General features: G+C 65.9%; 48 protein-coding genes and 3 pseudogenes (1 of these 51 running past the window's edge). 29 read left to right on the plus strand and 22 right to left on the minus strand.

Annotated elements, in window-relative coordinates:
• Both O1Q03_RS04075 and O1Q03_RS04080 read right to left on the minus strand, forming a co-directional pair.
• Positions 1–195, minus strand: a pseudogene (locus O1Q03_RS04075) (polyamine ABC transporter ATP-binding protein); the annotation flags it as partial.
• A 192-nt stretch (positions 196–387) separates the two neighbouring features.
• Positions 388–522, minus strand: a complete 135-nt coding sequence (locus O1Q03_RS04080; protein ID WP_269501741.1) for a hypothetical protein — start codon at positions 520–522, stop codon at positions 388–390.
• A 535-nt stretch (positions 523–1057) separates the two neighbouring features.
• Here O1Q03_RS04080 and O1Q03_RS04085 point away from each other — a divergent pair.
• Positions 1058–1297: pseudogene (locus O1Q03_RS04085) on the plus strand (LysR substrate-binding domain-containing protein); the annotation flags it as partial.
• A gap of 56 nt (positions 1298–1353) precedes the next feature.
• Here the strand turns inward: O1Q03_RS04085 and O1Q03_RS04090 are convergent.
• Positions 1354–1554 (minus strand): hypothetical protein, encoded by a 201-nt coding sequence (locus O1Q03_RS04090; protein ID WP_269501742.1) that lies wholly within the window; start codon positions 1552–1554, stop codon positions 1354–1356.
• A 34-nt stretch (positions 1555–1588) separates the two neighbouring features.
• Complete coding sequence (locus O1Q03_RS04095; protein WP_269501743.1) at positions 1589–2917, minus strand: DUF3422 family protein; 1329 nt, start codon at positions 2915–2917, stop codon at positions 1589–1591.
• Positions 2918–3077: 160 nt separating this feature from the next.
• Between O1Q03_RS04095 and O1Q03_RS04100 the strand changes: the two genes are divergently transcribed.
• The gene (locus O1Q03_RS04100; RefSeq protein WP_044848057.1) at positions 3078–3953 is read left to right on the plus strand and encodes a LysR family transcriptional regulator; all 876 of its coding nucleotides are present in this window, start codon (positions 3078–3080) and stop codon (positions 3951–3953) included.
• 30 nt (positions 3954–3983) lie between these two features.
• Here the strand turns inward: O1Q03_RS04100 and O1Q03_RS04105 are convergent, their stop codons facing one another.
• Together O1Q03_RS04105 and O1Q03_RS04110 are read right to left on the minus strand one after the other, a co-directional pair.
• The gene (locus O1Q03_RS04105) at positions 3984–4550 is read right to left on the minus strand and encodes a hypothetical protein (RefSeq protein WP_269501749.1); all 567 of its coding nucleotides are present in this window, start codon (positions 4548–4550) and stop codon (positions 3984–3986) included.
• Between the two features lie 124 nt (positions 4551–4674).
• Entirely contained in the window at positions 4675–5031 is a 357-nt protein-coding gene (locus O1Q03_RS04110) for a hypothetical protein (protein WP_269501750.1), read from the minus strand.
• A 460-nt stretch (positions 5032–5491) separates the two neighbouring features.
• On the opposite strand from O1Q03_RS04110, the gene fae reads away from it, so the two are divergent.
• The 5 genes and pseudogenes from fae (at position 5492) to O1Q03_RS04135 (ending at position 8941) form a co-directional block, all read left to right on the plus strand.
• Positions 5492–6016 (plus strand): formaldehyde-activating enzyme, encoded by a 525-nt coding sequence (gene fae, locus O1Q03_RS04115; RefSeq protein WP_269501752.1) that lies wholly within the window; start codon positions 5492–5494, stop codon positions 6014–6016.
• A gap of 39 nt (positions 6017–6055) precedes the next feature.
• Entirely contained in the window at positions 6056–7078 is a 1023-nt protein-coding gene (locus O1Q03_RS04120; RefSeq protein ID WP_269502050.1) for an aldo/keto reductase, read from the plus strand.
• Positions 7079–7108: 30 nt separating this feature from the next.
• Positions 7109–7435, plus strand: a pseudogene (locus O1Q03_RS04125) (aldehyde dehydrogenase family protein); the annotation flags it as partial.
• Positions 7436–7469: 34 nt separating this feature from the next.
• Positions 7470–8567, plus strand: a complete 1098-nt coding sequence (locus O1Q03_RS04130) for a hypothetical protein (protein WP_269501753.1) — start codon at positions 7470–7472, stop codon at positions 8565–8567.
• Complete coding sequence (locus O1Q03_RS04135) at positions 8564–8941, plus strand: hypothetical protein (RefSeq protein WP_269501755.1); 378 nt, start codon at positions 8564–8566, stop codon at positions 8939–8941. The genes O1Q03_RS04130 and O1Q03_RS04135 overlap by 4 nt, the downstream gene beginning before the upstream one ends.
• Positions 8942–9031: 90 nt before the next feature.
• Here O1Q03_RS04135 and O1Q03_RS04140 read toward each other — a convergent pair whose 3' ends face one another.
• Positions 9032–9730 (minus strand): LysR substrate-binding domain-containing protein, encoded by a 699-nt coding sequence (locus O1Q03_RS04140; RefSeq protein ID WP_269501756.1) that lies wholly within the window; start codon positions 9728–9730, stop codon positions 9032–9034.
• On the opposite strand from O1Q03_RS04140, the gene O1Q03_RS04145 reads away from it, so the two are divergent.
• From O1Q03_RS04145 to O1Q03_RS04155, 3 genes are all read left to right on the plus strand, one after another.
• Positions 9729–10316 carry a class I SAM-dependent methyltransferase gene (locus O1Q03_RS04145; RefSeq protein WP_269501757.1) on the plus strand — a complete coding sequence of 196 codons (588 nt, stop codon included), beginning with the start codon at positions 9729–9731 and terminating at the stop codon, positions 10314–10316. The two genes, O1Q03_RS04140 and O1Q03_RS04145, sit on opposite strands and share 2 nt — an antisense overlap.
• Positions 10317–10734: 418 nt before the next feature.
• Positions 10735–11544: an OXA-1043 family class D beta-lactamase gene (gene blaOXA / locus O1Q03_RS04150; RefSeq protein ID WP_269501758.1), complete on the plus strand. Its 810-nt coding sequence runs from the start codon at positions 10735–10737 to the stop codon at positions 11542–11544.
• Positions 11541–12680: an acyltransferase family protein gene (locus tag O1Q03_RS04155; protein ID WP_269501759.1), complete on the plus strand. Its 1140-nt coding sequence runs from the start codon at positions 11541–11543 to the stop codon at positions 12678–12680. The genes blaOXA and O1Q03_RS04155 overlap by 4 nt, the downstream gene beginning before the upstream one ends.
• A gap of 72 nt (positions 12681–12752) precedes the next feature.
• On the opposite strand, the gene O1Q03_RS04160 is transcribed toward O1Q03_RS04155, so the two are convergent.
• The gene (locus O1Q03_RS04160; RefSeq protein ID WP_269501761.1) at positions 12753–13343 is read right to left on the minus strand and encodes a class I SAM-dependent methyltransferase; all 591 of its coding nucleotides are present in this window, start codon (positions 13341–13343) and stop codon (positions 12753–12755) included.
• A gap of 166 nt (positions 13344–13509) precedes the next feature.
• On the opposite strand from O1Q03_RS04160, the gene O1Q03_RS04165 reads away from it, so the two are divergent.
• Positions 13510–13686 (plus strand): hypothetical protein, encoded by a 177-nt coding sequence (locus tag O1Q03_RS04165; protein ID WP_269501762.1) that lies wholly within the window; start codon positions 13510–13512, stop codon positions 13684–13686.
• Positions 13687–13810: 124 nt separating this feature from the next.
• Here the strand turns inward: O1Q03_RS04165 and poxB are convergent, their stop codons facing one another.
• Positions 13811–15532, minus strand: a complete 1722-nt coding sequence (gene poxB / locus O1Q03_RS04170; protein ID WP_269501763.1) for a ubiquinone-dependent pyruvate dehydrogenase — start codon at positions 15530–15532, stop codon at positions 13811–13813.
• A 398-nt stretch (positions 15533–15930) separates the two neighbouring features.
• Positions 15931–16458 (minus strand): Lrp/AsnC family transcriptional regulator, encoded by a 528-nt coding sequence (locus O1Q03_RS04175; RefSeq protein ID WP_098554607.1) that lies wholly within the window; start codon positions 16456–16458, stop codon positions 15931–15933.
• 164 nt (positions 16459–16622) lie between these two features.
• Here O1Q03_RS04175 and mdeB point away from each other — a divergent pair, with 164 nt between their 5' ends.
• Positions 16623–19370: an alpha-ketoglutarate dehydrogenase gene (gene mdeB / locus O1Q03_RS04180; protein ID WP_269501768.1), complete on the plus strand. Its 2748-nt coding sequence runs from the start codon at positions 16623–16625 to the stop codon at positions 19368–19370.
• A 93-nt stretch (positions 19371–19463) separates the two neighbouring features.
• Here the strand turns inward: mdeB and O1Q03_RS04185 are convergent, their stop codons facing one another.
• Together O1Q03_RS04185 and wrbA are read right to left on the minus strand one after the other, a co-directional pair.
• On the minus strand, positions 19464–19826 hold the full coding sequence (locus O1Q03_RS04185) for a nuclear transport factor 2 family protein (protein ID WP_269501770.1): 363 nt from the start codon (positions 19824–19826) through the stop codon (positions 19464–19466).
• A 154-nt stretch (positions 19827–19980) separates the two neighbouring features.
• Positions 19981–20481, minus strand: a complete 501-nt coding sequence (gene wrbA / locus O1Q03_RS04190; RefSeq protein ID WP_269501771.1) for an NAD(P)H:quinone oxidoreductase — start codon at positions 20479–20481, stop codon at positions 19981–19983.
• Positions 20482–20527: 46 nt separating this feature from the next.
• On the opposite strand from wrbA, the gene O1Q03_RS04195 reads away from it, so the two are divergent.
• Positions 20528–21448, plus strand: a complete 921-nt coding sequence (locus tag O1Q03_RS04195) for a LysR family transcriptional regulator (protein WP_269501772.1) — start codon at positions 20528–20530, stop codon at positions 21446–21448.
• 207 nt (positions 21449–21655) lie between these two features.
• Here the strand turns inward: O1Q03_RS04195 and O1Q03_RS04200 are convergent, their stop codons facing one another.
• The gene (locus O1Q03_RS04200; protein WP_269501774.1) at positions 21656–22156 is read right to left on the minus strand and encodes an Lrp/AsnC family transcriptional regulator; all 501 of its coding nucleotides are present in this window, start codon (positions 22154–22156) and stop codon (positions 21656–21658) included.
• 191 nt (positions 22157–22347) lie between these two features.
• Between O1Q03_RS04200 and O1Q03_RS04205 the strand changes: the two genes are divergently transcribed.
• The 12 genes from O1Q03_RS04205 (at position 22348) to O1Q03_RS04260 (ending at position 40892) form a co-directional block, all read left to right on the plus strand.
• Positions 22348–23364: a 1-aminocyclopropane-1-carboxylate deaminase gene (locus O1Q03_RS04205; protein WP_269501776.1), complete on the plus strand. Its 1017-nt coding sequence runs from the start codon at positions 22348–22350 to the stop codon at positions 23362–23364.
• A gap of 555 nt (positions 23365–23919) precedes the next feature.
• The gene (locus O1Q03_RS04210; RefSeq protein ID WP_269501777.1) at positions 23920–25329 is read left to right on the plus strand and encodes an undecaprenyl-phosphate glucose phosphotransferase; all 1410 of its coding nucleotides are present in this window, start codon (positions 23920–23922) and stop codon (positions 25327–25329) included.
• A 50-nt stretch (positions 25330–25379) separates the two neighbouring features.
• Positions 25380–26516, plus strand: coding sequence for a polysaccharide biosynthesis/export family protein (locus O1Q03_RS04215; protein ID WP_269501779.1), 1137 nt, complete (start codon positions 25380–25382; stop codon positions 26514–26516).
• A complete protein-coding gene (locus tag O1Q03_RS04220; RefSeq protein ID WP_269501780.1) occupies positions 26513–27010 on the plus strand; it encodes a low molecular weight protein-tyrosine-phosphatase in 498 nt (165 codons plus the stop codon). The genes O1Q03_RS04215 and O1Q03_RS04220 overlap by 4 nt, the downstream gene beginning before the upstream one ends.
• On the plus strand, positions 27007–29304 hold the full coding sequence (locus tag O1Q03_RS04225) for a polysaccharide biosynthesis tyrosine autokinase (protein ID WP_269501781.1): 2298 nt from the start codon (positions 27007–27009) through the stop codon (positions 29302–29304). Before O1Q03_RS04220 ends, O1Q03_RS04225 begins: the two co-directional genes overlap by 4 nt.
• Positions 29301–30542, plus strand: coding sequence for a glycosyltransferase family 4 protein (locus tag O1Q03_RS04230; RefSeq protein WP_269501782.1), 1242 nt, complete (start codon positions 29301–29303; stop codon positions 30540–30542). Before O1Q03_RS04225 ends, O1Q03_RS04230 begins: the two co-directional genes overlap by 4 nt.
• Positions 30539–31711, plus strand: a complete 1173-nt coding sequence (locus tag O1Q03_RS04235) for a polysaccharide pyruvyl transferase family protein (RefSeq protein ID WP_269501783.1) — start codon at positions 30539–30541, stop codon at positions 31709–31711. The genes O1Q03_RS04230 and O1Q03_RS04235 overlap by 4 nt, the downstream gene beginning before the upstream one ends.
• Positions 31705–32997, plus strand: coding sequence for a lipopolysaccharide biosynthesis protein (locus O1Q03_RS04240; protein ID WP_269501784.1), 1293 nt, complete (start codon positions 31705–31707; stop codon positions 32995–32997). Before O1Q03_RS04235 ends, O1Q03_RS04240 begins: the two co-directional genes overlap by 7 nt.
• Positions 32987–34129, plus strand: coding sequence for a hypothetical protein (locus O1Q03_RS04245; RefSeq protein ID WP_269501785.1), 1143 nt, complete (start codon positions 32987–32989; stop codon positions 34127–34129). The genes O1Q03_RS04240 and O1Q03_RS04245 overlap by 11 nt, the downstream gene beginning before the upstream one ends.
• Entirely contained in the window at positions 34126–35133 is a 1008-nt protein-coding gene (locus O1Q03_RS04250; RefSeq protein ID WP_269501786.1) for an acyltransferase family protein, read from the plus strand. Before O1Q03_RS04245 ends, O1Q03_RS04250 begins: the two co-directional genes overlap by 4 nt.
• Positions 35134–35977: 844 nt before the next feature.
• Positions 35978–37714 (plus strand): ShlB/FhaC/HecB family hemolysin secretion/activation protein, encoded by a 1737-nt coding sequence (locus O1Q03_RS04255; protein WP_269501787.1) that lies wholly within the window; start codon positions 35978–35980, stop codon positions 37712–37714.
• A gap of 175 nt (positions 37715–37889) precedes the next feature.
• On the plus strand, positions 37890–40892 hold the full coding sequence (locus tag O1Q03_RS04260) for a two-partner secretion domain-containing protein (protein ID WP_269501789.1): 3003 nt from the start codon (positions 37890–37892) through the stop codon (positions 40890–40892).
• A gap of 777 nt (positions 40893–41669) precedes the next feature.
• Here O1Q03_RS04260 and O1Q03_RS04265 read toward each other — a convergent pair.
• The 7 genes from O1Q03_RS04265 to O1Q03_RS04295 form a co-directional block, all read right to left on the minus strand.
• The gene (locus O1Q03_RS04265; protein WP_269501790.1) at positions 41670–42338 is read right to left on the minus strand and encodes a hypothetical protein; all 669 of its coding nucleotides are present in this window, start codon (positions 42336–42338) and stop codon (positions 41670–41672) included.
• A gap of 89 nt (positions 42339–42427) precedes the next feature.
• The gene (locus tag O1Q03_RS04270; RefSeq protein ID WP_269501791.1) at positions 42428–42904 is read right to left on the minus strand and encodes a hypothetical protein; all 477 of its coding nucleotides are present in this window, start codon (positions 42902–42904) and stop codon (positions 42428–42430) included.
• A gap of 80 nt (positions 42905–42984) precedes the next feature.
• Positions 42985–44022, minus strand: a complete 1038-nt coding sequence (locus O1Q03_RS04275; protein WP_269501793.1) for a hypothetical protein — start codon at positions 44020–44022, stop codon at positions 42985–42987.
• 133 nt (positions 44023–44155) lie between these two features.
• The gene (locus O1Q03_RS04280) at positions 44156–44599 is read right to left on the minus strand and encodes a hypothetical protein (RefSeq protein WP_332112510.1); all 444 of its coding nucleotides are present in this window, start codon (positions 44597–44599) and stop codon (positions 44156–44158) included.
• Between the two features lie 26 nt (positions 44600–44625).
• Positions 44626–45315: a pilus assembly protein gene (locus O1Q03_RS04285; RefSeq protein WP_269501795.1), complete on the minus strand. Its 690-nt coding sequence runs from the start codon at positions 45313–45315 to the stop codon at positions 44626–44628.
• Positions 45316–45346: 31 nt separating this feature from the next.
• Complete coding sequence (locus O1Q03_RS04290) at positions 45347–47479, minus strand: TcfC E-set like domain-containing protein (protein ID WP_269501796.1); 2133 nt, start codon at positions 47477–47479, stop codon at positions 45347–45349.
• Between the two features lie 241 nt (positions 47480–47720).
• On the minus strand, positions 47721–48251 hold the full coding sequence (locus O1Q03_RS04295; protein WP_269501797.1) for a CS1 type fimbrial major subunit: 531 nt from the start codon (positions 48249–48251) through the stop codon (positions 47721–47723).
• A gap of 752 nt (positions 48252–49003) precedes the next feature.
• Between O1Q03_RS04295 and O1Q03_RS04300 the strand changes: the two genes are divergently transcribed.
• The 4 genes from O1Q03_RS04300 (at position 49004) to O1Q03_RS04315 (ending at position 54178) form a co-directional block, all read left to right on the plus strand.
• Entirely contained in the window at positions 49004–49603 is a 600-nt protein-coding gene (locus O1Q03_RS04300) for a fimbrial protein (protein ID WP_269501798.1), read from the plus strand.
• Positions 49604–49665: 62 nt separating this feature from the next.
• Positions 49666–50382, plus strand: a complete 717-nt coding sequence (locus tag O1Q03_RS04305; protein WP_269501799.1) for a fimbrial biogenesis chaperone — start codon at positions 49666–49668, stop codon at positions 50380–50382.
• A 172-nt stretch (positions 50383–50554) separates the two neighbouring features.
• Positions 50555–52990 carry a fimbria/pilus outer membrane usher protein gene (locus tag O1Q03_RS04310; protein WP_269501800.1) on the plus strand — a complete coding sequence of 812 codons (2436 nt, stop codon included), beginning with the start codon at positions 50555–50557 and terminating at the stop codon, positions 52988–52990.
• Positions 52991–53131: 141 nt separating this feature from the next.
• Positions 53132–54178: a fimbrial protein gene (locus O1Q03_RS04315; RefSeq protein ID WP_269501801.1), complete on the plus strand. Its 1047-nt coding sequence runs from the start codon at positions 53132–53134 to the stop codon at positions 54176–54178.
• Between the two features lie 163 nt (positions 54179–54341).
• Here the strand turns inward: O1Q03_RS04315 and O1Q03_RS04320 are convergent, their stop codons facing one another.
• Both O1Q03_RS04320 and O1Q03_RS04325 read right to left on the minus strand, forming a co-directional pair.
• Complete coding sequence (locus tag O1Q03_RS04320; protein WP_269501802.1) at positions 54342–57344, minus strand: hybrid sensor histidine kinase/response regulator; 3003 nt, start codon at positions 57342–57344, stop codon at positions 54342–54344.
• An 81-nt stretch (positions 57345–57425) separates the two neighbouring features.
• Positions 57426–57671, minus strand: partial view of a response regulator gene (locus O1Q03_RS04325; RefSeq protein WP_269501803.1) — the 3' end only. The gene runs 414 nt beyond the window's last position; only the last 246 of its 660 coding nucleotides appear in the window; its start codon lies beyond the right edge, outside the window; it ends in the stop codon at positions 57426–57428.

The raw sequence follows: 57671 nt of genomic DNA on the forward strand, positions 1-57671 counted from the left end.
GCCGCAGCCGGAGCTGCCGAGCAGCGCGAACAGTTCGTTCTTCGCGATCGTGAGATTTACGTTGTCGACGGCGGTGCTGTCGCCGAATTTCTTCACGACGTTTTCGATGCGTACGAACGCGTCGTTCGGCTTGATCAGGTCCGTCGTCGCGTCGCGACGCACTGCCTCAGGTGTACTGAATGAATCCCGTTTCATGATGGTCCGTGTTGAAAAGGTAAGCGAATGTCGACTGTCAGGCGACCGTCGGCCGGCGCGGCACAAGGCCGGGAGGCGGTCTGCGGCGCGACCGCTCATGCGGTCGCGCGGTGCCGGCGGAGAGGGATCGAGCGACTCCTCATCCGGATCATGTGGTGCAAGAAAGCGGGTATCGGGCGCAACGTGCGGCGATCAGCAGCGACGGCAGCCGGCCAGCACACCCAACGGCACCGGCTCATCGCGCATGGCGGCCATCGGCGGCCGGTCGGGCACGCCGACGGCTTCGTTCGCCATGCTGGCTGTCATGATGATTTCATCGGTTTTCATCGGGCTTTCCGCACGCATCTGTTGTGTCCAGTGCGAATTTTTAAACCCGTCAAAAACTTTTTGGATCGCGGATTTCCGTTGCGGACATTGAACGGAATCGATGTGAGAAAAGGCCGCAGACGGCGCGCAGCGCGCGCCCGCGCGGCCATGCGGGAAACCCGGCCGGCACGATGGCCGGCGGGCTAGGGCCTGTTCACGCTAATAACGGGCTTGCGAACGTGCCTTTCCGCCCGCAGGGCAAGGAGTGAGGAGGCGCAATAGCCGTCGCTATTGCAACGACGAACGACGCCGCCATGCGGGCGGAAAGGCACGTTCCCCTGTTTGAAAAATTCATTCGTGGGGCTGGCCCGTTATTAGCGTGAACAGGCCCTGAGCGGAGGGTGGGGAAAACGAGCAGTCGCGGCGGGGCGCCGCGCCGCCTGGATCACGTCGCGTTCAGTTCCTTCCAGCGCTGGTAGGCGCGAATCGCGTCGCCGTGCTTTTGCTGGACCATCGGCGGCGCCGCGCGTCGACCGCCTTCGCGTACTCGGCATAGAAGCTGTTCGACCGCACGGGCCGCGTCACGCGGCTGACCGACGCGGGCGACGTGTATTTCCGCTATGCACGGCAGGCGCTGCACGATCTCGCGGAAGGCCGGCGCGCGATCCACGACGTGCAGGACCTGAGCCGCGGCGCATTGCGGATCGCGGTCACGCCGACCTTCACGACCTACCTCGTCGGGCCGCTCGTCGACGCGCTCCACGGCCGCTATCCGGACGTGTCGCTGTCGGTGCGCGTAGCGAAATCGATCGAAGCGCGCGCGACGTTGAATCGACGTGCAACGAATGCGCGTCAGTTGTACCCGAGAATCGCCACCGCCGCGACATCCGGCCGATCGAGCGTACCGCCGACCAGCGACGTCGTCGGCTCGAGCATCGCCGCCTGATACGACGTCACGTGCACGCCTATCGGCGCACCCGTATCGTCCCAGACCGGCTCGTCGAACGCGTCGAGGGCACTGAAGAATTCCGCTTGTGTTTGCATCTGTTTCATCTCCACTCCTTTGCTTTGATATGTCGTTGATGTTCTAGCTTGCCTGCTTCAACGCCGCTGCCTGCACGGTCGGCACGGGGCCACCGTCATGCGCGGCCTCCGAGCGTGCGAGCTGCGCGCGCGTGCGCCGCGTGACGTGAATCACCGCGAACACGACCGGCGCGATCAGCAGCCCCTCCGCCAGTTCGGGATCGACCGGCAGGCTCATCACGTGCAGCGCCTTGAACGCCGCGGCCGCGAGCGACAGCACGTAGTACGAAATGGCCGCCACCGACAACCCTTCCACCGCGTGCTGCAGATGAAGCTGGTTGCGGGCGGTGCGCTCCATGCCTGCCAGCAATCGCGTCACGTCCTTTTCCTGCGCGAGATTCACACGCGTGCGCAGCAGATCGACGGCACGCGCGATTCGCGCGGCGATCTGCTCGTGGCGCGCCCACACGCTGCGGCACGTTTCCATCGCTGGCGCGAAGCGCCGCTCCATGAACTCGGCGATCGTCGGCATCCCTTCGATGCGCTCCTCGCGCAGTTCCTGAATGCGCGCCAGCACGAGCTTCTCGTACGCACGCGATGCGCTGAAACGCCCGCCGGACCCCGACAGCGCCTCGACGCGCACCGCGAGATGCGTGAGCTTCACGAGCAGCGCCGCGTCGTCGCCGGCGGCGCCGCTCGCGTCCATCCGCTGCATCAGCGCATGCAGCGCCGCATGAATCTCGTCGAGCTCGCGGCTCATCTGTCGCGCCACCGGTAACGCGAGCAGCGCCATCATCCGGTACGTCTCGATCTCGTACAGCCGCTGCAGCAAACGGCCGCCCTGCTCCTCGCGGAAATCCTCGTCGACGACGAGGAAACGCATGAAGCCGTCGGCACGCACATGCCAGTCGCAGAACACCTTGCCGCCGCCGAGCACGTTGCTGCCGACGAGCGCGGGCCCGTCGATCCAGCGGCGCAGGTCGCCGCACACGAGCCGCGCGGCGTCGCCCGACAGCAACTCCATGCGCACCGCGACGAAGCGAATGCCCGCGAGCCGTGCGAACCATGCGGCCGGGATGCCTTCGATCGCGAGATCGTCGAAATAGCCGGTGTCGCGGCGCGGCGCGACGAACGTGAAGGTCGAGAATTCGGTGTGGCGTTCCCACTTCAGATACCAGCCGGACGGCGACTGCACCGCGTAGTGCGTCGCGCCTTCGTGCGGCGCGTCGATGCCGGTGTCGCGGCACAGCGCGTGCAGCAGCGTTTCGTGAAGATCGGGCTGGCCGTCCGCGTAGATCGCATAGTGCGTGAGCGACACGGCTTCGGCGAGCCGCAGGAACGGCCGGGCATGCAATTCCGCGGCCAATGCGGCGCGCAACGGATGATCCATCATCGGTACACCACTTTTCCTGTTCAACGCTGCGTGCCGGGCACGCCGGCGTGATTGCGGCACGGCATCGAACGATGCGGCCGACTCGATTCCACTATGGCAGACACATAACGACAATAAAAACGCATAATGCTGATCGTTACGTTCAGTTTTCCTGATACCAATGAAGATGCTCGATCACGACGTGCTGGCCACCGTCGTCGCCGTCGCGGAAACCGGCAACATGACCCGTGCGGCCGAGGCCGTGAACCGCTCGCAGTCGGCCGTGAGCATGCAGATCAAGAGCCTCGAGGACGCCATCGGGCGCCCGCTGTTCGTGCGCAAGCCGCGCAGCATCGTGCTGACGCGCGAAGGCGAGGTCTTGCTGGGGTTCGCCAGACGAATGCTGGCGCTGCGCGACGAAGCGTGGGCGGCCGTGGTGCGCCCGGAAGTGACCGGTAAGGTGGTGATCGGCGTGCCGGACGACTATGCGTCGTCGCTGCTGCCGTCGGTGCTGAAGAAGTTTTCGGCGACTTATCCGAAGGTCGAGATCCAGGTGATCGGGCTGCCGAGCAGCGCGCTCGCGCCGCTGCTGAAGGACGGCACCGTCGATCTCGTGTGCGGCACGCGCATCAAGGGGCTGTCCGGCGACTTCATCCGCCACGAGCCGATGGCGTGGGCCGCGATGACGAACGGGCCGCGCGTGTGGGAGGAACGGCCGCTGCCGATCGCCGTGTTCATGCCGGGCAGCGTCGCGCGCGAGAACGCGATCCGCAGCCTCGAACGCGCGAAGCTGCCGTTCCGGACCTCATACGAAAGCCCGAGCCTGCTCGGGCTGCTCAGCATGGTCGAAGCGGGCCTGGCGGTCGCGCCGCTCGCGCGCTGCGCGATTCCCGCGCAGTTGTCGATGCTCGGCCGCTCGCATGGGCTGCCCGATCTGCCGCCGCTCGAACTGATCCTCGCGCGCAGCACGAAGTCGAAGCGCCCGCCGTGCGACTTTCTCGCGGAACAACTGATGGAAGACCTGCAGCGGCAAACCGGCCAGACCGGCGACGCCTGAACCACGGTCAGGCGCGCGTCGCGTACCACGTCACGAATCGCCCGGGCACGGCTCGCCAGCCGCGAGCAGCGCCGCGTTGACGATGCCCGCGACCGTGTCGACGAGCGCTTCGAGCGTGTCGCCGTGCACGTGCCGCCCGGCCGGCGGAATGCATTCGTTGCGCCGGCCGCCCCACTGCGACCCGGCCGTCACCGACAGCGTCGCGCCGAACCGGTTGCCGTGCCGTCGACCGAAGATGCCGACGCGCTGCTCGCCCATGTAGGCTTGCTCGGGAAGACACAGCCGGATTTCGACGGCGACCTGATCGGGGTCGCAGGCCCGCGCGTTCGCATCGGCAGCCGGCTCGAACACCTTGCCGATGCGGAACATCACGTGCGAATCCCATGCGGCCAACGGGCCGCCATCCGCGTCGACGCGTTCGATGTCGACCGACCACTGGTGGCGATCCGGCAATCGGATCGCCTGGCGCAGCAGCACGTCTGCCGCGCGAACCGTCACCATCAACTGCCTGGCGAGCTGTCTGCTCGACGGCAGCGTCACCACGCGCACGCGACGGCTAGCGGGGCGCGCGGTGCGTACTTCTTCCGTCAGGTACATGGATCCTCCTTCTCGAAGGCCAGCGCCGCGTACGACGCGGCGCACAAAAGTCTGCCGCGGCGGACCGGCGCACAGCGCGGCGATCGGCGAAAACGGCAGCAGGTCATTTGAGCAATCGGCGTGCCTACTCTGCGCGAACCTGCGTATCGACGCGCACGCGGCGCGCGACCGGCCCGATCACCGCGTCGGCCTGCTGCGTGATCAGCAGGTGCAGCGTGAAGTTCAGATCCTCCGGGGCAATGTCGAATTGCACGTGGATCGCGCCGCGCACGCTGCGCGCGCTAATCACGTAGGCGCCGAGCGGGGACTGCAGCAGCGCCGCAAGCCCCGCGTGTGCGAGCGCGGCCGAGCCGGCGGTCAGCGTGACAGGCAGTTGCACGCGCGGGCGCGGCGCCGGCAACGGAATGACGGCTGGGCGCTTGCCGGAGGCCAATTGACGGCCGGCCACGTCGAAACGCGGGACGGGACGGATGAAGGTCATGGGGGGAAGGAAGCCGTCTCGGCTGTTCAACACATCCCCGAGCGTAGAAGCAGGGACATAAAGACCGTGCAAAAAAACGGCATTGCGGTGCAAAAAACGGCAGGTTTGGCGCCGGCACGGGCGGCGGGAAATCGGCGCAGGGTTCGATCAGCTCGATGAAGCACGCGATTTCGTCGGCGTAATACGCGGTCGCGCTGTTCTGCCGCCGGCGGACGGTCGGCTTTCTCCCGCCCTGAATTCCGGCCGGGCCGAGCGCCGCCCCGGCCGCCGCGCGAACCTTCCCGCTGCGCGAACGCCGTCCGGCATCGGCCGCGGCCCGGCAGGCGGGCGTTCCCGCGCGGTGCTCAGGGCTTTCCCGGAGACGACGAAAACTCATACCCCGATCAGAAAACATCGATTCACCGGCCGCGCCGCCGCCCACCACAATCGCGTCGCTCCCACTCGTCGACGAGACACCGCAATGACCGCACCGCAACCCAGGCAGCTTTACATCGGCGAAGGCTTCGAAGGCCCCGGCGTCAACCTCGCGCACATCAACGTGCTGATCGGCCCACGCGACGGCCCCGCGGGTCAGGCGTTCGCGACCGCGCTCGCGACGCCGTCGGCCGGCCACGCGCCGTTCGTCGTGATCGCGCAGCCCGGCGTGCCGACCAAGCCGCTCACGCTGTATGTGAACAAGGCGCAGATCGCCGGCGACTTCCACGGCAATGCCACGTGGGATGCGTCGCAGGCCGGCATCGCGAAGGCCGTGGCCGAAGCGTTCGAGAACGGCACGTTGCCGCCCGAAGCGGAGAACGACTGGGTCGTCGTGTCGGCGAACTGGGTGAACCCGCAGACCGACGATCTCGACGCCGTGTTTGACAACAACTACCGCGCGTGCCGCAACGCGATCGTCGCCGCGATGGAAGGGCTGCCGCACCGCGACGCGGTATTGGCCGCCGCACGCGACGTGTCGAACCCGTTCTACACGCCGAGACAACACTGACCGACAACAACGGCCCGCAAGGCCGCACCAGGAGGAGGCATCGAATACGTCCGCCTCGGCCAGTCAGGCCTGAAGGTGTCCCGCCTGTGTCTCGGCACGATGAACATGGGCACGCCCGAGTGGAAGCCGTGGATCTTCGACGAAGCGCAGAGCGAGCCGATCGTGCGCCGTGCGCTCGATGCCGGCGTCAACTTCATCGATCTCGCGGATTTCTGTTCGACGGGCGTCGGCGAGGAAGTGGTCGGCCGCATCCTGAAGCGCAATGCGCGCCGCGAGGAGCTCGTCGTGACCACCAAGGTCGGCTACGACATGGGCAGCTATCCGAACGCCGGCGGCCATTCGCGCAAGCACGTGCTCGACGGCATCGACGGGTCGCTCAAGCGTCTCGGGATGGATTACGTCGACATCTTCATGCTGCACTTCTTCGACGTGAACACGCCCGTCGAGGAAACCATGAGCGCGATGCACGACATCGTGCGCGCGGGCAAGGCGCGCTATATCGGCGTGTCGACGATGTACACGTGGCAGTTCGCGAAGATCATGCAGGCGTGCGAACGAAACGGCTGGCACAAGCCGATCAACATGCAGCTGCAGCTGAACCTCGCGTATCGCGAGGAAGAGCGCGAGATGGTGCCGTACTGCATCGACCAGGGCGTCGGCGTGTCGGTGTTCAGCCCGCTCGCGCGCGGCCTGCTGACCTGCGAGCCGCAATCCACGCGCAACCAGACCGACTTCTTCACCGCGCAGATGTACGGCGACGCATCGTCGCTCGCGATCGCCGAATCGGTCGCGAAGGTCGCGAAGCGGCGCGGCGTGCCGCCCGCGCAGTTCGCGCAGGCGTGGGTGCTGAGCCGGCCCGGCATTGCCAGCATGCTGGTCGGCGCGGACTCCGTCGCGCAAGTCGACAGCGCGCTCGGCGCGCTCGAAACGCGGCTCACCGACGAAGAGCTGCACGAACTGGAACGCAACTACACGCCGTGCGACCTGATCAACGATTACACGGCCGGCAAGCGCATCGCGCGCGTGTCGCGTCCGGCGCAAGGCAGCTTTGCGGCAGACTGACGCAAGGAACGACAGACGACGAACGAATTCCTGAGAACAGGCCATTACATCGGCGGCGAACGGCATGAATCGCACGGCGCGAGCGACGCGACCTATCCGGTGCGCAACCCCGCGACCGGCGAGACGATCGCGAACGTCGCGAAGGGCGGCGCCGACGACACGCAGCGCGCGATCGATGCCGCCGCCCGCGCATTTCCCGCGTGGCGCCAGTTGACCGCGAAGGAGCGCGGCGCGCGCGTGAAGCGCTGGGGCGAGCTGATGCTCGAACACCGCGACGCGCTCGCCGAGCTGCTGACGCGCGAACAGGGCAAGCCGCTCGCGGAAGCGCGCGGCGAAGTCGCGTACGCGGCGAGCTTTCCTGCGGGCGCGAAGCGATACCGTGTGCGTCGACATGAATCGGACCGATGCGAGGCACGACGGTCAATCGCGGCGCGCACCGCGACTCTACGGATACTACGCGCGGCCTAGATTCGGATTCGATGCGCCGATTCCCGGCGAGCACGATGACGAAGCCGCGCTGTTCCAGTACTTTCGCGGATACCCGATCGGGTTGGCGGAAGGGGCCCTTCGATCGCTGCGCGCACTTTATACGACGGGAGTGGGGCGCGACTTCTGGCGCGTTGCCGGATCCCACCGGTGGATGACAAAGGCGGATGCCACGGGCGACCACCCCGCGTCGCGACTGGCCGTCCGGCAGACTCGGCACGACGGATTCGCGGCGATATGCTGGGGCTTTCCGTTCCTTGTCTTGTCTTGTCCTGCCATGCCTGCCAAACGCATCGATCTCAACCATACGCTGCCCTACGAGACGACGTTTTTCGACGATCGGCTGACAATCGGGCGCAACGATCTCGATCTCGCCGCATTGCTCGGTGCGAGTAACGAAGTTCCTGACGAACTGCTCGTCGCGCTATGCGGTGCGCCCGCCGGTTCGGACGTTCAGACCTATCTCGACAGCGCTGGCAAATTGACGTTCGCCGTCACCCACCCCACGCTGATTCGATCGGAAAACCGGATCTCCGTATTTCAAACCACCGATGCGCGGGTGCTGGAACTGCGAGCAATCGATCTCGCCGACAGCGCGGTCACGGGACTCGGTGCGACCATGCTCTGGAGAATTGTTCGCGCGTGTGATACGTTGGGCATCGCACGGATCATCGCGTTGGCCGTCGGTGGCCGCAAAGCACCACCGGAACCGGGCGGCCCAAGGCTCCACGGATACTACGCGTGGCCGAGGTTCGGCTTCGATGCGCCAATTCCCGGCACACATGCGGACGAGGCCGCACTGTTCCAGTTTTTTCAGAGCTATCCGGCCGGATTGGCTGATGGATCGCTTCGGTCGCTGCGCACGCTCTATGCGACCCGATTCGGGCGCGACTTCTGGCGAGTCGCGGGATCCCATCGGTGGGTGACATTCGACGTTGCACCGCATAGCGCGTCCGTACTGACGCTGCGGGATTACTTGATCGAAAAGGGAATTTACGAATGACAGGCAAGCACAGCCCAACCGCCGGATTCCGGGTCGCACGGTCGTCCCGGGCTCGCAGCCGCGTGATTCGCGGGAATCGTCTCATGCGGCGCTCGGAAGTGACGCAGCTCCTCGAAGAATGTGTCGCGCACGCGCTCCGTCGCGGTCTCGAACGAATTGCGCACCGGTTCGTCGTAGCGCCGGCCCAAACGCCGGTCGGCAAACCCGCTCCCGTGCCACCGAGAAAAGTCTTCAACGTGGGGCGCATCGATCCATCGAAGTCCACGCTACCCATCATCTCGGAAGAAGAGGCAAAGGCGATCGGCGGCAGGGAAACGCTCATCCACTTCGGCCTCGATCCGGATCTGTGTCCGTCGACCGGAAACACTTTCTGACAGATCCCGGATCGCCGGATACGATTGCCGACATCGCGATAAACGGCGTCGACGTGGCGCGGCCCAGACCCGTTTCGGTCCGCACGCCGTTTACCTCCGCCTCACCACCTGCCCCCGCAGCCACGCGGCAAACGCGACCACGTGCTCGGCCGCGACGTTCTCCGGCCCGATGTCGAGCCAATAGCCGAACGGCCCGATCGGCTGTACCCGCGACAGCCGCACGAGGCTGCCTTCGGCGATCTCTTCCTCGATCATGTTCAGGTCGACCACCGCGAGCCCCGCGCCCTTGCGCGCCGCGCGGATCGCCTGTTCGAGCGTGGAAAACTCGATGCCGTCGCCGATTCGCTCGACCGGCACGCCCGCCTGCTCGCACCAGTCGGCCCACAGCGTCAGGCGCTTGCCCTCGTGCAGCACGTGCAGCGACGGCAGCCGGCCGAGCAGCACATCGACCATATCGTCGCGATAACGCGGCGCGCCGACGAGCGCATGGCGCTCCATCATCAGCAGCTCCGACTGCATCCCGGGCCGCGCCGTGCGTCCGAAGCGGATATGGCAATCGCAATCGTCGGCGGCCTCCGTGCGGATCGACAGCTCGACGTCGGGCAGCGCCTCCGCGAGCGTGCCGAGCCGCGGCGAAAACCACTGCGTCGCGAACCTCGGCGGCAGCGACACGGTCAGACGCCGTTTCGCGCCGGGCCGCACGGCGGCGATCTCGCCGAGGCCGCGCTGTCCGGCCGACAAGGGCGGCACGCCGCTTGCTCGCTCGTCGCGGCAAGGGGGATACGTCATGGCGACTCATCTCGGGCAACCCGGCATGCCGCGCGGCCTGGCCGGGCGCATCGTCGGCCGCATCATGCGCCGACACAATCGGCTGGACAACGTGTGGACGCTGTCGCTGCTGGCGATCTGCGACAGCGACCATGCACTCGAAGTCGGGTTCGGCCCCGGCGACGCGATCCGGCTCGCCGCCGAATCGGCGCCGTCCTGCCACCTCGCCGGCATCGATCATTCGCTGACCATGCTGGCCGCCGCGAAGCATCTGAACCGCAGGCTGATCGACGACGGGCGTGTGCGCCTCGCACTCGGCTCCGTCGACGCGCTGCCGTTCGCAGACGACACGTTCGACAAGGCATTCTCGATCAACAGCATCTACTTCTGGCACGCGCCCATGCGCGGCCTGAGCGAGTTGCGCCGCGTCGTCAGGCACGGCGGGCTCGTCGCGATCACGGTGCGGGACATCGATCGCGCGCCCTACGATGCGCATCGCCCCGACAAGCTCGCACGCCTGATGAGCGACACGGGTTTCGTCTCGGTCGTCGTGCAGCGCAACGGCGAGGCGTCGCACCCGCTCGCGTGCGTGCTCGGGACCAAGTAGCCGGCTGAAGCGCGCACATCGCACGCATCCGGTTACCCAACCGCTGTTAAAAAAACGGCGCATCTCCCGCTGCGTCACAAATTCTCGCGCCATGCGCCTCCCTCCGTCGTTCACCCGACATCCGCGCCGGTTGGCACGAGGTGTCCTTGCCCGTCCGCAGGCACGCGTGTTTTGGCGTCCTTTTTCCATCGGCGCGGCAACGTGCACAACCGACACGGGCCTCCGCAACGGTGAAGGCCGCACACGTGCCCCGTCAACCATGACAGGTCGCCAGCCGGCGATCCGCCGATACACTGTGTGCGGTCCCGACGGCCGCGATCCGCTCCATCCGCATTGCCGGCCGTCGTTCCAATTGCGCGAGGCCCTCGCTTCCCCGCCCGCCCCGCGCACCTTCCGCACGCTTTCCAAGGAGCTTCACTTGAAGCACGCGCGTCGCACGCTGTTCGCCTTCGCCGTCGGTCTCCTCGCCGCCGCGTCGGCTCACGCCCATCCCGTCTGCACGGTCGTCGCCGACGCAGCCACCGGCAAGGTGCTCGTGCAGCAGGGCGACTGCACGACGCGCGTGACGCCGGCATCGACGTTCAAGGTCGCCATCAGCCTGATGGGCTTCGACGCCGGCGTACTGAAGGACGAGCACACGCCCACGCTCGACTTCCACGCGGGCTATCCCGACTGGGGCGGTGCGCCGTGGCACGAGCCGACCGACCCCGCGCGCTGGATGAAGCTGTCGATCTTCTGGTATTCGCAGCAGGTCGCGCAGGCGCTCGGGCAGGCGCGCTTCCAGCAGTACACGAGCGCGTTCGGCTACGGCAACGCCGACGTCACGCGCAAACAGGGCGAATTCCCCGGCGTGACGGGCGCGTGGGTCAACTCGTCGCTACGGATCTCGCCGCTCGAACAGGTCGCGTTCATGCGCAAGATCGTGCTCCGGACGCTGCCCATCGGCGCGCACGCGTACGACATGACCGAACGCATCACGCTGATCGACGCGCAACCGGGCGGCTGGACCGTGCACGGCAAGACCGGCACTGGCTCGCCGGGCTCCAGGTATGACGCAGCGCACGCGTACGGCTGGTTCGTCGGCTGGGCGACGAAGGGGCCGCGCACGCTGGTGTTCGCGAACCTGATCCAGGACGACGAGCGGCAGACGCCGAACGCCGGCCTGCGCTCGCGCGACACGTTCGTCGCGGCGCTCCCGGCGCTCGCCGAGCCGGCTCCGCCGCAATGAGCGCCGGCCCGCGCAATGCACGGATCGACCTGCTGCGCGGCGTGTCGATCCTGCTCGTGCTGCTGCATCACTTCAACATTCCGTATTCGCTGCGCGATACGTCGCTCGCACACGTGTTCGGCTGGGACACGATCCATGCGATCGTGCGCAACGGCAACTACGGCGTGACGATGTTCTTCGTGATCTCCGGTTACCTGATCGCGTCGAATGCGCGCCGCCGCTGCGGCAGCCTCGGCGCCGTGGACGTGCGCGCGTTCTACGTGTCGCGCGTCGCTCGCATCGTGCCGTGCCTGCTTCTGCTGCTCGCACTCGTCAACGGGCTCGCGGCGGCCGGCGTACCGATCTTCGAGAATCACGCGCCGCAGCGCATCGCGGTGTCGTTCTGGCTCGTGAATCTGGCATCGCTCACGTTCTGGATGAACGTGCTGATCGGTGCGTACGGATGGGTGAACTACGCACTCGGCGTGCTGTGGTCGCTGTCGGTGGAAGAGGTGTTCTATCTGTCGTTTCCGCTGCTGTGCGTCGCACTGCGCCGCGAAACGCGGCTGCTCGCGTTCTGGTTCGCGATCATCGCGATCGGCCCCGTGTACCGCTTCACGCATGCCGGCGACGAAGGCGGTTTTCTCTACGCATACTTCGCGTGCTTCGACGGGATCGCGATCGGCTGCTGCACGGCCCTGCTGGCCGAACGCGCGCGCTGGCAATGGCTCGCCGCAACGCCCGTCCAGTTGATCGTCGCCGTCGCCATGGCCGCGCTCTATCTGGCGTGGCCCATCGCGGAAAGCCACGTCGCCGGCGTGACCGCGATGGCACTCGGCACCGCCGCGCTGCTGATCGGCGCGCATGCGGAAAGCGGGCAGGCAAACCGCCGCATGCTCGCGCCGCTGCGCTGGAGCGGCCGGCTCAGCTACGAGCTGTATCTGTTCCATTTGATCGTGCTCGGCACGCTGCGCACGTTCTGGCCGCCGTCTGCCACGCATGGCGACGGCAAGCTGCTGTTGCTGATCGCGTATCTGACGCTGTCGGCGGCCGTGAGCGCGGCGATCGCCCGCGGGATTGCGACGCCGCTGGAGCGCGTCGTCAAGCGCGCGGGGATGCGTCCGTCGGCGCGTGTGCCCGACGGCGCGCGGTTCTGATTCCGGGATCAACGCGTCACCACTCACAATAATTTGCAATGACGCGTCAGGCCGATCGCTGCTGCAGCACGGTCACACGGTCTGGCTCGCCCCAGCCCGCCGCATGGTCACGATTCGCGCGGGCGGAAGATTGGCCCACACGATGCGGCTGTCGCCGGCGACCAGTCCGGAATTGCCCAGCGGGTGGCGATCGGGCGGTCGCAAGTCGTAGGTGAACTGGATCATCGCGCCGCCGTCCGACAGCACGCGCCGGCACTGCTCGACGATCGCCGTCACGGCGTCACGCGGCAGCGTGCGCAGCGGCAAGCACGACACGATCGCGTCGACCCGCGCGGCCGGCGGCAGCAGCCGTTCGAGCTGCCGCGCATCGCCCGACACGATCGTGATGCCCGGAAAGCGCGTGCGCAGGTGCCGCACGAACGCCGGCGAACGCTCGACCACGACGAGGCGCCGCGGCGCGATGCCGCGTTCGAGCAACGCCGCCGTCACCGCGCCGGTTCCGCCGCCGAGTTCGACGACGAGCCCGTCGCCGTCCGGCACGACATCGGCCATCTCGCGCGCGAGATGCCGCGAACTGGGACACAACGCGCCCACCGACGCCGGACGGCCCACCCACTCGCGCACGAACAGTGCCGAGACACGCAACGCGTTCGGCCACGTCATCGGCGGCCCTCCGGGGCTTGCTCGGTCAGCGGCGACGTGCCGACGACTGTGCGGAACAGGGTTACGGCGACACGGGTCAGGTTCATGCGCATCCTCCTCGGCGAATCCGTCCGTCGCTGGACACGCGACGGTCAATCGATTCTAGGAAACGCAAACTTAAGGCGACGTGAAGATTGACCCTGATTTGCCTGACCAATTCGTGCCGGATCAGCCGCCAGAGGCCCGTTCAGCAATCGACGCGTTGCCGCAAGTGCGTGGGATAACGCTCGCCAACGATCCGGATCTGCTGCAGCGCCGCGTCGATCGCGGCGAGATCGTCCGCTGTCGGCACGATGGCGACTGACACGGGGCCAGGATTCCGTCGCGCGGCGTCTCTGCCGCCGTTCGCCGAAGCCATGCACGAGCGGGCGGCGCGGCCCGGGCTGTAGACCGCGCGCCATGCTCGCTGCATGGCGCGCGACACATCGTCACCGCAGATTCGTCCGCGCCAGCTCGACGATCTCGTCGCCCCGCCCGCTCAGAATCGCGCGCAGCATGAACAGGCTGAAGCCCTTCGCATGCGCGAGCTCGATCTTCGGCGGCATCGCGAGTTCGTACTTCGACGTGACGACGTCGACGACTGCCGGCCCGTCATGCGCGAACGCGGTACGCAATGCGTGCTCCACATTCTCCGAATGCTCGACCCGCACACTGAAGATGCCCGCGCCCTTAGCGATCGCCGCGAAGTCGGTCGGGCTCAGGTCGACGTTCGTGTCGAGATAGCCGGCCGCCTTCAGCTCCATCGACACGAAGCCGAGCAGGCTGTTGTTGTACACGACGATCTTGATCGGCAGTTTGAGCTGGCGCGCGCTCAGCAGATCGCCGAGCAGCATCGACAGCCCGCCGTCGCCCGACAGCGACACGACCTGCCGCCCCGGATGCGCGCCCTGCGCGCCGAGCGCCTGCGGCATCGCGTTCGCCATCGAGCCGTGGTTGAACGAGCCGTGCAGCTGACGCTTGCCGTTCATCGTCAGGTAGCGCGCGGCCCACAGCGTCGGCGTTCCGACGTCGGCCGTGAAGATCGCATCGTCCGCCGCGACTTCGTCGACGATCTTCGTCAGATACTGCGGATGAATCGCGCGGCCCGGCGGCTCGGCCACCGCGAGATCGTCGAGCCCCTGGCGCGCGGCCGCGTAGTGCTTCAGCGCGTTCTCGAGGAAGCGCCGCTGCGTCTTGCGCGTCAGGCGCGGCAGCAGCGCCGCGATCGTTTCCTTCACGGTGCCGACCAGCCCGAGCGCCAGCGGCGCGCGATGGCCGAGCTGCGAACCCTTCCAGTCGATCTGCGCGACCTTCGCATTCGTCGGATAGAACGGCCGGTACGGGAAATCCGTGCCGAGCATCAGCAGCGTGTCGCACGACTCCATCGCGTGATAGCCGGAGCTGAAGCCGATCAGCCCTGTCATCCCGACGTCGAACGGGTTGTCCCATTCGACGAACTGCTTGCCGCGCAGCGCGTGCACGACCGGCGCGCCGAGCGTGTCGGCCAGCGCGACCACCTCGTCGTGCGCGCCCTGCGTGCCGCTGCCGCACAGCAGCGTGACCGCGTCGGACTCGTTGAGCAGCGCCGCGAGCCGGTCGAGATCGGCGTCGGCCGGCAGGATCGACGGCGGCGCCGATTCGCTCCACGCCGGCGCTTCGTCGGGGCCGTCACCCAGCGCGATGTCGCCCGGCAGCACGATCACCGCGACGCCGCGTTCCTCGATCGCGGTGCGCATTGCGCGCGCGAGCACGCGCGGAAACTGCGACGCGTTCGTCACGAGTTCCGCGAAATGGCTGCACTCGCGGAACAGCTCCTGCGGATGGGTTTCCTGGAAATAGCCGAGGCCGATCTCGGTCGACGGAATGTGCGCGGCGATCGCGAGCACCGGCTGGTGATTGCGGTGACAGTCGTACAGCCCGTTGATCAGATGCAGGTTGCCGGGGCCGCAGCTGCCCGCGCATACGGCGAGCCGCCCGGTCGACGCGGCGTCCGCGCCGGCCGCGAACGCGGCGCTTTCCTCGTGCCGCGTGTGCATCCAGCGGATCGTGCCGAGCTGGCTCAGGCTGAAGGACAGGCCGTTCAGGCTGTCGCCCGTCACACCCCAGATGCGCTCGATGCCCGCTGCCGCCAGCGTCTTCGCCAGGTATTCCGCCATCGTCTGTCTTGCCATGATGCCCTCGCTCGTTGATGGGTGGTCATACGATTGATCCGGCAACGGCAGCCGCCATCGCCGCTGACGGGACGAGCATACGCGATCGTCCCGCGCGGCGTCGTGAAGATGCAGACATCACGTGCGGCCATGCGGCGGTGGCCCACGCGCGAGCGTTCGCGCCTTTCGGCACTGTCGGGCGATCGTCGCCGGTGCGTCGGCGGTTCGTCGGCGGTTCGTCCGCCCTTCGTCCGCCCTTCGTACGCGCTTCGTACGCGCTTCGTCCGCGCTTCATCGGCGCTTCATCGGCCCTTCATCGGCCCTTCATCGGCCCTTCATCGGCCCTTCATCGGCCCTTCGTCGGCCCTTCATCGGCCCTTCGTCGACGCTTCGTCCAACATCTAAACCCCGGCCTCCATTCAGCTCCAGTCGGACGCCGACTCATCGGGATCGACCAGCGTAAGCCCCGCCGCCGGCAGCGGCAGCGCGGTCTTGTAGCGCACCTGTTTCAACGCGAAGCTCGACCGGATGTTCGACACGCCGGGAATCGTCGTCAGCCGCTCGATGATGAAGCGCTCGAGCGTGCGCATGTCGGGCATCACGACGCGCAGCAGATAGTCGGCGTCGCCCGACATCAGGTAGCACTCCATCACCTCCGGGCGCTGCGAGATCGCTTCCTCGAAACGCTGCAGCGCGTCCTCGACCTGCTTCTCGAGGCTGACCTGGATGAACACGTTGATCCGCAGCCCGAGCGGCTCGGGATCGAGCAGCGTGACCTGCTGGCGGAACAGCCCGAGCTTCTCCAGCGCTCGCACGCGGTTGAAACACGGCGTGGCCGACAGGTTCACCGCGCGCGCGAGTTCCGCGTTCGTGATCCGCGCGTTCTGCTGAAGCTGGTTCAGGATGCCGATGTCGATGCGGTCGAGCCGCCTGGGGTTGCTGCTCATGGTCGAAATATTCCGAAAGAGTGGACACAACCGGAATATTTACACTATCCACGCACGAAATCCCAATGAAATCAGACGCATATTTTGCAGATCGGCGGGTAGCATGTTTCGACCGAATGCCACTGATTGCGCGCCGCCCCGAAGCGGTGTGCGGGAGACCTGCGATGACGGACCTGTCCAACGGTATCGATGCCACGCGGCGCGCGGGCCTCGCCGCCGCCCACCCCGACGCCGACCCGGAAGAAACCGCCGAATGGCTGGAGTCGCTCGACGCCGTCGTCGCACACGTCGGCAAGGAGCGCGCGCAATACCTGCTGGACCGGCTCGCCGCGCATGCGCATACCTGCGGGCTCGCGGCGCCGCGCGGCCCCGTCACGCCGTACGTGAACACGATCGCCGCGCACGAACAGCCGCCGTACCCGGGCGACGTCGAGCTCGAAGAGCGGCTGTCGGCCGCGCTGCGCTGGAATGCGCTCGCGATGGTCGTGCGCGCGAACCGCGCGTATGGCGAGCTCGGCGGCCACATTGCGAGCTACGCGTCGGCGTCCGACCTGTTCGAGGTCGGCTTCAACCATTTCTTCCGCGCGGCGCCGGCCGACAGCAACGACGCCGGTGACGGCAGCGGCGCCGGCGGCGATCTCGTCTACTTCCAGCCGCATTCGTCGCCGGGCGTCTATGCGCGCGCGTATCTCGAAGGCTTTCTCGGCGAAGCGCATCTCACGCACTACCGCCGCGAAATCGCCGGCCCCGGGCTGTGTTCGTATCCGCATCCGTGGCTGATGCCGGACTTCTGGCAGTTCCCGACCGGCTCGATGGGCATCGGCCCGATCAACGCGATCTACCAGGCGCGCTTCATGCGCTACCTGCAGCATCGCGGGCTCGCGAACACCGGCGGCCGCACCGTATGGGGCTTTTTCGGCGACGGCGAAATGGACGAACCCGAATCGCTCGGCGCGCTGTCGCTCGCCGCGCGCGAAGGGCTCGACAACCTCGTGTTCGTGATCAACTGCAACCTGCAACGCCTCGACGGCCCCGTGCGCGGCAACGGCCGCGTGATCGACGAGCTCGAGGCGCTGTTCACCGGCGCCGGCTGGAACACCATCAAGGTGCTGTGGGGCTCCGACTGGGATCCGCTGTTCGCGCGCGATCACGCCGGCGCGCTGTCGCGCGCATTCGCCGACACCGTCGACGGCCAGTTCCAGACCTTCTCCGCGAACGACGGCGCATACAACCGCGCGCGCTTCTTCAGCCGCGACCCGGCGCTCGAAGCGCTCGCCGCGCAGCTCACCGACGCGGAGATCGACCGCCTGCGCCGCGGCGGCCACGATGCACGCAAGCTGCACGCCGCGTATGCGCGCGCGCTCGCGCATCGCGGCCAGCCGACCGTGATCCTCGCGAAGACGATGAAGGGTTACGGGATGGGCGCGGCCGGTCAGGGGCGGATGACCACCCATCAGCAGAAGAAGCTCGACGTCGACGATCTGAAGGCGTTCCGCGACCGCTTCCGGCTGCCGCTGTCGGATCTCGACGTCGAGCAGCTCAAGTTCTACAAACCAGCCGAAGACAGCCCCGAGATGCGTTACCTGCATGCTCGCCGGGCTGCCCTGGGCGGCTATCTGCCCAGAAGGCGGATGGCGGCGTCGCGGGGATTGACCGTCCCGCCGACGCCGGCCTGGGGTGCGTTCGCGCTGGATGCGGCGGGCCGCGAGATGTCGACGACGATGGCGCTCGTGCGCATGCTCGGCGCGCTGCTGAAGGATCCCGGGCTCGGCCCGCGCGTCGTGCCGATCGTCGCCGACGAGGCGCGCACGTTCGGGATGGCGAACCTGTTCCGGCAGGTCGGCATCTACTCGCCGCTCGGCCAGCGCTACGAGCCCGAGGATCTCGGCTCGATGCTCTACTACCGCGAGGACACGCGCGGCCAGATTCTCGAGGAAGGGATTTCGGAAGCGGGTGCGGTGTCGTCGTGGATCGCCGCCGCGACGGCGTATAGCGTGCACGACCTGCCGATGCTGCCGTTCTACATCTACTACTCGATGTTCGGCTTCCAGCGCGTCGGCGACCTGATCTGGGCCGCCGCCGACCAGCGCTCGCGCGGCTTTCTCGTCGGCGCGACGTCGGGCCGCACGACGCTCGGCGGCGAAGGCCTGCAGCATCAGGACGGCAGCAGCCATCTCGCCGCGTCGACGATTCCGAACTGCCGTGCGTACGATCCGGCGTTCGCTTACGAAGTCGCGACCATCGTCGATGCCGGCATGCGCGAGATGGTCGAGCAGCAGCGCGACGTGTTCTATTACGTGACGGTCACGAACGAGAACTACGCGCAGCCGTCGATGCCCGACGACGATCCTGCCGCCCGGCGCGACGGCATCCTGAAGGGCATGCACCGGTTGCCGTCCGCATCGAACGAAGCCGCGCGCGCGCAGTTGCTCGGCGCGGGCGCGATACTCGGCGAAGTGCTCGCCGCGCAGCGGATGCTGAAGGACGACTGGGGCATCGATGCGGCCGTGTGGAGCGTCACGAGCTTCAGCGAACTGCAGCGCGACGGGATGGAAGCCGAGCGATTGGCGCGGCTCGGCGACGAATCGGCCCCGGCGTATGTCGCGCAGATGTTCGAAGGAACGCGCGGCCCGGTGATTGCCGCTACCGACTACGTGCGCGCGGTGCCCGAACTGATCCGCGCGTACGTGCCGCGCCGCTATGTGACGCTCGGCACCGACGGGTTCGGTCGCAGCGACACGCGCGATGCACTGCGCGCGTTCTTCGAAGTCGATCGCGCGAGTATCGTGCTCGCCACGCTGAAGGCGCTCGTGGATGACGGCGAACTCGATGCGGCCATCCTGCGCACGGCGCGCGAGCGGCTCGGCAAGGCTGCGCAGCAGCAACCCGGTGCGGCGCCGTGGCAGCGCTGAGCGTGCACCGGGCGCTGTCTGATTCTGTCTGTTGCGTATGCGGGACGAGACGATTCGGACTTCCCCGAGCGCCAAGCGGAATATCGGCTCGAATCACGCCAGCTTGTCGAAGAAGAGGTAGATCGCGGCGATCTGTTCGTCCCTGACGACAACGATGTCGGTTCCTGCGTATTCCGGCTCGTCGCCAGGACGGCCCGAAACCCAGCGCACCCGACCGGCCTCGCCAGACACGTCGACTTCAGCAATGGGCTGATACCTGAAGTCAGGGTGTGTCGCCTTGATCACCCCTGCTATGTGATCGATCGCATCACGGCCGCGGTGCACGCCGTTGTTGGGATCATAGAAGACGGCGTCCTCCGCGTAATGCTGGTCGATAAGCGCTCGGCGGCGGACTGGATCGTTCTCTGCAAAGACGTCGAGATTGACGTGCGTGAGAGCGGCAACGGTGCTGGTCATTGGTGATCTCCTCGTTGAATTGGGTGGAGGGTGGTGCGCAATAGTCGGGTACCGTCGCCGGTGACAATTCGATCTCTATACGCTCAGGCGCGTCGCGCGCGCGGGAGTGTCACGTGTGCGCGACACCGCCTGGCTGCGCTGCGAAGGCAAGTGGTCAATCAAACAGCTTGCTGGCAGTCCTGGCGATCAGCTCGCCTTGATGGCGCGCGCCGGCCAGCTCGATCGCGCGGGGCTGGCGTTGACCCTGTCCGCCGGCGATGGTCGTGGCGCCGTATGGCGAACCGCCGACGATCTCGTCCAGTGTCATCTGCCCCTGATGGCTATAAGGCAGGCCGACGATGGTCATGCCGAAATGCAGCAGATTGGCGATGACGGAGAAAAGGGTGACCTCCTGCCCGCCGTGTTGGGTGGCGGTCGACGTGAACGCACCGCCGACCTTGCCATTGAGGGCACCCTTCATCCACAAGCCACCGGCCTGGTCCAGGAACGCGGCCACCTGCGACGAGAGGCGCCCGAAGCGTGTCGGCGACCCGACGATGATCGCGTCGTAGTCGGCCTCCCGTGCGGTCGCACAAAGATGCACGATAGACGGCGCCGATGCTTGAATAAATAGGCGATTTGCGATTTCATAATTTCCGGGCGTGAATAATCGCATTGTGTCTCGGCAGGCACAATTGCCGATTCTTTCGAGGAGGTGTGCGATGGATCAGCTGCTCGCACTACGAGTCTTTGCGCGCATTGCCGATACCGGAACGTTCATCAAAGCGGCGGAATCACTCAAGTTGCCGCCCTCCACGGCGACGAAGGTGATCCAGGAGCTGGAATCTCACCTGGGCGTAAAGCTGCTGCATCGAACCACGCGCAAGGTTTCTGTTACGCCGGAAGGCGCCGCATACTACGACCGCGCCATTCGGGTGATCGAGGATGTTGACGAGATGGATAGCTTCGTGGCCAACGAACGGGCGCAGCCCAAGGGGCGGCTGCGAATCGACGTACCGTCGATCCTCGCCAACACGATACTCATTCCTGCGATGCAAACCTTTCAGTCGCGGTATCCGGACATCGAACTCAGCTTCGGTGTGAGTGACCGTAACGCGGATATGATCGGTGACGGCGTCGACTGCGTGATCCGTGGCAACGCTTTGACCACGTCGACGCTGATTGCGCGCCGCATCGCCGAATTCGACTATGTGACCTGTGCGAGCTCCGCCTACATTGAAAAATACGGCACGCCAACGCACCCGAAGCAGCTCGAGCAAGGGCACGTGATCTACAGCAACTCGTCACCGCTTACCGGTAAGGTATTTCCGATGCTGTTCGGGCGTGGTCGTAACCAGATCGAGGTTCACGGCCAGTCGAACATAGTGGTGAACGAAAGCACGGCGCATGTAACCGGTCTGCTCGCCGGGTTGGGCGTTGGGCAGACGTTCAAGTACATTGCCCAGCCTCACTTCAAGACAGGCGCATTGCGCCAACTATTGAAGAACTGGGAGCGCCCGCGTCACCCGGTACACATCGTGTACCCTCCGAATCGTCACCTGAACGTCAAGGTACGAGTGTTCGTGGATTGGGCGGCCGAGGTATTTGCGGCGTTCGACGATCGTATCGCCAGCAAAGAATGACTCAGGAGCGACTGAGCAATTTATGCCGTCAAGCAAATGCGGGCGCTTCCTCGGTGGCACTCGATGGAGGTTTTGAATATTGCCGCATGAATTTCCCCGGTTCGTACGTCCATTGCGTCGCCTACGACGCGGCATGCGAGCCCCCATGCGCTGAATCCGGCGAGCTCCCTGCACAACGGCGAACAAACTCTGCTCCATCACCATGCGCTACACCGGCAGCGCATGCGTCGACAGAATCTCCTTCAGCACCATGAACGAGCGCACCTGCCGCACCCCGGGCAGGTACAGCAACTGATCGGCGTGCAGCCGGTTGAAGCTCTCGTTGTCGCGCGTGCGCACCAGCATGAAGTAGTCGAACTCGCCGGTCACCACGTGGCACTCGACGCATCCCGACACTTTCTGCGCGGCCTTCTCGAATTCGGCGAACGCCTCCGGCGTCGATCGGTCGAGCACGAATCCGATCACGACCAGCATCCCCGCACCGAGCGGCTTCGGATCGAGCAGCGCGACGATGCCGCGGATCAACCCCATTTCCTTCAATCGCTCGACGCGCCTCAGGCACGCCGGCGCACTGAGCTTCACCTTCGCGGCGAGACTCACGTTCGAGATCGACGCGTCCTGCTGCAACTGCCGCAGGATCGCGCGGTCGATGCGATCGAGCACCGGCGCGGCGTCGGCCGGCGCTGCGTTACTGCGATCTAATTTCATTGCGTCTCCAGTCAGTTTCACGAATCGAAATTATTCCGTTCGTCCATATCTCATCGATAACGTAAGTCTTCGCGATTTATTTCGCAAGCTCATTTCGCGCGGTCCTGCCTATCATTTTTCCATCGGGACACGGGCCGCACACCACGCCCGACCGATCCGATTTCCCGCCCACTGCCCTTCGGAGCTTGTCGATGAATCTGCAACGTTTCCCCCGTTATCCGCTCACGTTCGGCCCGACGCCGATCCAGCCGCTCAAGCGCCTGAGCGCGCATCTCGGCGGCAAGGTCGAGCTGTATGCGAAGCGCGAGGACTGCAACAGCGGCCTCGCGTTCGGCGGCAACAAGACACGCAAGCTCGAATACCTCATCCCCGACGCGCTCGCGCAGGGCGCCGACACGCTCGTGTCGATCGGCGGCGTGCAGTCGAACCAGACCCGCCAGGTCGCGGCCGTCGCCGCTCATCTCGGGATGAAGTGCGTGCTCGTGCAGGAGCACTGGGTCAATTACGAGGATCCGGTGTACGACCGCGTCGGCAATATACAGTTGTCGCGAATGATGGGCGCCGACGTGCGGCTCGTATCGGACGGCTTCGACATCGGCATTCGCCGCAGTTGGGAAGAAGCGATGGAAGGCGTGCGGCAGGCCGGCGGCAAGCCGTATCCGATTCCGGCCGGATGTTCCGAACATCCGCTCGGCGGCCTCGGGTTCGTCGGCTTCGCGGAAGAAGTGCGCGAGCAGGAAGCGCAACTCGGGTTCAAGTTCGATTACGTCGTGGTCTGCTCGGTCACGGGCAGCACGCAGGCGGGGATGGTCGTCGGCTTCGCGGCCGACGGACGCGCGGATCGCGTGATCGGCATCGACGCGTCGGCGACGCCGGAGCGCACGCACGAACAGATCACGCGCATCGCGCGGCATACGGCCGGACTGGTCGGCCTCGGCCGCGATATCGGCGCACACGACGTGGTGCTCGACACGCGCTATGCGGGGCCCGAGTATGGGCTGCCGAACGACGGCACGCTGGACGCGATTCGCCTGTGCGCACGGCTGGAAGGCATGCTGACCGATCCCGTCTATGAAGGGAAATCGATGCACGGGATGATCGACAAGGTGCGCCGCGGGGAGTTCGAGCCGGGGTCGAAGGTGCTGTATGCGCATCTCGGCGGGGTGCCGGCGTTGAGCGCGTATTCGGAGCTCTTCCGCAACGGCTGAGGTCCGATCGATGTTGGTCTGGCGTGCGTTCGCGTGCGCCATGAGGTGAAGCCGGCCCGAGCGGCGATTGTCCGTATCGGGCCGCAGTCATTGTGCGATTCGGCGCATCCTGCGCATATTCCCCTGCCCCCTTCCTGCGCGCCTTCCCGCTACGTTCACGCGCACGCGCCCATCCCGTCGCCTGCTCGCGGCGCTTCCGACTTTCTCGTCAGAAAAATATGAGGATGCGGATTAATTCGAAATCATTCGTACGCGTACGACGCTTCTGATCATCTATTTAGTAGTCGTTCTATTTAAATCGGTACCCCACTTACCGAAAATTGACCCGGTCAATTCGATCGCAACGTTTAGCAAACATTCGCGCCATGCGACGCGATTTCTCCAAGTGTCGGTGCAGCGCATCCGCCCGACAGCAGGTCAAGCAGCGTCACCGTCCATCGATTGTCAATTCCGCGCAATGAAGTCATCGCATCCGGCACTCGCCGTTTGCACGATCGTGCGCGCCGAATCCGGACGACAACCGGCGCTGGGTCAAACAGAAGGTAGCAACTGGGTATGGATACGTCTTTCGAAGCACGACGCGCCCCCGCGCCGCAGAACGCCGGTGGATCAATTGCACGGGTATCCGACGTCGTCCTGATTTCGGCCGGCGCGCTGGCCGCCGCGCTGATTCTGCCCGCATCGAAAGCCGGTGCGGCGCCCGAACTCGCGAACGTGGCCAGTGCGGCGACGTTCGCGTTGATGCTGTTCCCCGTATTCCGGCTTTACCACGCGCAACCCGCCCGGTCGAAGTACCGCACGGCGGCCGTCACCGCGTTCACCTGGCTGCTCGCGCAGGCCGGCGCGGCGCTCGTGATGCTGGCGCTTCCGCCCGAACTGAACGTTTCGCCGTACTGGCACCTGCTGTGGACCGTCACGAGCGGCCTCGCGCTGGTCGGATCGCGGCTCGTGGCCCGTACGACGCTCGACCGGATCGCCCGCGCTCGTGACGGCGATCGCCTCGTCGCCGTCGTCGGGGCAGGTACGCATCGCGACGCGCTGCTCGAGCGCATCGACCAGTTGCCCGCAGCGGGCTTTCGCGCGGCGGCCACACTCGACTTCGGTCTCGTGACACGCGGCAGCGCCGACGTACCGTCCTTCCGCTCGCTCGACGCGTTCGCGCAGCATGTCCGCGAACGCGCGATTCCAGAAGTCTGGCTTGCGTTACCGATCGACGAGGCGCGCACCGTGATGACCGTGCTCGATGCGTTCCGCGACGATCTCGTCAACATCCGGCTCGTACCGGACGTCAGCAGGCTCGTGATGTTCAACGGCGAAATGATCGACCTGGTCGGTGCGCCTGCGATCAATCTCGTCGCATCGCCGCTGTCGTCGCGCGCGCTGCTGCAGAAGGCCGTCTTCGATCGGCTGTTCGCGGCGACCGTCCTGACCTGCGCCGCACCGCTGCTGCTCGCGATCGCGTCGGCGATCCGGCTGTCGTCGAAAGGGCCAGTGCTGTTCCGGCAGCAGCGCAAGGGCGCCAACGGCAAGGCGTTCACGATCCTCAAGTTCCGCACGATGCGGCTCCACGACAGCGACGGCTCGGTCAGGCAGGCCACCCGCGCCGATCCGCGCATTACGCGCATCGGTGCCTTCCTGCGCCGCACGAGCCTCGACGAGCTCCCGCAGTTCATCAACGTGCTGCGCGGCGAGATGTCCGTCGTCGGCCCGCGTCCGCATGCGCTCGAACACGACGACCTGTACCGGCAGATCGTCGACGGCTACATCCATCGCTATCGCGTGAAGCCGGGCATCACGGGCTGGGCGCAGATCAACGGCCTGCGCGGCGAAACCGATCGCGTCGAGAAGATGCAGCGCCGCGTCGAAGCCGACCTCCACTACCTGCGCAACTGGTCGTTCGCGCTCGACATGCGCATCGTCGTCGCCACCGTGCTACACGGCTGGACCCACAGCAACGCGTACTGATACGCACGCGCCCCGCTTTCTCGCCAACCGAACTTCGATAAGGATTACAGATGAAAACCGTACCGAATGAGCGAAGTGGATTCGCGCGCCCGTCCGGCGTGCGGGTGCTGCTGACCGCCACGCTTTGCCTCGCCCTGTCGGCCTGCGCGTTCGCGCCTGGCATGCGCATGAGCACCGCGTCCGACACGGCCGACGGCGCGCTGCCGTTCCGGATCCAGCAGATCGACGCCGGCCTGATCCGTGAACTCGATGCGCAGGTCGCGCGCCTGCAGGGCACGCAGGCCGACCGGCTGACTGCCCCGGCCGGCCCGTACCGGATCGGCGCGGGCGACGTGCTGCAAGTCACCGTATGGGATCACCCGGAGCTGGCCGCCGCGCAGGGCGCCGCGCCGCAGGGCACACCACGCGCGGCCGACCCTGTCACCGGCTTCGTCGTCGATCCGCGCGGCAACCTGTCGTTTCCATTCGCGGGCAGCGTGCCGGTTGCAGGGCTAACCGCCGGCGCCGCACAGGCCCGGATCGCCGCGGCGCTGTCGCGCGTCTACCGGAACCCGCAGGTGACGCTGCGCGTCGCATCGTTTCGCTCGCAACAGGTCTACATCGACGGCGAGGTCCGCACGCCCGGCGCACAGCCCGTCAACGACGTGCCGATGACGCTCTACGAAGCGCTCGGCCGCGCCGGCGGCCTGAGCCAGACCGCCGACCAGAGCCGCATGACGCTTGTGCGCGACGGCGAGACCTATTCGCTCGACCTGAGCCGGATGCTGCGACAAGGCGTCAACCCGGCCGACGTCGTGCTTGCGGCCGGCGATCTCCTGCACGTGCCGGCCCGCAGCGACTACGGCGTGTACGTGATGGGCGAAGTCAACAAACCGGCACGCGCGGTGCCGCTGCGCGACGGGCGCCTCACGCTGTCCGAAGCGCTGTCGCAGGCCGGCAGCGTGAACGCCAGCACGGCCGACGCCGCGCAGATGTTCGTGATCCGCGGCTCGGATACGAGCGACCCGCAGGTGTTCCATCTCGACGCGCGCTCGCCGGTGTCGATGGTGCTCGCCAACGAGTTCGAACTGCAGCCGAAGGACATCGTCTATGTCGACGGCAACGGTCTCGTGCGCTTCAGCCGCGTGCTCAGCCTGCTGTTGCCGGGCGTCAATACCAGCGCCACCGCCGCGCTCGCCGTCAAATGACGCCCGTCGCCACCCTGCTCGTCGTGTGCATCGGCAACCTGTGCCGCAGCCCGATGGCCGAGGCACTGTTTCGCGCGCGCCTGCCCGGCATCGACGTGCAGTCGGCCGGCATCGGCGCGCGCGACGGCCAGCCGGCCGACCCGCACGCGATCCGCCTGATGCGCGCGCACGGCGTCGACATCGCCGCGCATCGCTCGCGCCGCCTGCCGCCTGCGCTCGGTACGCGCGCCGACCTGATCCTGACGATGGACCTCGCGCAGAAGCGCTGGCTCGAGCAACGCGTACCGGCGCTGCGCGGCCGCGTGTTCAGGCTCGGCCTGCCGGACCCGTCGGGCAGCCAACCGACCGGCTTCGACGTGCCGGACCCGTATCTCGGTCCGCGAACGTCGTTCGAGCACAGCCTGCGGCTCATCGAGCGCGGCGTCGACGCGTGGTGCGCGCGTCTCGCGGCGCCGCCCTCTTCCCCTTCCCCGCTTTCCGAACCGGACCGATGACATCTACCCCCTCTCACGAGCATCGGCACGAGCGCGACGCCGAGCTCGATCTCGCCGGCGCGCTCGACGTGCTCGTTTCGCAGCGCTGGCTGATCGGCGTCGTCGCCGCGGCCTGCTTCGGCGCCGGCGCGCTGTATGCGCTCCTCGCCCCGCGCCAGTACCAGGCCGACATCATGGTGCAAGTCGAGGACAGCCCCGACACATCCGCGGCCAACAGCGTACTCGGCAACGTATCGTCGCTGTTCGACGTCAAGTCGAGCGCGGCCGCGGAAGCCCAGATTCTTGCATCGCGGCTCGTCGTCACGCGCGCCGTCGACGAATTGCGCAGCTACATCAGCGTGCAGCCGAAGCGTTTCCCCATCGTCGGCGAATTCGCATCGCGTTTCAATCCGGGGCTCGCCAGCCCCGGCGTGTTCGGCCTCGGCGGCTATGCGTGGGGCGACGAATCGGCCGAACTCGCGCGCTTCGACGTGCCGAAGCCGCTCGAAGGCGAGCGCTTCGAACTGTCGATGCTCGACGGCGGCCGCTACCGGCTCTCCGGCGCAGCGCTCCCCGCGCCCGTCGTCGGCACGATCGGCCGCCCGCAGACCTTCGACACGAGCGACGGCCCGATTGCCGTCGACGTCGCGCGCATCGATGCGCATCCGGGCACGCGGTTCACGCTCGTGCGCGAATCGCGCGCCGAGACGATCGACACGCTGCGCCGCGGGCTCGACGTGCAGGAAAAGATCAAGCAGTCGGGCGTGATCGTCGCGACGCTGCGCGGCCCCGACCCGCAACGCATCCAAACGCAACTGAAAGCCGTCGCGAACCACTACATCCGTCAGCATATCGAGCGCAAATCCGCCGACGCCGCACAGTCGCTGTCGTTCCTCAACGCACAGTTGCCGGCACTGAAGAAGCAGTTACAAGGCGCCGAGCAGCGCTATACGAACCTGCGCAACGCGCACGGCACGATCGACCTCGACGCCGAAGCGAAGCTGCTTCTGCAGCAATCGGCCGACACCGCGACACGCCAGCTCGAACTGCAGCAAAAGCGCGACGAGATGGCGTCGCGCTTTGCCCCGGGCCATCCCGACATGGTCGCGCTGGACAGGCAGATCGCCACGCTCGGGCGCGAACAGCAGGCACTCGAACACCGCGTCCGCGGCCTGCCCGATCTTCAGCAGGACGCCCTGCGGCTGATGCTCGACGTCAAGGTCGACACGGATCTCTATACGGCGCTGCTCGCCAATGCGCAGCAGCTCGAACTGGTCAAGGCCGGCAAAACCGGCAGCGTGCGGATCGTCGACATGCCGATCGTGCCGGAGGACGCCGTCCGGCCGAACCGCCCGGTCGTCGTCGCAGCAGCCGCGCTGATCGGCCTCGCGCTGGGCATCGCGCTTGCGTTCGCGCGCGACTACCTGTTCGGCGGCGTCCGCAACGCCGACGAGATCGAGCGACATCTCGGCATCGACGTCTATGCGACCGTTCCCGCCTCCGCCAGTCAGCGGCGGGTCGCCCGGCGCATCGCGCAGCGCCTGCCTGCGCCACATCTGCTGAGCGCGCTCGATCCGCACGATCCCGCGATCGAAAGCCTGCGCAGCCTGCACACCGCGCTGCGCTTCGCGATGCAGCGCGCGCGCAACAATGTGCTGCTGCTGACCGGCCCCGTGCCCGGCGCCGGCAAGTCGTTCGTCGCGGCGAATTTCGCGGCGCTGCTGGCAGCCGGCGGGGAACGCGTGCTGCTCGTCGACGGCGATCTCCGCAAGGGCTGTCTGCATGAATCGCTGGGCATCCCGCGCGAACCGGGGTTCGCCGAACTGCTGTCGGGCGCCGTCGCACCCGAAGACGCGATCCATCGGAACGTGCTGCCGAATCTCGACTTCATCGCGACCGGCTCGATGCCCGAGCATCCGGCGCAATGCCTCGCCGACGATCGCATCGCGGCGCTGCTCGACACCCTGTCGGCCCGCTACGACCTCGTCGTGCTCGACACGGCGCCGATTCTCGCGGTGAGCGACGCGGTCGCGCTCGGCCGTCACGCGGGCACCGTGCTGCTCGCCGCTCGCGCGGCATCGACACGCGTCTCCGAACTCGGCGAAGCCGTCCGCCGCCTCGCGCATAACGGGGTGGCCGCGAGCGGCGTGGTGCTCAACGGCGTCGACCCGCGCACCGGGCGTTACGGTTCCCGCCACGGCGCGTATCACTACGCGCATTACCGCTATGCGCCGTCGCGCGGCGGTACGGCAGCGTCGATCCGGCGCGCGCTGCATGTCGTCGGATCCCGATTCCGGCGCGGAGGTGAGCGATGAGCGACATCCGCCACCTCGAACGCACGGCCGCCGCCGAAGCACGTCATGCGCCGGCGCCGCCCGTCATCACGGAAACCCGGGCCGCTCGCACGTCACGGCTGCGCATCGCGCTCGTCGCCGAAGCGGCGGGCGGCGGCGTTGCCGTTCATCTCGCCAGTCTGATCGACGGCCTGAGCGCATCCGACGACGTCGAGCTGCATCTGATCGTGCCCGACGGGGCGCGCTTCGACGGCAGGATCCTCGACGAACGGGTGCTGTGCCGCTGCGCGAGCGTGCATCGCGTGCCGATGCGTCGCGCCGTCGGCTGGCGCGATGCGCTGGCCGTGTCCCGCATGTATCGCTGCCTGCTGCAGATCCGTCCGGATATCGTGCACAGCCACAGCTCGAAAGCCGGCGCGATCGCCCGCCTGTGTATCGGGCCGTGGCGGCACGTCTATACGCCGCATGCCGTCTACACGCTCAATCCATCGCTGACCGCATTCCAGCGTCGTTTCTACGGCACGATCGAGCGGCTGCTCGGCCGCCTGTGCACGCACCGGATCATCGCCGTATCGCATGACGAAGCGCAGCATCTGCAACACGCGCTCGGCATCCCCGCCCGGCGCGTGACGACGATCGTCAACGGCGTCGCGCCGCCGCACACGATGCCGCGCCACGACGCGCGCCAGGCGCTCGGTCTGCGCGACGACACGCTCGTCGTCGGCTTCGTGGGCCGCTTCGATCATCAGAAGGGCGTCGACCGGCTCGTCCGGATCGCACGCGGCGTCTATCGCCAATGCGGCCGCAGCGTGCAGTTCGTCGCGATCGGCCCTGGCGATTTCCATGCGGCGGCAGGCCCCGACGCCGAATACGTGCCCCCGACCCTGCAGGTCGCGGGCGCCGTCGAGCGCGCGAGCCGCTACTTCTCCGCTTTCGACCTGTTCGCGCTGCCGAGCCGCTACGAAGGGTTTCCCTACGTCTGCCTCGAAGCGATGGCCGCGCGCGTGCCGATCGTCGCATCGCGGGTGGCCGGCGCGGCCGAGCTGGTCGATGCCTACGGCATCGGGATCGTCGTGCCGAACGAAGACGACACGACGTCGTTCGCACACACCGTCGTCGCGCTCGTCGACGACGCGGCGCGGCGCGAGCGCATGCGCGCGAACTGCGCGGCAGCCCTCGACGATTTCTCCGCCGCGACGATGGTCCGATGCACCCTCGACCTCTATCGCGCACTCGCCGCACAAGGAAAAACCGCATGACCGCCGCTCCCCACATCGCGCTGCTGCACGCCTACAGCACGCGCAACTCGGGCGACGGCCTGCTCGTCGACCTGTCCGTCGGACTGTTGCGCGAGGCGTTCGGCGCCGCAGCCCGCGTGTCGATCGTCGCAGCCGACCCCGCGTCGTTCCCCGACTACGACGACGTCCTCGCCGCGCCCGTGCTCGCCGAGCGCGGCTGGTATCGACTCGCTGGCGCAGCCGGCGCCGTACTGCCGGTGCGCACGAACGCCCGGCTGCGCCCGCTACGCGAGCGCCTCGACAAAGCGGACCTGATCGTGGGCGTCGGCGGCGGCTACCTGCGTGCGCGCAATGCGATCGAGGCGCTCAAGCTCGAAGCCGGACATCTGTTACAGATGCGCGCCGCCCGCGCGTCCGGCAAGCCGGCCGTCTATCTGCCGCAGAGCATCGGCCCCGTGCTGTCCGCACGGCCGGTCGCCACGCACTTGCAGGCGCTGCTCGCATCGTTCGACACCGTGTTCGTGCGCGACGATCGCTCGGCCGCGTGTCTGGCCGCGCATCCGAACGTACGACGCGCTCCCGATCTCGCGGTGCTCGACTTCGCTCATCGCCACGACGCGATCCTCCGACGCGCATCGTCCGCCAAAGCGCCGATCCGTCATGTCGCGTTCGTGCTGCGCCGCGCGCCTGCGTGGAGCCATGCGCGACGGGCCCGCTATGACGCGTCGATCATGCAGCTCGTCGAACGGGTTCGGGCATCGTGCCGCGTCAGCTTCGCGGTCCAGAGCGCCGGACGCGGAAACGACGACCTTGCCTACTATCGCAACCTCGGCATCCGGGACGGCCTCGTTCCGTTCAAGACGCTGCTCGAACACGACCGGCCCGACGCCACCGTATCGGTCCGGCTGCACGGCGCGCTGGAATCGATCCTGCACGGCGTGCCGGCCTTCCACATCAGCTACGAACGCAAGGGATTCGGTGCGTATTCGGACCTGCGGCTCGACAACTGGGTCGTCAACGGGGCCGACTTCGATCCGGCGCGCGTCGTCGACACGCTCTTCGCGGCCGGCGCGCCGGCCGCGTTCTGGTCCGCCGCAAGCGCCGGCCTGGCACCCGTGCGCACGGCACGTGCGTGCGTCATCGACGCGCTGCGCGCCGCCCTTCCAGCTGGCGGGACGGCGCGATGCTGACGCGCATCCTGCTCCGGTTCGCCGCGCTCGGTCTGAAGTTCGCGCTCACGATCGTCATCGCACGCGCCCTCGGCTTCGACGCGCTCGCCGCGTACGGGCTGGCGGTCGCCGCGTCGGTGATCGCATCGAAGGCGCTCGGTCTCGGCTTCGGCCCCGAACTCAACCGCCGGCTGAGCGAAAGCAGCCCGCTGGCCGCGATCGATGCCGCTCGCACGCTGAGCATCGGCTACGGCGCGCTGTATCTGCTGATCGCCACATCGTTCGCCGTCGCGATGACGAGCGATGCGGTCGTCGCGCTGCTCGACCGGTTCGCGCTGTCGACGCCGCTCGCGTGGTGCGTGCTCGTCGTCGCCCTGTCCGAACACGCCGCGTTCGAGGTCAACGGCTGGCTGTTCTCGCTGCATCGTCCACAGGCCGGCTCCGCCCTGCTGTTCGTGCGGACCGGCGTCTGGTCCGGCCTCGCCTGCGCCGGCCTGCTCGCCGGTGCACTGCATTCGATCGAGGCCGTGTTCGTGCTGTGGATCGCGACCAACGCTGCCGTCGTCGCCGTCGCGTGGCGAAAAATCGACGCCTGTGCCAAGCGCATGTGCGGCGGTCGAATGTCCGACTGCGTGCAACGTCCGCGGCATATGCGTACCGTCTGGCAGCACGGTCTGCCATTCTATGCGGCCGCCGTGATCCTGTCGTCGCTGCAATACGCGGAACGCTTCATCGCCGGCGGCCGCATCGGCGCCGACGCGCTCGGCCGGTACGTGTTCGCGTGGTCGATCGCGAACGCCGTGCAGACCATCGCCTTCGCGACCGTGGTCGTCACGGCCGGCCCGCGCCTCGTCCGCACGCTCGGCGACGCGCCCGATGCCTTCCTGCGGCGCACGCTGTACGCGGTAGCGGCAAGCGCCGTCGTAACGTTGGTCGTCTCGGCCGGCATCGTCGGCGCGCATCGCGAGCTGTTCGCGCTCGCGCACCAACCGGCCGATGCGGGCCAGATCGTGCTGCTCGCCGTACTGCTCGCGTCGTTCGTACTGCGTGCGGCCACGGATGTACTGTGGAGCGCGGCAATCGCGCTGCGCGCCGGCGGCATCGTGCTGGCCGCGATTGCCGGGCTCGCGCTGCTTGATGTGCCGGTCGCGCTGTATCTGATCGACGCGGCCGGCGCCAAAGGCGCTGCGCTCGCGCATCTGGCGGCCAGCATCGCCATCGCCGCGGCACTCGCGCTGATCGTGGTGCGCCGCGCGCGGGCCATGCACGCCGAACGCCCGGTCGGGAGGCCGTCGCATGCTCGATAACCTGCTGCGCACCGGCCCGCGGCTCAGCCGCGGCATGTCGCGCGCCCTCGCCGTGCTGGCCGTGCTCGCGTACTGGCTCGTCTATGCAAAGGCCGGGGCCTTCCTGCCGGAGTTCGTGTTTCGCGACGCCGAGAAAATCCAGAGCCAGATCGGCGGCGCGAACACGTACGAAGGCACGTCGTTCGACGCGGTGGCGAAGTTCTACGCCGCGCTCGGCACGACCGGCACGCACCTGTTCGTCGCCGCGGTCGGCGCGCTATGTATCTGGCGCGTGATCGGCCAGGGCAAGCGCGTCGGCACCCTGGCGGCATGCGTCGTGCTGCTCGCGCCGTGCGTGTTCTTCAATCTGTTCGTCGCGAGCAAGGACACGATCGTCGTGCTGATGGCGATCGTGCTGACCGGCATCGCGCAACGCCGCTCGACGGTCGCGACGCTCGCTGCCGCCGCCGCGCTGTACGGCGGCTACGCGATGCTCGTCCGTGGCTACTTCACGGTGATCCTGGCAGTCGCAATCGTCGCGCTGCTGGTCCGGCGCGCATCGTGGCGCATCAACGCATCGCTGGCGCTCGTCCTGCCGGTTGCACTGCTGCTGTTGCCGAACGACGTGTACTACCTGTTGCAGCACCCGCGCGACATGGCCGCCGACTACCTGGCATACGGTTCGCCATTCGGTGCCCGCACCAGCTTTCACAACCCGTTGTCGCCGGATTCGTTCATCGCGTTCTGCGTGAACTACGCGTACGGCGTGTTGCGGCTGAACCTGCCGGTGCTGTTCATGCCCGGGCCGAAGGAAATCGCGATGCAGGTGTTCGTCTGGATCGCGCTGGCGGCCGTATGGCGGAGCGGGCGCGGCAGCGTGCGACCGGCTGCCGACGTGCTCGCGTGTCTCGTCATCGGCCACATCGCCGTGTCGATGCTGTTCGAGCCCGATCTCGGCAGCTATACGCGCCACCTGTCGAGCGTTGCGCTGTTCTGTGCGATGCAGTTCGCGGCACGCCTGCCGCCCGCCTCGCGAACACCGCGCACGATGCCGGCCGGCCCAGCTGCGCACCGCGTGCCGCCTGACGATACATCGACCGCGACGCGTCACGCGCCCCGTCAACCGCAGCACCTTCCCCGTCATTCCGCATGAACGCACTCGACCGCCCCGGTGCTTTTTTTCCGAGCATCCAGTGTGCGCGCGCCTTTGCGGCGCTCGCTGTCGTCGCTTATCACATGAACGTGCTGCCGTTCGGGCAGGCCGGCGTCGACGTGTTCTTCGTGATCAGCGGCTTCATCATGTCGCAGGTCGCGCCACGCGAAGGCCGTGCGTTCCTGCGCAAGCGTCTGATACGGATCGTGCCGCTGTACTGGCTGACGACGCTCGGCGTGTACGCGATCGCAATGTGGAAGCCGCACTGGCTCAATTCGACGACCGCGCAGGTCGACTATCTCGTCAAGTCGTTGCTGTTCATGCCTTATCTGAAGGAAAACGGGCATTGGGGTCCGCTGAACCTGAACGGCTGGACGCTCGAGTACGAAATGCTGTTCTATGTCGTGGTGACGCTCGCGCTCCTGCTGATACGCCGCCGCCACGCGACCGCGCTCGCAGCGCTGCTGCTCATGCTGTTCTGCCTCTACGTGGCCGTCCGTGGCACGCCAAGTGCCGTAGCCGATCATCTCGGGCAGCCGATCGTGCTCGAATTCGGTCTTGGCGTGCTGGCCCATCGCGCACTCGCGGCCGGTATCGCGCGTCGCGTCACGCCGCGCGTGGGGATCGGGCTCATCGCCGCGAGTGTGGCGGCGATCGCACTGCTTCAGCCTCTCTGTTGCGACACACCGACAGGGCTCGCTCGCGTCGCGGGATACGGCTTGCCGGCCGGCGTGCTGATCGTCGCGCTCGTCGCACTCGATCTGAACGGCCGATCGGTCAGCAACAGGTTGATCGCAGCACTTGGCGCGGCCAGTTATTCAATCTATCTGCTTCATCCGTACGTGATCGGCATCGCCACCCGTATCGGCAACCTGCATGCCGGACTCGATACGCCGCGCGACTTGGCGGCAGCCGTCGTGATCATGGCTGCCGTGTGCGTGTCCGGCTACGCGTGCCACGCCTGGATCGAAAAGCCGATGCTGAGTGCCTTAAGGCAACGCTGATCAAGCCGTGCAAACGCGACTGATCGCGATACCGTATGCGTAAGCTTTCCGAATCATCGATGAAGATGGCCATTCCGGTTCGCGAAACCCCACAAATTAACTAGCAACATGCGCTCTAGGCATGTCCACGCTATAGCGCATGACGGCCATGAGGGGTGGACTTGATCAGCATTGCCACAACGCGTTGACGATTACGGCGCCAACGCACTGCGTAACGGCAGGCGCGGCCGGTGCCAGCCATATACGGCGCCGCCTCCCTCGACTTCCGGTATCGCCGTACCAGCCGATCCGAGTAAACAACACCGGCGTTCCCGCGATCGAAATGGCGATCAACGCTGAATCGAAAATCGTGCAGAACGAGTCACCAATCCAGCCTTTGGCCACCAGCGCAGTACCTGCGTTTTGAATCGGACGCGTACTAAACAAATTTGCATAGAAACATTCTTCGTCCTATTTCCCTGCCATCCCGTCCACTTTCACCAAGATGCGCTGATGGTCAAACCAAACAATCGCACTGCCATCCCGCTCGTCCCCTCTTACGCCGACCTGCAGAAATGCTCAGCCTCGAGCGCTACGCGCATCCATGCATGCCATACCGAACCGTGCTGCACCGTAGCCCGCCGCGGCCATGGCACCCCGAACACGTGTCGCGCCCCAATTTCAGGCAAGACAGACTGTTTTTTGAGGCGAGCTAGTACTTGTTCAATATCTTTGCGCGAAACCCTTTCGTAATATTTCCGACCATATCGATAGACCGGCACGAGAACCCGCGACCGGTCCATACTTTTTGCCGGGGTGGAGTATTCGAATCATTCGTCGCACACGAGCGTCGGCAATCGCCGGCATGTCTGCATTCATTGCGAACACGCCTCCAGGGTCGCCGCCGGCAATGCCCGGCGCGGCGCGCCGCGATACCCGTGCGTTACGCATCGCGGCGCGCCACGCCGCATGCCTCGTCGCCACGCTGCTGCTCCCCCGTTTCGCCTACGCGCAGCAGGTGCCCAGTGCCGGTCAATCGATTCGCGACATCGAAGCCGTCCGCCCGACCCTACCGGCCGCCCCCCGTCCGGAGCTCGACATCGCGCCGGCCGCGCCCGAACCCTCGGCACACGACGACACAGGCCCGCGCGTCGAGGTCCGCGCCTTCGCCATCGAAGGCGCCACTGCCATTCCAGCGGCACGACTGGACAGCCTGCTCGCGGATCTCACCGGTCGCGAATTGAGCTTCGGCGAACTGCAGCAAGCCACGGCACGCATCACGGCGTACTACCGCGAACAGGGCTACGTGCTGGCCCGCGCGTATCTGCCGCACCAAGACATCGAGGACGGCGTCGTCCGCATCGCGATCGTCGAAGGCCGGTATGGAAAAATCGAACTGCACAACCGCTCGCGCGTGATCGATCGCGCGCTGCGTCAACCGCTCACCGCGTTGCAACCGGGCGCCGTCGCATACGGCGCCGCGCTCGAGCGCAGCCTCATGCTGCTCGACGAAATGCCCGGCGTCGTGGCCAAAGGCACGCTGCGCGCGGGCGAGGAACCCGGCACGACCGATCTCGTGGTCGACGCCGAGGCGGCCCCGTTCGCGCGCGGGTCGCTCGAACTCGACAACTTCGGCGACTCGCTGAGCGGCCGCTACCGCGCGACCGGCAGCGTCGACATCAACTCGCCGCTGCGGCTGGGCGATCGCTTCTCGCTGCGCGGCCTCACGAGCAACACCCATCAGCGCTATTACCGCACGGCATATCAACTGCCGGTCGGCCCTGCATCGACCCGTATCGGCATCGCGTACTCCGACATGAACTACCGGCTCGGCGGCAGCCTGAAGCCGCTCGGCTATCGCGGCAGCGCCGACGTGCGCTCCGCGTTCGTCACACAGCCGCTGCTGCGCAGCCGGCGGGCCAGCATCGACGCGCAACTCGTCTATGAGAACAAGCACGGCCGCGACGATTACCGCGCGGTCGACCTCGTCAGCGACAAGACCGTCGACCTGTGGAGCATCGGGCTGAGCGGCAACAGCCAGGACGGCATCGGCGGCGGGGGCCGTACCGGCTTCTCGGCGACGCTCGGCATCGGCCGGCTCCACGGCAACGACGCACTCGGGGGCAACAAGCTCGTCCACTCGATCGGCCGCTTCACGAAGCTGAACGTCAGCGCACTGCGCCTGCAGGCGATCAGCGCACGGCTGCAGTTCTACACGCAATTCAGCGCGCAACTGGCGTCGCGCAATCTCGATTCCGCCGAAAAATTCAATCTCGGCGGCCCGTACGGCGTACGCGCGTACGCGCTCGGCGCGGGCAACGGCGACCAGGGCTGGCAGGCGAGCGCGCAATTGCGCTACCTCGTCGGGCCGGGCTGGCAGCTCAGCACGTTCGCCGATACCGGCCGCGTGCAGCTCAACAAGCAGCCGTGGTCGCGCGAACGCAATACCGTGCAGTTATCGGCCGTCGGCGTCGGCGCAAGCTGGTTCGGCACGCGCCGGCAAGTCAGCATGACCGCCGCGTTACCGCTCGGCCGTGCCGATCCGGTCGCGTCTGCGACCCGGTCGCCGAGCGTGTGGTTGCAAGCCGCGCAGTATTTCTGAGCGGCACAGAATGCGCGGGCCGGCGCAACCGGCCGGTCCGCCAGTCGCGCGGGCGGCCTCGCCGCCCGCATTTTCGAAAGCGTGGAAGCTTCGCGCTTTCGCCTTTCCGGTTTCGTTAGGCATACGTACCAATACGAAACGTTTTCCCGGTACTCATCCGGAAGGTAACGATCTTATGAACAAGACCTACGCACTGGTCTGGAACCAGACCCGACAATGCTGGAGCGCCGTCGGGGAAACCGCGCGCCGGCACGGCAAATCCGCCGGCGGCAAACGCCTCGCCGCGACCGCCGTCTCGCTGCTCGGCCTCGCCGCGCTACCCGCGTTCGCGCTGCCCGTCGGCGAAACGATCACCGCCGGCAAGGCCGACATCCTTCGCGACACCAACGGCAAGTCGATGTCCATCAACCAGCACACCGACAAGCTCGTCACGAACTGGCAGGCGTTCGACGTCGCCGCCGGCGAACGGGTCACCTTCCATCAGCCCGGCACGCAGTCCATCGCACTGAACCGCGTGATCGGCAACAACGGCAGCCAGATCCACGGCAACATCGACGCGAACGGCAAGGTGTTCCTCGTCAACCCGAACGGCGTGCTGTTCGGGTCGGGCGCACAGCTCAACGTCGGCGGCCTCGTCGCCTCCACGCAAAACCTCTCCGATGCCGATTTCCTCGCCGGCAACTATCGCTTCACCGGCCAGTCGGGCGCGTCGGTCGTCAACAACGGGCGCATCACCGCCGCCGACGGCGGCAGCGTCGCGCTGCTCGGCGCGCGCGTGTCGAACAACGGCGTGATCCAGGCCCGGATGGGCCGCGTCGCGCTCGGCGCCGGCAATGCGTTCAAGGTCAACTTCGACGGCAACGATCTGCTGAGCCTGCAGGTCGAAGGCGGCGCGATCGATGCGCAGGCAAGCAACGGCGGCCTGCTGAAGGCCGATGGCGGCGAAGTGCTGATGTCGGCCCGCGCGGCCGGCAACCTGCTGAATGCGGTCGTCAACAACACCGGCACGATCGAGGCGAAGGGCCTCGTCGGGCGCGGCGGCCGGATCACGCTCGACGGCGGCACCGTCAACGTCGCCGGCAAGCTCGATGCGAGCGCCGGATCGGGCGCAGGCGGCAACGTGATCACCCGTGGCGAACAGGTCAACGTGGCCGCCGGCACGCGCGTCGACACGCGCGGTGCGAACGGCCAGACCGGCATCTGGACGCTCGAAGCGGCCAATGCCGGCGTCGCGGCCGATCAGCCCACGGCGAATACGCGAGGCTTCAACGGCAACAGCAACATCAACGGCAACACGGGAACGGGCACCGGCAACGACGTCCAGTTCGCCGGCCGTTCGATCGACGCGCGCACGCTCGGACAGAACCTCGATACGACCAACGTCGAACTGGTCAATACCCGGAACGATCTGACCGTGAGCGGCCCCGTCGCGTGGACCGGCGACACCGCGCTCAAGCTGCGCGCGAAGCAAGGCAACGTCAATCTGCAGCAAGCGCTGTCGGCCACCGGCACGAATGCGAGCCTGATCGTCGACGCGGCCAACGGCATTCGCGTGAACGACGCGGTGAAGCTGACGGGTCGCAACGCGCATCTGGAACTCGACTCGACCAACGGCCATACGTTCGCGGGCGACAAGGCCGTCGTCACGCTGTCGGGCCAAAACGCAACGTACAGTTCGAACGGCAATGCCTACAAGGTGTTGCACACGCTCGCCGATCTGAGCAACGTCGACGCGAACCTGCGTGGCCGCTACGTGCTCGGCAATACGATCGACGGCGCGAACACGGCCTTCCACGCCATCGGCGGCGACCTCGGATTCTCCGGCACATTCGACGGGCTCGGCAACACGATCGGCCAACTGACCATCAGCGACAGGACCCACACATCCGTGGGCCTGTTCAGCCAGAATGCCGGCCGCATCGCCAATCTCGTGCTGTCAAACATCCGCGTGGCCACGTCGGGCTCCGTATACGGCGTTCCAACATCCGTCGGCGCGCTCGCGGGCATAAACGCGGGCACGATCTCCAATGTGACTGCGCGCAATGTGACCGTCACCGCCGGGGGGCCGGCAAACATCGGCGGCCTCATCGGCGCGAACTACGGCGGCACGATCGAGCATGCGAAGGTGTCCGGCTACGTCGGCGGCGGTCCCGACGTGCTGTCGATCGGCGGCCTCGTCGGCGAGAACATGACGTTGCTGGGCGACGCGCCGGTCGTGGCGACGATCCGCGACAGCCGTGCCGACGTGCAGGTGAACGCCATGCACGACGGCGCCGCCGGCGGGCTGGTCGGCCTCAACACGGGCTGGATCGAACGCTCGTCGAGCACCGGCAGGGTCATCGCAACGGGCAGCCGGGCGGTCGCGGGCGGCCTCGTCGGGATCAGTGACGATAACGGCATCATTACCGCATCATCGTCATCCGCCGACGTGCTCACCAGCCGGAACGCCGTGGCAGGCGGCCTCGTCGGGATCAATGCGGCGACCGTCTCCGCATCGAGCGCAAACGGGAAGGTCACGGTCGGCGACCACAGCAGCGCGGGCGGCCTGGTCGGCTCGAATACCGGCGATATCGATACGTCGACGGCCAACGGCACGATCATCGCCACCACGTTCGGCACGGCCGGCGGCTTGGTGGGCACGAACAGCGGCAGCGTGCGCCAATCGCAGGCCAACGGCAGCGTGACTGCCGGCAACGCCAGCGAAGCGGGCGGCCTCGTCGGCCGAAACGCCGGAACCGTTGCCGACTCCCGCGCCAACGGCGCCGTGAAAGCCGGCGATCTCTCGCTGGCCGGCGGCCTGATCGGCGTCAACGCGCGCGGCAGCGTCGCACGGTCGAGCGCATCGGGCAGCGTCGAAGCCGGCGCAAACAGCAATGTCGGCGGTCTCGTCGGCCAGTTGATGGGCAAGATCGATCGGTCGAACGCGACAGGCTCCGCGAAGGGCGGCGACGACAGCCTGGTGGGCGGCCTCGTCGGCAACGTCGGCGGCGTCATTACCGCGTCGTCGTCGAGCGGCAATGTGTCCGGCGGCCGATTCGCGAGGCTGGGCGGGCTGGCCGGCGGTAACTTCGGCTTCATCTATGGCTCGTCGACCACCAGCCACGTCAACGTCACGCCCGGATACGGACAGATTTATGGTCCGCTGGTCGGTCTGAACTACGGGACGGTGAAACCCTGAGCGTTGTGCGCAAAGTCTCGGCGTCATCCGCTTGACGCGATGATTGGAGGTCTTGTCGCGTAGCCGGGGCCTTCGGGCCGCTGGCTACGGGGCGGGCGGATCGGGCAACAGGCCTGCCCCGCCCGCCGACAGGTGAGTGCGCAACAAGCGAGGGGGCCGGTCGATGAGCGCTCGCCTCTGCGTTTCGCAAGCTCGACCCTGTTTGCCTGGTCTCAATACATTCGTGATTGCGGGGGGGTGGATGTCCCGGTGCAGAACAGCGTGGCGCCCGATGGATTTACGGTCGTTTTTCACCGTACACCACGTACTTCACCATGAAGAACACCCCGAAATGTCGGATAACCAACCATCGGGAAGATCGTCCCGGTTGCCGCCAGCATCTTCGAATACAGGGATCGGAAGCTTTGCCGGCGTTGCAACCGGTCACGTTCGACTGGCTGTATGCGATATTGAACGACATGCCGCCCGATCACGAGTTGTAAAGCAACACGCCGGCACGGCTGATCATCGCGATGGGGTATCGCAACATGCACGGATCGAACTGGAGACAGTAGGGGCGTGGCGGGTCGAACGTAAATGTCGAACGCAAACGCAAAAAGAAAAGCCCGGCAGCACAGTAAAATTGGTGAGTTCAGCCCTTGCCGCCTACAAGATCGCAACGGCGAAAAGCAGCCAACCGCACGGTTTTCCGTTCGACACTTCGCGCGTCATGGATCCGTCGACTCGCGCGGTACCCATATCATCACGCGATCAGCACGAACCCCTATCGGAGCGGCGCTATTTCTCGACGGTCGCGCGACAGGCAGGGTGCCCAGGAATCTCCACGACGCGCCCCGCCAGAGGCAGCGGCACGCCGGGATAGACGTTGAACGCATCGACAGCATGGCCGTCTGCTTTCGCACCCTCCACGTGATAGCGGACAGTCCCCGTTGCCGTCAGCCGGGCACCCGCCCCATCGCACGTGACGTCGAGCCCTTCTCGGACCTTCGAAGGCAACTGGCGGACCAGGCCGCTGAACCCGAGGCTGACGACGACGTTGGCCGACGCGTTCCTGCGTTCGCTGCCGAGCAGCTTGACCACCGGCTGCACGTCGAGGCGGTAAACCGTTTCCGTGTCGACAGGACGAAGCGGCTTGAGCGTGATGGTCTTCGTCTGCCCGGCCGCGAGACTCACCCGAAACGGATAAGCATAGAGTGACGGCTTCGTCACGTCCCCAACGGACTCGAGGCGCTCTTCGTCGAGCGGCACGCCCGGATTCAACAGGCGTGACAGCGAGATGCTCACGTATTCGGTGTGATCGCCGTTGTTGACGAGGGTGATCGGCTGGTTTTTTTGTTCCACCGTCGCTTCCTTCGGAAGCATGTCGATGACGGCCGATGCCGACACCGGGATCGCGAGCATGGCCGCGAAAACGGCGTGCGAAAAAATGGATGGGTAAGAATTCATGTCTCGATGCTGTGCGCGGCAAGTTACACCCGGTTTGCCCGTCGGCCGACTGCGCGGGCACGGAAAGCAAACCGACGATGTATCGGGCGTCAGGGCGCTCTGACCACCGGCTCGAATGTCATCGACAACACGCCGCTGTACGTTCCCGCCGTGCTTTTGAAATCGCCTGCGGGCGGATACGCGGACACGTCGAGCGTGTAATACCCGATCGAGTCGGCGCCTGCCTGCGGCGGTGCCGGATTCTTGAATTCCGCGCCCTGCCCGATCACGATCGGCTTCGACACGCCACCCTCGGCGCCCAGTTTGACGGTGGGCGTCCGAAATGCCAGCGCAGGGTTCGACTGGTGCGTGATCGTCAACGGTGCATCGAGGCGCACCTGGAACACACCGCTGGTCGACACGATCTTCAGGCGTGCCTGTACGTCGTACGGTGTATCCCAACCACCGAGCTGCTGCATCTCCAGCCCATTGTCGAACCAGCCGCCCTTGTCGTCGGTCACGATCAGCTTGTTCGGCTTGACGATGCGCGCGCTCACCTTGCTGGTGGTCTTGCCGGCCAGCACCACGATATCCGTGGATGCGATCGCCGATGCGCTCATCAGGCAAGCACACAAACAATTCAGGATAAGTTTTTTCATACCGCCCCCTACGATTTCGTGACGACCGTGAAAAACAGAACGTCGTTGTAGTCGCCGTCTTTCAAGCCGCGATCCACGGTCGTCCTGAACGTCGGAAAGAAGCAGGTTCTGCCCGAGCTGTCGAGCGACAACGCCGCGTTGTTCGCGTTCGGCAAGTGCAGTGTCGACGAGCCGCTGTCCAATGTCACGTCGTACGGTATGAGCTGCGACGAGTCCTTGTCGTTCTTCATCCGATACCGGTTCCCCACGATGCCGTTGAGGTTGCTCGCATTGATCACGAACTTCTTGCCGCTGACTGCGGAGCCGAGATACGCGAAACAGAGTTGATCCGCGTTGGTCGACAGGACCTTTTCCGAATCCCCGTCGGGCAGTTCGCCGAGATTCCAGTCGGGCGCGGTCATGCGGATCCCGATTGGCGGCGGCGGCGGCACCACCGGATCGACCAGAGCACAGTTGCTGGAGGTTCCGAAGCGCCCGAGATAGGCGGCCCCCGAGCTATCCGCGACGTCGGCTCCGCTCGTGGAATTGCCGGCCCGGATGGAAAGCGCGGGCCAATCCGACAAGACACTATTGTCAATGACGACTTCCACGTCCGCGACAAAGGCTTCGCTCCGCTTCCACTCCCGGGCAACTTCCGGATATTGCCCCCCGCAGTTCACGCACGAATTGGTGCCCCCGGTATACATCTGGTAGCCCCATCCCCCTAGCCAAAGGGTCTTGTACGGAATCCCATTCATCCGGACAGTCTTTGCCGGGGACGATGACTGATTCATCGTCCCGTTCTTGTCATACGTATAAAGCAAAACTCCCCGCGAATAGAAACGCCACTCATTCCCGATATGTCCGGCGGCCTCCTTGAAGTTGATCGACACTCTGAGCGTACTGGTTCCGTCGCCGTTCTCCTGCCACGAACACGCGCCGTATCCGTTGGTCAGCGGAGATTCGATCAGTTGGCTCCACGCGAATGCGCTGACGGAAAGCATGGAGAGCAAAGCACTCAGCAAAAACGTCTGGGTCCACTTGAATACCCGTGTTTGAATTCTCATTTTTCCCATCCACTGTCAAAGCAGTTTAGCCGGCTATACCGTGCGCTAAACCGCATGCCTGCTTCGTCGCACCGACATCATCCGGCCAGTACGACTTGATGACTACGATGGCCGGTTGTCACCTCGAACCCGCTTATCGTCTGTCGCCCGCAAGCTGATAGACGACAACGCCATAACCCACGCTGATAAACAACGGCGCGACCGCACGGCCTGTATCACCCGCGTCGACGGCAATACGTTCGCGAGGACGAAACGTGAGCCGCCAGACCTTTGCCTCGAGCGGTGCAGCGAGTTCCTTCAGCGTCATCTGGTATTTCTGCCCGGGCGCCAAGGTCAAATGGCTTGGCTGTGCCAGCAAGGTCGGGCGGTCCATCTCCTCGATCGGCACGAGACGCTCGGGGGTTTGCCCTGGATTGGCGACCCACTGCTGCGTGACGTCGAGATAGAGCGGCGTATCGCCGACGTTCTCGGCCCACAGCTCGCCGGCCGGCTTGCCCGGCGCGAGCGTGAGCTCGGTGCGCGACAGCTTCAGCACGCCGGCGGCATGGCCGTGCGTCGCGCACAGCGCGGCCAGCATGCCGAGCACCCAACTTCGAGTACGGCTCATCCCCCACAATCCAGCGTGACCGGCTTGTCGTCGACGCGTAACGTCATGTGCCGGGTCGCGAAACGCTGCGGCGTGCCCGGGAATACGGCCAGCGTTTGAGCCGGTTTCGACCGGTCGTACACGACGTCGGTAAACACCTCGCGAATGTTGCCGGTATTTTCGAGCGTCAGCCCACCATTCTCGCAGCGATGCGTCCAGCCGGACCGTTGCTTGTCCGGCGGCGGCATGTGCCGGACCAGCACGCCATAGCCGATCGCGACCGACATCGGCACGGTAATCTTGTCTTTCGGTGCATCGTCGACCTTCAGCGATCTGACCGGCACGATATACAGCCGATACAGTTCCTCGGCCTCCGGTTCCGTCAGCGATTTCAGGACGATCGCGCGCGTCTGGCTCGGCCCGAGCGTCAGCTTGTCCGGACTGGCGAGCATGCCCGGGCGTTCGAGTTCGCCCAAGTCGACTTTCTGCTCCGGCGTGATGCCGGGATTGGTGACCTTCTGTACCGAGATGTTCAGGTACAGCGGCAGGTCACCCAGGTTCTTCACGGTCACTTTCTGCTCGTGCGCATTGAACACCTTCGTCGTGGCCGGAAACACCATCAACTCGCCCTCGGCATGCGCAGCATGGCTCGCGCCCAGCAACAATCCGCACAATGCGGACAATACAACTCGCAGCTTCTCTTTCATGTCCTTGTCTCTTCGATAATCGACCGCCCGGTCAATTGCAGCTGTAATAGTTTCCTTCCGGCTTCCTCAGATCGCAGCTATAGCGCTCGCCGTCATGCTCGACCGTGATGGTCGACAACATCTTCTTGCTCACGATCGAGAACAACCCGTTCGGATGAGCGGTGTCACCGGTTTCAACGATCTTTCCGCTGACCGGCTTCCCTTCCGCATCCTGCAGGAAGCCGCTGTAGATCATGCTGATGTCGACGCGGGCCTTGGCCGAATACACCTGCCCCGGATGCGCGCGGACGATGTTCGCCGGCACTTCGATGTTCATGTCGAGGTTCTGGCTGTTGCTCATCACACGTGCGAACGGCACATCGCTGTACGCATTCAGCGGCACCGCATACGTGCTGTTGCCCGCGACGGGGCTGCCTTCGACGTTGAAGCCGTAGGCCAGGCCGTCGATATCGGGCGTGCGCAGCAGCATCGCACTGCCGCTCGGGCTGTAGCGCCCGAACGCGATCCCGTCCTTGCTGGCGGCCGCCATGCCGCGGTAGTTGAAATCGACGTTGGTCGCGATGCTCGAATGCCCGACATTCAGCGACGCATCGCCGCGCGAGCCCGAACGCGAGCCGTACGCGTTGATCGAATAATCGTTGCCCATCCGGTTGGCGTTCATCCCGATCGTCGACGTGCCGAAGCCGTCCAGGAAATCCTTCCGGACATCGGCGCTCAATTGCGTCTGCCCGCCGGAGTGCGCGGCGGCGAAGCTCCCCTGCACCTTGTCCAGCGTCATCGTCATGTTGAAATACACACCGTAGCCGTTGCTGCCGCGCTGGAAGCCGCCTTTCTGCACGCCCAGCGCAAACGTGGCCCACAGTCCGTTCGGACGATAGTTCCAGCGCACCTCGGTCTGATGGGATTGACCGAAGTTCGACTTCTGGTAGTTGTAGCTGAAGATCGCCTTGCGAATGTTCCGGCTGTACGACACGGCCGTGCTCGGCTGCCCTTCATAAAAACGCGACACGTTCGTGTTCTGGTAACGGCTGACAGACAGCATGCCGAGCATCTCGTGCTCGAGGCCGAGATTCACGTAGCCGCCCGTGCTGCGCTCGCCGCTCAGGATGCCCAGTGTCGGCATGATGTCGACGCCGGCGACCTGCGACGGCCGCGTCACGTTCACTTCCCCGGCCCACTTGCCGCCGCGGCCGGCCAGCATCGATGCGTTCAGGTAGAACTGCTGCAGGTTCCGGCTCAGCGCGGCTTCGACCAGGTAGCCGCCGCCGTCGTACATGTTCTTGCCGGCCGTCACGTGCCACGAATTGCCGCCTGCCGCGCCGAAATTCAGGTTGTTGATCTCGCGCCGCTCGGTGGTGACGATGTTGCCGTTCCGGTCGACGAGACGCACTTCCATCGTGTAGTAGCCACCCGGAAGATCGGCGAAGCTGATTTCGTTCCGGCCGATTGCCGCCGGGCGCTTCGTAATCAGCCGCCCGTTCCGGTAGAACTCGTAATTGCCGTCCACGGTTGCATACAGGATCAGCGAGCCCGCGTTGCCCGCGACCTTCAAATGCGACTGGCTGCCGACCGTCACGAACTGGTCGAAGCTCGGCGAAAGCAGCGTGCTGACGGCGCCCGACGAATAGTCGACGCTGTTCTGCTTGCCCGCGCGGACGTACGTATTCGAAAAATTCTTCTGCAGGTAATACGACGATACGCCGCGCGTGCCGCTGGAATACTGGCGGGAGTGCATGTCGTTCACATACCAGTTCACGTAACCGAAGCTCTGCGCCGGCAAGCCGACCCATGCATTGCCGTTGACGTTCACCGCCCGATATCCATCGGAGGCCGCGCGCAGATCCAGCGCCTGATTGCTGACGATGCCCAGGCCCGTCTGCGGCGCGACGTAGTCGTCGCCCGAATCGCGGATCGAAATCGACCGCCGGAGCTTGTCGACGGTCACGTGATGGCCATCGATCTCGATGTCGCAGCCCTTGCTGCAACGCTTGTAATCCAGTTGCTCGATGACGTGCTTCAGTGTCTCGACGTCTTGTGCCGGAATACCGTTTTCCCGATACTTCTCTTCGTCGAACGTGAGCGCCCCTTGATCGACCGAATAGCTGACGAATCCCGGCAGGGTCCGCCCGTTGAAGGTCGCGACATAGCTCGCGCTGTCGTCCATCTCTGCCGCACTGAATCCGTCCGGCACACCATACGAAACCTTTAGCTCTGCGAATGAGTTCGTTGAAACAAAAATGAACGCACCGAGCCAAAGCTTGTTGAAACGGAACGGAATTTGATCGGCGGACACGCTATTTATTCTTTGGAGACGATTGAATGACGAGCGCGCCTGCTTGACTCTCGGCACGGCGGGAGAAGGAACCCCGTATCGACGGGGTTCCGGCATGGATACCGACTACGGCTTACGGATTGCCGCCTGCTGCGGCCGGCTCGAACACCATGACGAGATCGCCGCTGTAGCTGCCGTTGGTGCTTGCGTTACCCACCTGCGCCGGCGCATCGACCTTGATCTTCAGATTGTGAACTTCGTCAAAGCCACCGTTGCCGGAGACCGTCTGCGTGATCTTCTGTTGCGCGCCGTACTTGACCTCCGAATCGCCCGCCGCGCTCGACAGCGTGACCGCTGCGTTCTTCATCTCGTACTTGCCGTTCGCCATCTTCAGCGGTTGGGCCAGCGACACGTTGAAGTCGGCACCCTTCGTCCAGACGCGGACCGGCAGCGACCGCTCGAACTTCGTCTGCGAGTAGTCGGTGGCTTCCAGTTCTTCGGTGCCGTACCAAGTCGCCCCGTCCGGCTTCGAAACGAAAATGCCGTCGTTGATTTGCGCGGTCAGCGTGATCTTCTTCGAGACCGGTTCAGCCTGGACCGTATGCGCCATGCCGAACAGTGCTGCGCTTGCGCCGAGTGCCAGAACGATTTTGCTGAGATTCATCGGAATATTCCTTTAAATTAAATTAAAACCAACATCAATTTGTGGAAGTTCATTCCACTGACGAAATTCTCCCAGAATCTTTTTCTGAAAACGATAGGACATTTTCTAAATACACCTCTGGAAACAGTTAGTACGAGTACGATTTTTACATTTAGCCTTCAAGGCCCGGACAGCTGATAATTGATTCACATCCAAGATGACGCCACACGTCAGGTTTGAGCGTCGGAGAGAAAACAAGAAATCAAGAAATCGCCGCACTGCCCGGAAACGCCGACCATCCGGCCGGTCGAGCATCTGAAACGCGAAATCCGTGGCGGCGGCAATTGTCACGGCCGCACCTGAAGGCGACACGCGGATTGCCGGAACGCGTACCGCCGCCGAAACCGAACGACGCCACGCTTTCCGCATCCCGGTTTTTCCGGGGTATTCCATTTCACGATTGCGGGAGACCGGGGAAATTCAGCGAGCATTTAATCAAATGCATATGGAATAAGAAAAAGTCCTATATTTGGTTTCGGCATTTTGAAAAATCCGAAAAATAAACAGCCAGCAAAAATTACACTCTTTTAGCAGCACGCCTTGTCAGGCATGCATCCCCGGATTACCCCAAAAAAATTTAGTACTTGTACTAGCAAAATACCGCCCCCTTTCGTACCAATCCAATTGAGACAAATGCAACTCAACCGCTACCATTGTTGCAACTCTTGAAAGAGTTAATTTCCTTCTCAATCACGTTTTGAACCGGAGCCATCTTGAACTTCAACAAATCCCTCATCGCACTCGCCGCAGCCGCCGCATCGTTCGCTTTCGCCCACTCCGCCATGGCGGCCGACGGCACCATCAATTTCACCGGCGAAATCACGACGGCGTCCTGCTCGCTCACCGGCGGTGCCGGCGCGACCGTCGGCGGCTCCAAGGGCGACCAGACCGTCGCGGTCAACCTCGGCAAGGTCAGTGCCGACGCGCTCGGCGGCAAGGCAGGTAGCGGCATCGCGGCAGGCACGCAAATCAACCTGAACGTCAACTGCGGCGACACCGGCACGGGCCTGAGCACCGTCAAGCTGAAGTTCGACCCGCTGTCGGGCTCGGGCCTCGACGGCAAGAACAACAAGCTGCTGAAGACCGTGGGCGGCGCGGAAGGCGTCGGCATCGGCCTGTACAACACCGACAACCAGCTCCTGGATCTCGCGGCGAACGAAACGTTCGACGCGCCGCTGGTGAAGAGCGGCACGGATGAGGCCCCGGTCTACACGGCCGAACTGGCCATGCGCGCCGGCTATGTCGCGAACGGCGAAACGGTCAAGGCCGGCACGGCGAACGGCACGCTGCCGTTCACGCTGACCTACGAGTAAATCCCCCTCGGGCGACGCGACGCAGCTCCGTCCCGTCGCCCCTCACTTCTTCCAGGGTCATCATGAAACGATCACTCATTGCCGCGCTGGTCGCGGCCAGCTCGCTATTGCCTTACTCCGGCGCGTCGGTCGCCGGCATCTCGCTCAGCGCGACGCGGGTCGTGTATACGGCGCAAAGCAAGGAAGCGTCGTTGCTCGTCCGGAACCCGTCGGCGGACGACGTGATGATCCAGTCATGGCTGGATACCGACGACACGACCATCGATCCGCCATTCGCGATCACGCCGTCGCTGAGCCGTCTCGATGCGCAAAGGCAGCAGACCCTGCGCATTTTCTATGCGGGCCAGGGCTTGCCCGCCGATCGCGAATCCATGTTCTGGCTGAGCGTCCAGGAAATTCCGCAGAAGGCCAAGGAAGCCAACACGCTGCAGATCGCGGTCCGCCAGCGCATCAAGCTGTTCTATCGGCCGGCCGGTCTCGAAGGAAAGCCCGTCGACGCACCCGCGCAACTCCAGTGGCGCTGGCGCGGTACGGACGGCAAGCCCGGGCTCGAGGTGACCAACAACAGCCCGTATTACGTGTCGCTCGCCAAGGCGACGCTTCACGCAGGCGCCCAGTCTCACCCGGTCGACACGGCGACGATTCCGCCGAAGTCGACACACCGGCTCGCCGTCAGGCAGGTTTCCACGCATTCGCTCGCGCCAGGCGCGACCGTCGATTTCGAGTCGATCAACGACTACGGCGCAGTCGACGCCCACCAGGCGGCAGTCTCGAACTGACCGGCGGCATGAACGAGGTTGGCGCATGGCATCTTTCGATTCAATTCGCATTACATAATTTTTAAAGGACGGGCGTTTCTGGATACAGGCCGACGCACGTGATCAAGGCATGGACACCAACGAAAAGAAAACCGACTTGCGTGCAGCGGCTTTGCAAGGAACATGCTGCCTGGTGGCCCTCGGAAGCCTGGTCACGCCCGCCCTCGCGCCGGCGGCGGAATTCAACGAACTGTTCCTCAAGAAGGGCGACGCCCCCGTCGCACTCAAGTATCTCGAACAAGGCAGCGCCGTTCCGCCGGGCATCTACGACGTCGACGTCTCGCTGAACCAGCGGCTGCCGATGCGCAAATCGATCGCCTTCGCCGCGAACGACGCCGGCGAGATTCGCCCCGTGATCACGCTCGGGCTGCTCAAGGCGCTCGGCGTCGACGTGGCGCGGCTCGTGCGCGAGCAAAAAGTCGCCGCCGATCTGCCGGACGACGCGCCGATCGACCTGCAGGGCCGGATCGACGGCGCATCGGTCGACTTCGACGTCGCCGCGCTGTCGCTCGCCGTGCGCATGCCGCAGGTCTATGTGCCGGGCCACTCGCGCGGCTACGTCGATCCGTCGCAGTGGAACGACGGCGTGACCGCCGCGTTCACCAACTACCAGGCGAACTTCAGTCACGATGCCGATTCCGGGTACAACAGCAACTACTACTACCTCGGCTTGCGCAGCGGCCTGAACCTCGGCGGCTGGCGGCTGCGCAACGATTCGTCGCTGAACGGGCAGCGCGGCACCGCCTCGAAATTCACGTCGAACCGCACGTACGTCGAGCGCGACCTGCGCGGCATTCACGGGACGCTGTCGGCGGGCGAGCTGTTCTCGAACGGCGAGATCTTCGAGAGCGTCCGTTTCCTCGGCGCGCAGGTCAATTCCGACACGGGCATGCTGCCCGACGACGCAGTCGGCTACGCGCCGGTCGTGCGCGGCATCGCGCAGAGCAACGCGGTCGTCGAAGTGCGCCAGAACGGCTACGTGATCTATTCGACGAACGTGACGCCGGGCGCGTTCGAGCTGAAGGACATCTATCCGAGCGGCTCGAACGGCGACCTCGACGTCACGATCACCGAATCCGACGGCAGCGTGCGCCGTTACACGCAACCCTATTCGTTCCTGCCCGTGATGATCCGGCGCGGCGCGATGCGCTATGCGTTCGCCGCCGGCCAGTACCGCGGTTACGGCGACGCGCGCCCGACTTTCGCGCAGGGCACGCTGGTATACGGCTTGTCCGACAACTTCACCGGCTACGGCGGCCTGATCGGTGCGCAGAACTACGCGGCGATCGCGCTCGGCGTCGGCTTCAACTCGCGGTTCGGCGGACTGTCGTTCGACATCACGCACAGCCAGTCGAACGCGACCGGCCGCAAGGCGAGCGGGCAGAGTTTCCGGTTCCTGTACTCGAAAACGCTGACGGCCACCGACACCACGTTCACGATGGTCGGCTATCGCTATTCGACCGACGGCTACCGCACGCTGGGCCAGCACGTCGACGATCTCGACAAGCTGCGCAACGACGGGCTGCGACGCCAGAAGAGCCGCGTCGACCTGAACATCAATCAGTCGCTCGGCCAGCGCGGCTCCGTTTACGCAAGCATCAGCGAGACGAGCTACTGGAACCGCGGCGGCACGAGCCGCAACTACCAGCTCGGCTACAGCGGCGCGGTGAAAAGCGTCAGCTACAGCGTCGCGCTCGCCCGCACGCAGAACACCGGACCGTTCGGCAAGGCCGACACTCAGGTCTCGGCGATGGTCAGCATGCCGTTCGGCAACAGCATGCGCGCGCATCGCGCGTACTCGAACGTCGTCGCATCGATGCGAGGCGACGTGAGCGCACAAGCCGGCGTGTCGGGATTCCTGGACGAGCAGAACCGCGTCAACTACTCGGTGCAGGCCGACTACCAGAAGGACAACGGCACGTCGGGCGGCATCGGGCTCGGCTGGGACACGTCGACGGTCAAGCTGGCGACCAACTACAGCCAGACCGGCCACGGCCGGCATGTGGACGTCAACGCGACCGGCTCGATCGTCGCGCACAGCGGCGGCATCACGTTCGGTCAGCCGGTCGGCGAGACGTTCACGATCGCCGAGGTGGCGGGCGTGAAGGGCGCGCGTTTCGATGCGTCGTCGACCATCAGCACCGACTGGCGCGGCTACGCGGTACTGCCTTACATGCAACCGTATCGCTACAACTGGCTCAACGTCGATACCGAGAGCCTCGGCGGCAATACGGAAATCGTCGAGAACGCCAAGCTGGTCGTGCCGACGCGCGGCGCGATCGTCAAGACGCGCTTCAGCGCCGAAACGGGCCGACGCATCCAGTTCGCCGTGTCGACCGCGGACGGCGCCAAAGTCCCGCTCGGCGCGACGGCGTACGACCAGGACGGCAAGGTGCTCGGCATGGTCGACAACGCGTCGCGCGTCCTCGTGTTCGGCGTGAAGGACCAGGGGCGCCTGTCGATCAAGTGGGGCGACAGCGCCTGCGAAGGCGATTACACGCTGCCGCAGCAGAACAAGTCGCTCATGTACGAGCGGGTCGACATGATCTGCCGCATGGCCGGCCGCTGATCGTCACGGCGGCGGATCGATGCTGCCGGCACATCGCCGCAGCGCCCGTTCGTTGCGCGGATCGGCCGTTCAATGCGAGCCGAACGCAGGGCGACCGACGTTCCGACACCCCATTACAGAAACCAGAGAGGATCAGATCCGATGTTTTCCTTCATGCGAACGCTCACCGGGAACCGATCGCGTCACGTCGTCGGTCACTGCGCCATGCTGCTGGCCCTACTCACAGCCAGCACGTCGGCCCAGGCGGCATGCAAGATCAGCAGACAATATGTCGGCGAAGTACAGACTTCCGTTTACACGGTGAATTTCGGCGCGCTGCCCAGCTTCGATCCAACGGTGCCGGACGGAACGATTCTCGCCAGGGCGCAATCCCCGATGCAGGATGTGACCACGAATATCGGCAGTTGCACCAATCCCAACAAAATCGGCAAGATGGAATCGGCCGGGATCGGGCCGATAGACGCCCGCTTCAACACCTATGCCACCAGCATTGCCGGTATCGGGCTTCGCGTAGGTCAATTTTACGCAGGCAGCTCCCTCTGGTGGAATCCGCTTGTGTCCGACCTCTCGGGAGCGGATGGCTTCACGTTCCTGCCGACCTACACCTTCGTCGTCGAGATCGTCAAAACCGGTCCAATTACGGCCGCCGGCACACTAACCGGGGACATCGGCAAGATCTCGCTGGTCAATCACGGGCAAGTCGCCGTTCTCGTGCGGCTCGGCGGCGCGGTCGCGATCAAGCCGCTGGTGCCGGGTTGCAAGGTGATGACGCCGAAGATCTCCGTTCCGCTCGGCAAGGTTCCGATGTCCACGCTGAACCGCGACGGCCAATCCGCCGACAAGCCCTTCGACATCAACCTGCAATGCTCCGGCGGCACGCAAGGGGCGACGACACGCATGTTCATCACGCTGACGGACGGCACCAATGCAGGCAATCGCAGCACCATTCTCGGGCTGGCGCCCGGCTCCGCGGCCGAGGGGGTCGGCGTGCAGATCATGAACCAGTCGACGCCCGTGTCGCTCGGACCCGATTCGAGCGCAACCGGCAACCCGAACCAGTGGTTCGTCACCGAGACGGGGAACCAGAACGTCACCATCCCGCTATCGGCCCGCTACGTGGTGAATGGCGCGGCGCTGAAGGCAGGCACGGCCGATGCCGTCGCCACGTTCACGATGAGCTATCAGTAACCGGGAACGCGTCCGGACAAACCGGCGTACCCCCGTCCGGTTCGCGTTGTCCGCGCGCCTGCCATCCCGGCGGGCTGCCCTCGGGTTGCGACGTTCGACCCGCTGCCGCGCGATGCACAGCGGGAGCGCCATCTCGCCGATGCGGCCGCCGCCACACGTCGGACTACGCCAACCGTACGAGCGCCTGCTCGATGCACGCCCGGAAACCGGGCCAGCCCGCGTGAAGCGCGTTGCGGTCGCCGTCGTGCGCGATACGCTCCAGATCCGCGCACGCGTCGCGCGCCGCCACGTCGCCCGCCAGCGCGAAGCCGCCGCGCATCGAATGCAGTTCGATCCGGACCGGCTCGGCCTCCCCGTTCGACAGTGCCGCCTCGATCGTCGCCAGCGAGTGCAGCGTCGCACCGCGCAGCTTTTCGCGCATCTCGTCCGTCATCGCCGGCAGCGACCGGTCATCGGAGTCGTCCCGATGCGCACGGGCCGACTCGCCGCGCAGCCCGTGCCGCCGCAGCACCGCGTCGAGCGCCGCGATCGACAGCGGCTTGAGCACCACCTCCACCGCGCCCACCTCCGCGCAGCGTCGCCGGTCCTCGTCGGTCACATGCGCGGTCATCGCGATGACCGGCACGTTCGCGCGCTGCTCGCGCAGGAAATTGGCAAGCGCGAACCCGTCGAGCTCCGGCATGCCGAGATCGGTCAGCACCACGTCGAACGGCTGCGCGAAAAACGCGCGCATCGCCTCGATGCCGTTCGCAACCAGCGTCGCGTCGTACTGCAACGCATCGAGTTGATCTCGCAGCAGCGCGCGGCTCGCCGGATGATCTTCCGCGACGAGCACGCGCAACAACGCACCGTCGGCCGCCCGCATCGGCTGCGCCGGCACCTCGGCCGGCAGGTCGTCGAACACGACGCGCCATCCGGACGGCGCGTCCGGCAGCGGCAGCGTCGCGACGAACGTCGTGCCCGCGCCCGGCATGCTGTCGACCGCCAGCGTGCCGTGCATCAAGCGCACGAGGCGTGCGCACAGCGGCAGCCCCAGCCCCGTGCCGCCGAAACGCCGATAGATCGACGGATCGGTCTGCACATACACGTCGAACAACGTCGGCAGCCCTTCCGGCGGAATGCCCATCCCGGTGTCGCTCACCGCGATCTCGACGCCGCGCATGGCGCCCGGCGGGCCAGCCGGGCGCGCGTCGACCGTCACGCTGCCGTGCTCGGTGAATTTGATCGCGTTGCCGACCAGATTCGACACGATCTGGCGCAAGCGGGCCGGATCGCCGACGTACCCGTCGGCCATCCCCGGCGCGAGCCGGCATTCGAGCGCGAGCTGCTTCGCGTCGGCGAGCGGGCGAAAGATCGCCGCGACGTCGCGCAGCACGGCGCGCAAATCGAACGGAATCGCTTCCAGCACCATCTGGTTGGATTCCGCCTTCGACAGGTCGAGCACGTCGTTGATCGCGTGCAGCAACGCATCCGACGACGACATGACCGTCTGCAGCCGGCGACGCTCGTCGGCCGGCAACTGCGCACGCGCCATCAGTTCGAGATTGCCGACGATCGCGTTCAGCGGCGTGCGGATCTCGTGGCTCATCGTCGCAAGGAACGTCGACTTGGCCCGGTTCGCATCGTCCGCGGCTTCGCGCGCCTCGCGCAGCGTGTGCTCGACCTGCTTGCGCGCGGTGATGTCGGTCAGCGTGCAGAGCAGCACGTCGACGCCGCGATAGCGGGTGCGCACGATATGCGCGGCGAGATAGGTCGTGCCCGATTCCGGCAGATCGACCGACAACTCGTGCGTGACTACCCCCCGCGTGCGCCCGGCCTGGCGGCTGTCGCGATACGCTTGCCAGACCCGCCTGCCGAGCGGCGCCCCCGCGACCGCGCGCTCGTAACCCTGCGCGGCCTCGTTGCGCACCATCGTCTCGCCGTTCGCGAGCGACAGCAGCATGAGCCCGGCCGGCGCGGTGCGGATCAACGTCCGGTTGAGCGCCTCGCTTTCGATCAGCCGAATCGCGCGGCGGTTCGCCGGACGCAGCGCACGCTGATCGAATATGACGATCGCGCACCAGACGGTGCCGATCGCCAGCAGCGCGAGGCCGATCGCGATGCCCAGATGGGCGACCATGTCGCCGATCACGCGGCGCCACGAGAACGTCGCGGTCAACACCTCGCGGAACCCCGGCATCCGGTCGCCGATGACGATGCTCGTGCCGACCCGGTGCGCCGCCGCGCGCTCGCCGCCGTCCGCCCGCGCGTAGTCGAGCGCGCGGGCCGTCAGCGCCGGTGCGACCTGCTGGCCGAGGAGGACCTGCGCGTCCGCATCGACCAGCGCATAATCCTCGCCGTCCGGCGACGCATGCAGAAGGCTGTCGACCTCCGGACGGCTCACGATCACGTACCATGCGATCGGCTTGCCGTGCGCATCCCGCACCGATTGCGCGAACCTCAGCACGGATCGCCCGAGCAGCGGATCGTACCGCCGGTCCAGGAAAATCTTCCGGTTGTCGGGCGCCGCCGCCGCCGACACGAATTCGGCAGGCGGCTGCAGCTGCCGAATCAGCGCCCGCACGTCGAAGCCCGCCGGCAGGGCGCGCGTCGGCTTCACCAACGGATACCCGGTCACGATGACGAAGTTGCCGTCCGGATCGATCAGATAGCCGCCCATTCCCGGATCGCGCGGCTGTCGTGCCGGCATGACGCCCGTGATGTCCACCTGCTCGAGAAACGCCGCGAGAAAGGGCGCGTAAGCGCCCGTTGGCCGGGACGACGGATCGACCGCGAACGCCGCCACGGCGACGCGTCCCGCCCGGCCGAGAACGGCCAGCCTGCCGTGAGCGTCGGCGTGCCGCCCGAGCGCCCCCAGCGCGGCGACCGGCCCGTGCCGGGCCATCAGCTCGAAGTTTTCGACATAGCGGTTCTGGAGCGCCCGGATCACCTCCATCTCGGCCAGCACGTCGGCCTTGCGGACCAGAAACTCGGCGCGATACCGGACCAGAGACTCCGCCAGGTCGAGCCGCACGGCCAACGCCGCGCAAACCAGCACGAACACCGTGATCGCCACGCCGCTCCCGTACAGCAACCATTGCTGCTGGCGCCGAACCCGCCCCGGTTCGAACGGTTTGCGCCCCCCCGCAGTGGCATGCGCGATCAGTGTTTTCAGTTTGGTGGGCATACGTGTCGTCGAAGTCGCCTCGGCGCCGGCACGGCGCGAGGCGCTGTCCGGTTCGCCCGGTAGGGTCCGCCGAGCGCCCGCCTACGCATCGGCTTCGGGAAATTCGGGCAACTGGCCCTCGCTCGCATAGCGGATCAGGTCGGCATCGCGGACGATGCTGAGCTTCTTCATCGCGCTCGATTTCTGCGAACTGATCGTCTGCTTGCTGCGATGCAGGTGGACGGCGATCTCGCCGACCGTCAGGCCGGCCCCGTAAAGCCGCACGACTTCGATCTCGCGGGCGGTCAGCGTGCGGGTCCCTGTCGACGGCCGGCAGCTCTCCAGCAG

The sequence above is a fragment of the Burkholderia sp. IMCC1007 genome (assembly GCF_027257875.1).
In the GTDB taxonomy this organism is placed as follows: Bacteria; Pseudomonadota; Gammaproteobacteria; order Burkholderiales; family Burkholderiaceae; genus Burkholderia.

Excerpts from the sequence above, each read along its gene's own strand:
- O1Q03_RS04080 (WP_269501741.1), bottom strand. The coding sequence starts at position 522 with ATGAAAACCGATGAAATCATCATGACAGCCAGCATGGCGAACGAAGCC.
- O1Q03_RS04090 (WP_269501742.1), bottom strand. The coding sequence starts at position 1,554 with ATGAAACAGATGCAAACACAAGCGGAATTCTTCAGTGCCCTCGACGCG.
- O1Q03_RS04095 (WP_269501743.1), bottom strand. The coding sequence starts at position 2,917 with ATGATGGATCATCCGTTGCGCGCCGCATTGGCCGCGGAATTGCATGCC.
- O1Q03_RS04100 (WP_044848057.1), top strand. The coding sequence starts at position 3,078 with ATGAAGATGCTCGATCACGACGTGCTGGCCACCGTCGTCGCCGTCGCG.
- O1Q03_RS04105 (WP_269501749.1), bottom strand. The coding sequence starts at position 4,550 with ATGTACCTGACGGAAGAAGTACGCACCGCGCGCCCCGCTAGCCGTCGC.
- O1Q03_RS04110 (WP_269501750.1), bottom strand. The coding sequence starts at position 5,031 with ATGACCTTCATCCGTCCCGTCCCGCGTTTCGACGTGGCCGGCCGTCAA.
- fae (WP_269501752.1), top strand. The coding sequence starts at position 5,492 with ATGACCGCACCGCAACCCAGGCAGCTTTACATCGGCGAAGGCTTCGAA.
- O1Q03_RS04130 (WP_269501753.1), top strand. The coding sequence starts at position 7,470 with ATGAATCGGACCGATGCGAGGCACGACGGTCAATCGCGGCGCGCACCG.
- O1Q03_RS04135 (WP_269501755.1), top strand. The coding sequence starts at position 8,564 with ATGACAGGCAAGCACAGCCCAACCGCCGGATTCCGGGTCGCACGGTCG.
- O1Q03_RS04145 (WP_269501757.1), top strand. The coding sequence starts at position 9,729 with ATGGCGACTCATCTCGGGCAACCCGGCATGCCGCGCGGCCTGGCCGGG.
- O1Q03_RS04140 (WP_269501756.1), bottom strand. The coding sequence starts at position 9,730 with ATGACGTATCCCCCTTGCCGCGACGAGCGAGCAAGCGGCGTGCCGCCC.
- O1Q03_RS04155 (WP_269501759.1), top strand. The coding sequence starts at position 11,541 with ATGAGCGCCGGCCCGCGCAATGCACGGATCGACCTGCTGCGCGGCGTG.
- O1Q03_RS04160 (WP_269501761.1), bottom strand. The coding sequence starts at position 13,343 with ATGACGTGGCCGAACGCGTTGCGTGTCTCGGCACTGTTCGTGCGCGAG.
- poxB (WP_269501763.1), bottom strand. The coding sequence starts at position 15,532 with ATGGCAAGACAGACGATGGCGGAATACCTGGCGAAGACGCTGGCGGCA.
- O1Q03_RS04175 (WP_098554607.1), bottom strand. The coding sequence starts at position 16,458 with ATGAGCAGCAACCCCAGGCGGCTCGACCGCATCGACATCGGCATCCTG.
- mdeB (WP_269501768.1), top strand. The coding sequence starts at position 16,623 with ATGACGGACCTGTCCAACGGTATCGATGCCACGCGGCGCGCGGGCCTC.
- O1Q03_RS04185 (WP_269501770.1), bottom strand. The coding sequence starts at position 19,826 with ATGACCAGCACCGTTGCCGCTCTCACGCACGTCAATCTCGACGTCTTT.
- wrbA (WP_269501771.1), bottom strand. The coding sequence starts at position 20,481 with ATGCGATTATTCACGCCCGGAAATTATGAAATCGCAAATCGCCTATTT.
- O1Q03_RS04195 (WP_269501772.1), top strand. The coding sequence starts at position 20,528 with ATGGATCAGCTGCTCGCACTACGAGTCTTTGCGCGCATTGCCGATACC.
- O1Q03_RS04200 (WP_269501774.1), bottom strand. The coding sequence starts at position 22,156 with ATGAAATTAGATCGCAGTAACGCAGCGCCGGCCGACGCCGCGCCGGTG.
- O1Q03_RS04205 (WP_269501776.1), top strand. The coding sequence starts at position 22,348 with ATGAATCTGCAACGTTTCCCCCGTTATCCGCTCACGTTCGGCCCGACG.
- O1Q03_RS04210 (WP_269501777.1), top strand. The coding sequence starts at position 23,920 with ATGGATACGTCTTTCGAAGCACGACGCGCCCCCGCGCCGCAGAACGCC.
- O1Q03_RS04215 (WP_269501779.1), top strand. The coding sequence starts at position 25,380 with ATGAAAACCGTACCGAATGAGCGAAGTGGATTCGCGCGCCCGTCCGGC.
- O1Q03_RS04220 (WP_269501780.1), top strand. The coding sequence starts at position 26,513 with ATGACGCCCGTCGCCACCCTGCTCGTCGTGTGCATCGGCAACCTGTGC.
- O1Q03_RS04225 (WP_269501781.1), top strand. The coding sequence starts at position 27,007 with ATGACATCTACCCCCTCTCACGAGCATCGGCACGAGCGCGACGCCGAG.
- O1Q03_RS04230 (WP_269501782.1), top strand. The coding sequence starts at position 29,301 with ATGAGCGACATCCGCCACCTCGAACGCACGGCCGCCGCCGAAGCACGT.
- O1Q03_RS04235 (WP_269501783.1), top strand. The coding sequence starts at position 30,539 with ATGACCGCCGCTCCCCACATCGCGCTGCTGCACGCCTACAGCACGCGC.
- O1Q03_RS04240 (WP_269501784.1), top strand. The coding sequence starts at position 31,705 with ATGCTGACGCGCATCCTGCTCCGGTTCGCCGCGCTCGGTCTGAAGTTC.
- O1Q03_RS04245 (WP_269501785.1), top strand. The coding sequence starts at position 32,987 with ATGCTCGATAACCTGCTGCGCACCGGCCCGCGGCTCAGCCGCGGCATG.
- O1Q03_RS04250 (WP_269501786.1), top strand. The coding sequence starts at position 34,126 with ATGAACGCACTCGACCGCCCCGGTGCTTTTTTTCCGAGCATCCAGTGT.
- O1Q03_RS04255 (WP_269501787.1), top strand. The coding sequence starts at position 35,978 with ATGTCTGCATTCATTGCGAACACGCCTCCAGGGTCGCCGCCGGCAATG.
- O1Q03_RS04260 (WP_269501789.1), top strand. The coding sequence starts at position 37,890 with ATGAACAAGACCTACGCACTGGTCTGGAACCAGACCCGACAATGCTGG.
- O1Q03_RS04265 (WP_269501790.1), bottom strand. The coding sequence starts at position 42,338 with ATGAATTCTTACCCATCCATTTTTTCGCACGCCGTTTTCGCGGCCATG.
- O1Q03_RS04275 (WP_269501793.1), bottom strand. The coding sequence starts at position 44,022 with ATGAGAATTCAAACACGGGTATTCAAGTGGACCCAGACGTTTTTGCTG.
- O1Q03_RS04280 (WP_332112510.1), bottom strand. The coding sequence starts at position 44,599 with ATGCTGGCCGCGCTGTGCGCGACGCACGGCCATGCCGCCGGCGTGCTG.
- O1Q03_RS04285 (WP_269501795.1), bottom strand. The coding sequence starts at position 45,315 with ATGAAAGAGAAGCTGCGAGTTGTATTGTCCGCATTGTGCGGATTGTTG.
- O1Q03_RS04290 (WP_269501796.1), bottom strand. The coding sequence starts at position 47,479 with ATGGACGACAGCGCGAGCTATGTCGCGACCTTCAACGGGCGGACCCTG.
- O1Q03_RS04295 (WP_269501797.1), bottom strand. The coding sequence starts at position 48,251 with ATGAATCTCAGCAAAATCGTTCTGGCACTCGGCGCAAGCGCAGCACTG.
- O1Q03_RS04305 (WP_269501799.1), top strand. The coding sequence starts at position 49,666 with ATGAAACGATCACTCATTGCCGCGCTGGTCGCGGCCAGCTCGCTATTG.
- O1Q03_RS04315 (WP_269501801.1), top strand. The coding sequence starts at position 53,132 with ATGTTTTCCTTCATGCGAACGCTCACCGGGAACCGATCGCGTCACGTC.
- O1Q03_RS04320 (WP_269501802.1), bottom strand. The coding sequence starts at position 57,344 with ATGCCCACCAAACTGAAAACACTGATCGCGCATGCCACTGCGGGGGGG.